The organism is Amycolatopsis melonis (assembly GCF_040064235.1).
Lineage (GTDB): Bacteria > Actinomycetota > Actinomycetes > Mycobacteriales > Pseudonocardiaceae > Amycolatopsis > Amycolatopsis melonis.
The window spans coordinates 56,199-112,899 of the sequence record NZ_JBDZYD010000011.1 but is presented as its reverse complement, the minus strand read 5'-3'; the positions used below and the strand labels follow the sequence as shown (position 1 = coordinate 112,899).

Annotated in this window: 54 protein-coding genes and 1 pseudogene (2 of these 55 only partly in view); 38 read left to right on the top strand and 17 right to left on the bottom strand. The window is 71.9% G+C overall.

Annotated features, from left to right (window positions below):
- Positions 1–445 carry the end of a phosphoglucosamine mutase gene (gene glmM, locus ABJI51_RS28240; RefSeq protein ID WP_348954083.1) on the top strand. 890 nt of this gene lie to the left of the window's left edge, so only the last 445 of its 1,335 coding nucleotides appear in the window; its start codon lies off the left edge, out of view; its stop codon occupies positions 443–445.
- 53 nt (positions 446–498) lie between these two features.
- Here glmM and ABJI51_RS28235 read toward each other — a convergent pair whose 3' ends face one another.
- Positions 499–1,374, bottom strand: a complete 876-nt coding sequence (locus ABJI51_RS28235; protein WP_348954082.1) for a cytochrome P450 — start codon at positions 1,372–1,374, stop codon at positions 499–501.
- A gap of 30 nt (positions 1,375–1,404) precedes the next feature.
- Here ABJI51_RS28235 and ABJI51_RS28230 point away from each other — a divergent pair, with 30 nt between their 5' ends.
- From ABJI51_RS28230 to ABJI51_RS28210, 5 genes are all read left to right on the top strand, one after another.
- The gene (locus ABJI51_RS28230; RefSeq protein WP_348954081.1) at positions 1,405–2,994 is read left to right on the top strand and encodes a fatty acyl-AMP ligase; all 1,590 of its coding nucleotides are present in this window, start codon (positions 1,405–1,407) and stop codon (positions 2,992–2,994) included.
- On the top strand, positions 2,987–3,247 hold the full coding sequence (locus tag ABJI51_RS28225; protein ID WP_348954080.1) for an acyl carrier protein: 261 nt from the start codon (positions 2,987–2,989) through the stop codon (positions 3,245–3,247). Before ABJI51_RS28230 ends, ABJI51_RS28225 begins: the two co-directional genes overlap by 8 nt.
- A gap of 151 nt (positions 3,248–3,398) precedes the next feature.
- A complete protein-coding gene (locus ABJI51_RS28220) occupies positions 3,399–3,713 on the top strand; it encodes a hypothetical protein (RefSeq protein ID WP_348954079.1) in 315 nt (104 codons plus the stop codon).
- On the top strand, positions 3,713–6,223 hold the full coding sequence (locus tag ABJI51_RS28215) for a WXG100 family type VII secretion target (protein ID WP_348954078.1): 2,511 nt from the start codon (positions 3,713–3,715) through the stop codon (positions 6,221–6,223). The genes ABJI51_RS28220 and ABJI51_RS28215 overlap by 1 nt, the downstream gene beginning before the upstream one ends.
- Positions 6,224–6,243: 20 nt before the next feature.
- Entirely contained in the window at positions 6,244–6,705 is a 462-nt protein-coding gene (locus ABJI51_RS28210; protein WP_348954077.1) for a hypothetical protein, read from the top strand.
- Positions 6,706–6,726: 21 nt separating this feature from the next.
- Here ABJI51_RS28210 and ABJI51_RS28205 read toward each other — a convergent pair whose 3' ends face one another.
- Complete coding sequence (locus ABJI51_RS28205) at positions 6,727–7,551, bottom strand: dienelactone hydrolase family protein (RefSeq protein WP_348954076.1); 825 nt, start codon at positions 7,549–7,551, stop codon at positions 6,727–6,729.
- 376 nt (positions 7,552–7,927) lie between these two features.
- Between ABJI51_RS28205 and glmS the strand changes: the two genes are divergently transcribed.
- From glmS to ABJI51_RS28160, 10 genes and pseudogenes are all read left to right on the top strand, one after another.
- Positions 7,928–9,790: a glutamine--fructose-6-phosphate transaminase (isomerizing) gene (gene glmS, locus ABJI51_RS28200; RefSeq protein WP_348954075.1), complete on the top strand. Its 1,863-nt coding sequence runs from the start codon at positions 7,928–7,930 to the stop codon at positions 9,788–9,790.
- A gap of 17 nt (positions 9,791–9,807) precedes the next feature.
- On the top strand, positions 9,808–11,247 hold the full coding sequence (locus ABJI51_RS28195; protein ID WP_348954074.1) for an NAD(P)H-hydrate dehydratase: 1,440 nt from the start codon (positions 9,808–9,810) through the stop codon (positions 11,245–11,247).
- A 56-nt stretch (positions 11,248–11,303) separates the two neighbouring features.
- Entirely contained in the window at positions 11,304–12,140 is an 837-nt protein-coding gene (locus ABJI51_RS28190; RefSeq protein WP_348954073.1) for a DeoR/GlpR family DNA-binding transcription regulator, read from the top strand.
- Positions 12,130–13,560, top strand: coding sequence for a xylulokinase (xylB, locus tag ABJI51_RS28185; RefSeq protein WP_348954072.1), 1,431 nt, complete (start codon positions 12,130–12,132; stop codon positions 13,558–13,560). The genes ABJI51_RS28190 and xylB overlap by 11 nt, the downstream gene beginning before the upstream one ends.
- Positions 13,561–13,563: 3 nt before the next feature.
- Entirely contained in the window at positions 13,564–14,655 is a 1,092-nt protein-coding gene (locus ABJI51_RS28180; RefSeq protein WP_348954071.1) for an ABC transporter ATP-binding protein, read from the top strand.
- A gap of 29 nt (positions 14,656–14,684) precedes the next feature.
- Complete coding sequence (gene alr, locus ABJI51_RS28175) at positions 14,685–15,800, top strand: alanine racemase (RefSeq protein ID WP_348954070.1); 1,116 nt, start codon at positions 14,685–14,687, stop codon at positions 15,798–15,800.
- Positions 15,797–16,894, top strand: a complete 1,098-nt coding sequence (locus ABJI51_RS28170) for an alpha/beta fold hydrolase (protein ID WP_348954069.1) — start codon at positions 15,797–15,799, stop codon at positions 16,892–16,894. The genes alr and ABJI51_RS28170 overlap by 4 nt, the downstream gene beginning before the upstream one ends.
- Positions 16,891–17,352, top strand: a complete 462-nt coding sequence (tsaE, locus tag ABJI51_RS28165) for a tRNA (adenosine(37)-N6)-threonylcarbamoyltransferase complex ATPase subunit type 1 TsaE (protein ID WP_348954068.1) — start codon at positions 16,891–16,893, stop codon at positions 17,350–17,352. The genes ABJI51_RS28170 and tsaE overlap by 4 nt, the downstream gene beginning before the upstream one ends.
- Positions 17,349–18,032: pseudogene (locus ABJI51_RS43610) on the top strand (KAP family P-loop NTPase fold protein); the annotation flags it as partial. The gene tsaE and the pseudogene ABJI51_RS43610, both read left to right, overlap by 4 nt.
- A gap of 67 nt (positions 18,033–18,099) precedes the next feature.
- Complete coding sequence (locus ABJI51_RS28160; protein ID WP_348954067.1) at positions 18,100–18,963, top strand: response regulator; 864 nt, start codon at positions 18,100–18,102, stop codon at positions 18,961–18,963.
- A 353-nt stretch (positions 18,964–19,316) separates the two neighbouring features.
- Here the strand turns inward: ABJI51_RS28160 and ABJI51_RS28155 are convergent, their stop codons facing one another.
- From ABJI51_RS28155 to ABJI51_RS28145, 3 genes are all read right to left on the bottom strand, one after another.
- Positions 19,317–20,279, bottom strand: coding sequence for a serine hydrolase (locus ABJI51_RS28155; RefSeq protein ID WP_348954066.1), 963 nt, complete (start codon positions 20,277–20,279; stop codon positions 19,317–19,319).
- A 72-nt stretch (positions 20,280–20,351) separates the two neighbouring features.
- Positions 20,352–21,680 carry a carboxyl transferase domain-containing protein gene (locus tag ABJI51_RS28150; RefSeq protein ID WP_348954065.1) on the bottom strand — a complete coding sequence of 443 codons (1,329 nt, stop codon included), beginning with the start codon at positions 21,678–21,680 and terminating at the stop codon, positions 20,352–20,354.
- Positions 21,673–23,097 carry an acyl-CoA synthetase gene (locus tag ABJI51_RS28145; RefSeq protein ID WP_348954064.1) on the bottom strand — a complete coding sequence of 475 codons (1,425 nt, stop codon included), beginning with the start codon at positions 23,095–23,097 and terminating at the stop codon, positions 21,673–21,675. Before ABJI51_RS28145 ends, ABJI51_RS28150 begins: the two co-directional genes overlap by 8 nt.
- Positions 23,098–23,214: 117 nt before the next feature.
- On the opposite strand from ABJI51_RS28145, the gene tsaB reads away from it, so the two are divergent.
- The 3 genes from tsaB to tsaD are packed head-to-tail and all read left to right on the top strand — an operon-like array spanning position 23,215 to position 25,399.
- Positions 23,215–23,877 carry a tRNA (adenosine(37)-N6)-threonylcarbamoyltransferase complex dimerization subunit type 1 TsaB gene (gene tsaB, locus ABJI51_RS28140; RefSeq protein ID WP_348954063.1) on the top strand — a complete coding sequence of 221 codons (663 nt, stop codon included), beginning with the start codon at positions 23,215–23,217 and terminating at the stop codon, positions 23,875–23,877.
- The gene (rimI, locus tag ABJI51_RS28135; RefSeq protein ID WP_348954062.1) at positions 23,874–24,353 is read left to right on the top strand and encodes a ribosomal protein S18-alanine N-acetyltransferase; all 480 of its coding nucleotides are present in this window, start codon (positions 23,874–23,876) and stop codon (positions 24,351–24,353) included. Before tsaB ends, rimI begins: the two co-directional genes overlap by 4 nt.
- The gene (gene tsaD, locus ABJI51_RS28130) at positions 24,353–25,399 is read left to right on the top strand and encodes a tRNA (adenosine(37)-N6)-threonylcarbamoyltransferase complex transferase subunit TsaD (RefSeq protein WP_348954061.1); all 1,047 of its coding nucleotides are present in this window, start codon (positions 24,353–24,355) and stop codon (positions 25,397–25,399) included. Before rimI ends, tsaD begins: the two co-directional genes overlap by 1 nt.
- Before the next feature lie 42 nt (positions 25,400–25,441).
- Here tsaD and wecB read toward each other — a convergent pair whose 3' ends face one another.
- The 3 genes from wecB to ABJI51_RS28115 form a co-directional block, all read right to left on the bottom strand.
- Positions 25,442–26,593: a non-hydrolyzing UDP-N-acetylglucosamine 2-epimerase gene (wecB, locus tag ABJI51_RS28125; RefSeq protein WP_348954332.1), complete on the bottom strand. Its 1,152-nt coding sequence runs from the start codon at positions 26,591–26,593 to the stop codon at positions 25,442–25,444.
- A 102-nt stretch (positions 26,594–26,695) separates the two neighbouring features.
- Positions 26,696–26,920, bottom strand: coding sequence for an LAXTG motif-containing small protein (locus tag ABJI51_RS28120; protein WP_431605668.1), 225 nt, complete (start codon positions 26,918–26,920; stop codon positions 26,696–26,698).
- Positions 26,921–26,931: 11 nt separating this feature from the next.
- On the bottom strand, positions 26,932–27,696 hold the full coding sequence (locus tag ABJI51_RS28115; protein ID WP_348954060.1) for a choice-of-anchor protein CoaP: 765 nt from the start codon (positions 27,694–27,696) through the stop codon (positions 26,932–26,934).
- A 359-nt stretch (positions 27,697–28,055) separates the two neighbouring features.
- Between ABJI51_RS28115 and xrtP the strand changes: the two genes are divergently transcribed.
- Positions 28,056–28,565, top strand: coding sequence for an exosortase P (xrtP, locus tag ABJI51_RS28110; protein WP_348954331.1), 510 nt, complete (start codon positions 28,056–28,058; stop codon positions 28,563–28,565).
- Positions 28,562–29,938, top strand: a complete 1,377-nt coding sequence (locus ABJI51_RS28105; RefSeq protein WP_348954059.1) for an XrtP-associated glycosyltransferase — start codon at positions 28,562–28,564, stop codon at positions 29,936–29,938. The genes xrtP and ABJI51_RS28105 overlap by 4 nt, the downstream gene beginning before the upstream one ends.
- 22 nt (positions 29,939–29,960) lie before the next feature.
- On the opposite strand, the gene ABJI51_RS28100 is transcribed toward ABJI51_RS28105, so the two are convergent.
- Entirely contained in the window at positions 29,961–31,853 is a 1,893-nt protein-coding gene (locus ABJI51_RS28100) for an N-acetylmuramoyl-L-alanine amidase (RefSeq protein WP_348954058.1), read from the bottom strand.
- Positions 31,854–32,129: 276 nt separating this feature from the next.
- On the opposite strand from ABJI51_RS28100, the gene groES reads away from it, so the two are divergent.
- Together groES and groL are read left to right on the top strand one after the other, a co-directional pair.
- Positions 32,130–32,423 carry a co-chaperone GroES gene (groES, locus tag ABJI51_RS28095; RefSeq protein ID WP_004559922.1) on the top strand — a complete coding sequence of 98 codons (294 nt, stop codon included), beginning with the start codon at positions 32,130–32,132 and terminating at the stop codon, positions 32,421–32,423.
- A gap of 89 nt (positions 32,424–32,512) precedes the next feature.
- A complete protein-coding gene (gene groL, locus ABJI51_RS28090; protein ID WP_348954057.1) occupies positions 32,513–34,126 on the top strand; it encodes a chaperonin GroEL in 1,614 nt (537 codons plus the stop codon).
- Positions 34,127–34,276: 150 nt separating this feature from the next.
- On the opposite strand, the gene ABJI51_RS28085 is transcribed toward groL, so the two are convergent.
- Positions 34,277–34,597, bottom strand: a complete 321-nt coding sequence (locus ABJI51_RS28085; RefSeq protein WP_277991888.1) for a WhiB family transcriptional regulator — start codon at positions 34,595–34,597, stop codon at positions 34,277–34,279.
- A 230-nt stretch (positions 34,598–34,827) separates the two neighbouring features.
- On the opposite strand from ABJI51_RS28085, the gene ABJI51_RS28080 reads away from it, so the two are divergent.
- The 5 genes from ABJI51_RS28080 (at position 34,828) to ABJI51_RS28060 (ending at position 39,355) form a co-directional block, all read left to right on the top strand.
- Positions 34,828–35,733 carry a MerR family transcriptional regulator gene (locus tag ABJI51_RS28080; RefSeq protein WP_431605671.1) on the top strand — a complete coding sequence of 302 codons (906 nt, stop codon included), beginning with the start codon at positions 34,828–34,830 and terminating at the stop codon, positions 35,731–35,733.
- Positions 35,734–35,863: 130 nt separating this feature from the next.
- Positions 35,864–36,718 (top strand): hypothetical protein, encoded by an 855-nt coding sequence (locus tag ABJI51_RS28075; protein ID WP_348954330.1) that lies wholly within the window; start codon positions 35,864–35,866, stop codon positions 36,716–36,718.
- A 131-nt stretch (positions 36,719–36,849) separates the two neighbouring features.
- Positions 36,850–37,446, top strand: a complete 597-nt coding sequence (locus ABJI51_RS28070) for a response regulator transcription factor (RefSeq protein ID WP_003073605.1) — start codon at positions 36,850–36,852, stop codon at positions 37,444–37,446.
- Between the two features lie 394 nt (positions 37,447–37,840).
- Positions 37,841–38,413 (top strand): sigma-70 family RNA polymerase sigma factor, encoded by a 573-nt coding sequence (locus ABJI51_RS28065; protein ID WP_072474704.1) that lies wholly within the window; start codon positions 37,841–37,843, stop codon positions 38,411–38,413.
- Positions 38,414–39,355 carry an anti-sigma-D factor RsdA gene (locus tag ABJI51_RS28060; protein WP_348954055.1) on the top strand — a complete coding sequence of 314 codons (942 nt, stop codon included), beginning with the start codon at positions 38,414–38,416 and terminating at the stop codon, positions 39,353–39,355. It abuts the gene before it with no gap.
- A 58-nt stretch (positions 39,356–39,413) separates the two neighbouring features.
- On the opposite strand, the gene ABJI51_RS28055 is transcribed toward ABJI51_RS28060, so the two are convergent.
- A complete protein-coding gene (locus tag ABJI51_RS28055; protein WP_348954054.1) occupies positions 39,414–39,809 on the bottom strand; it encodes a DUF5319 domain-containing protein in 396 nt (131 codons plus the stop codon).
- Between the two features lie 129 nt (positions 39,810–39,938).
- On the opposite strand from ABJI51_RS28055, the gene guaB reads away from it, so the two are divergent.
- From guaB to ABJI51_RS28035, 4 genes are all read left to right on the top strand, one after another.
- Entirely contained in the window at positions 39,939–41,450 is a 1,512-nt protein-coding gene (gene guaB / locus ABJI51_RS28050; RefSeq protein WP_348954053.1) for an IMP dehydrogenase, read from the top strand.
- A gap of 74 nt (positions 41,451–41,524) precedes the next feature.
- Positions 41,525–41,974 carry a DUF3574 domain-containing protein gene (locus ABJI51_RS28045; protein ID WP_348954052.1) on the top strand — a complete coding sequence of 150 codons (450 nt, stop codon included), beginning with the start codon at positions 41,525–41,527 and terminating at the stop codon, positions 41,972–41,974.
- Between the two features lie 73 nt (positions 41,975–42,047).
- Positions 42,048–42,575 carry a hypothetical protein gene (locus tag ABJI51_RS28040; RefSeq protein WP_348954051.1) on the top strand — a complete coding sequence of 176 codons (528 nt, stop codon included), beginning with the start codon at positions 42,048–42,050 and terminating at the stop codon, positions 42,573–42,575.
- Positions 42,576–42,653: 78 nt separating this feature from the next.
- Entirely contained in the window at positions 42,654–43,787 is a 1,134-nt protein-coding gene (locus ABJI51_RS28035; protein ID WP_348954050.1) for a GuaB3 family IMP dehydrogenase-related protein, read from the top strand.
- Here the strand turns inward: ABJI51_RS28035 and ABJI51_RS28030 are convergent.
- Positions 43,771–43,965 (bottom strand): DUF397 domain-containing protein, encoded by a 195-nt coding sequence (locus tag ABJI51_RS28030; RefSeq protein ID WP_348954049.1) that lies wholly within the window; start codon positions 43,963–43,965, stop codon positions 43,771–43,773. The two genes, ABJI51_RS28035 and ABJI51_RS28030, sit on opposite strands and share 17 nt — an antisense overlap.
- A 165-nt stretch (positions 43,966–44,130) precedes the next feature.
- On the opposite strand from ABJI51_RS28030, the gene ABJI51_RS28025 reads away from it, so the two are divergent.
- From ABJI51_RS28025 to ABJI51_RS28015, 3 genes are all read left to right on the top strand, one after another.
- Entirely contained in the window at positions 44,131–45,837 is a 1,707-nt protein-coding gene (locus ABJI51_RS28025; protein ID WP_348954048.1) for an FAD-dependent oxidoreductase, read from the top strand.
- Between the two features lie 672 nt (positions 45,838–46,509).
- Entirely contained in the window at positions 46,510–47,220 is a 711-nt protein-coding gene (locus ABJI51_RS28020) for a maleylpyruvate isomerase family mycothiol-dependent enzyme (RefSeq protein ID WP_348954047.1), read from the top strand.
- Positions 47,221–47,278: 58 nt separating this feature from the next.
- Positions 47,279–48,763 carry an FAD-binding oxidoreductase gene (locus ABJI51_RS28015; protein WP_348954046.1) on the top strand — a complete coding sequence of 495 codons (1,485 nt, stop codon included), beginning with the start codon at positions 47,279–47,281 and terminating at the stop codon, positions 48,761–48,763.
- Here the strand turns inward: ABJI51_RS28015 and ABJI51_RS28010 are convergent.
- Together ABJI51_RS28010 and ABJI51_RS28005 are read right to left on the bottom strand one after the other, a co-directional pair.
- Positions 48,760–50,205 carry an aldehyde dehydrogenase family protein gene (locus tag ABJI51_RS28010; RefSeq protein WP_348954045.1) on the bottom strand — a complete coding sequence of 482 codons (1,446 nt, stop codon included), beginning with the start codon at positions 50,203–50,205 and terminating at the stop codon, positions 48,760–48,762. The genes ABJI51_RS28015 and ABJI51_RS28010 overlap by 4 nt on opposite strands.
- A 55-nt stretch (positions 50,206–50,260) precedes the next feature.
- The gene (locus ABJI51_RS28005; RefSeq protein WP_348954044.1) at positions 50,261–51,295 is read right to left on the bottom strand and encodes a zinc-binding dehydrogenase; all 1,035 of its coding nucleotides are present in this window, start codon (positions 51,293–51,295) and stop codon (positions 50,261–50,263) included.
- Between the two features lie 121 nt (positions 51,296–51,416).
- On the opposite strand from ABJI51_RS28005, the gene ABJI51_RS28000 reads away from it, so the two are divergent.
- On the top strand, positions 51,417–52,019 hold the full coding sequence (locus tag ABJI51_RS28000) for a rhomboid family intramembrane serine protease (RefSeq protein ID WP_348954043.1): 603 nt from the start codon (positions 51,417–51,419) through the stop codon (positions 52,017–52,019).
- Positions 52,020–52,051: 32 nt separating this feature from the next.
- Here ABJI51_RS28000 and ABJI51_RS27995 read toward each other — a convergent pair whose 3' ends face one another.
- Positions 52,052–52,600 carry a DinB family protein gene (locus ABJI51_RS27995; protein WP_348954042.1) on the bottom strand — a complete coding sequence of 183 codons (549 nt, stop codon included), beginning with the start codon at positions 52,598–52,600 and terminating at the stop codon, positions 52,052–52,054.
- 107 nt (positions 52,601–52,707) lie between these two features.
- Here ABJI51_RS27995 and guaA point away from each other — a divergent pair, with 107 nt between their 5' ends.
- The gene (guaA, locus tag ABJI51_RS27990) at positions 52,708–54,264 is read left to right on the top strand and encodes a glutamine-hydrolyzing GMP synthase (RefSeq protein WP_348954041.1); all 1,557 of its coding nucleotides are present in this window, start codon (positions 52,708–52,710) and stop codon (positions 54,262–54,264) included.
- Between the two features lie 3 nt (positions 54,265–54,267).
- Here guaA and ABJI51_RS27985 read toward each other — a convergent pair whose 3' ends face one another.
- The gene (locus tag ABJI51_RS27985) at positions 54,268–54,507 is read right to left on the bottom strand and encodes a hypothetical protein (RefSeq protein ID WP_348954040.1); all 240 of its coding nucleotides are present in this window, start codon (positions 54,505–54,507) and stop codon (positions 54,268–54,270) included.
- Positions 54,500–55,780 carry a PspC domain-containing protein gene (locus tag ABJI51_RS27980; protein ID WP_348954039.1) on the bottom strand — a complete coding sequence of 427 codons (1,281 nt, stop codon included), beginning with the start codon at positions 55,778–55,780 and terminating at the stop codon, positions 54,500–54,502. The genes ABJI51_RS27985 and ABJI51_RS27980 overlap by 8 nt, the downstream gene beginning before the upstream one ends.
- Before the next feature lie 273 nt (positions 55,781–56,053).
- Here ABJI51_RS27980 and ABJI51_RS27975 point away from each other — a divergent pair, with 273 nt between their 5' ends.
- A protein-coding gene (locus ABJI51_RS27975) for an ATP-binding protein (RefSeq protein ID WP_348954038.1) crosses the window boundary here: on the top strand, positions 56,054–56,701 show its 5' end (the start). Its footprint extends 654 nt past the window's final position; 648 of the gene's 1,302 nt are visible here — the first part of the coding sequence; it begins with the start codon at positions 56,054–56,056; the stop codon falls past the right edge of the window.

Genomic DNA, 56,701 nt, shown 5'->3' with positions numbered 1-56,701 from the left:
CATCCACGTCGTCACGACGGCGGTGGGCGACCGGTACGTCCTCGAGGAGCTGCGGGCGAGCGGTTTCGCACTGGGCGGCGAGCAGTCCGGCCACGTCGTGCTGCCCGCCCACGCGACCACGGGCGACGGCCTCCTCACGGCGCTGCGCCTGATGAGCCGCATGGCCGAGACGGGCAAGTCCCTCGCCGACCTGGCGGCGGTGATGAACCGGCTGCCGCAGGTCCTGGTCAACGTCCCGGTCGCGGACAAGGCGGCGGTCGCCGGCTCGGCCGAGGTCCGCGACGCGGTCGACGCGGTCGAGGCCGAGCTGGGCGAGGAAGGCCGGGTGCTGCTGCGCCCGTCCGGGACCGAGCAGCTGGTCCGCGTGATGGTCGAGGCGCCGGCCCAGTCGACGGCCCAGGCCGCGGCGGACCGCCTGGCCGGAGTGGTCTCGGCGGTTTCCTGAGTCTGCCGCAGCTTGTCGTGAGTGGTAATTCGCGTTAGAACCCTAATTACCACTCACGACAACTCGACCCACGCCTGAGCCAGGCCGTGGAACACCGGGTGGGTCTTCCACGCCACGTCACTGACCCGGCAGCCCCGTTCCAGCACCTTCGCCAGCGCGCCGAGCGCGATCTCCGCCTCGGCCAGTGCCACGCCCGATCCCGGGCACGCGTGCGGGCCGAGGCCGAACGGCAGGCCGTCGGCCAGGGAGATCGCCACCGGGCCCTCGGCGCCGAAGCGCAGCACGTAGCGGGCCGGGCAGATCGACGTCACCTGCGCACGGACGCTGCCCGCAGCCGCGCCGGACGCCAGCTCCAGCCCGGCGCAGGCCAGGAAGTTCAGCGAGTTCTCGTACGCCGCGTGCGCCAGGACGACCGGGGTGAACGTCAGCTCGTCGTCGTCGAGCCGTCCGGCCGCGTGCGCCGCCCGCAGTGCCGTCAGGCCGCCCGGGCCCGCCGGAAGCCGGCTGAGCTGCACCGCGAGCCGGAACGCCGACGCCTGCCCGGCCCGGTCGGTGCCGCCGAAGACGTCGAGGTTGGCCGTCGTCGCCTCGAGGTGGTCGAAGAAGACGTCGTCGAGCCGCACGCCCAGCACCGCGGCCGTCACCGCACCCGCGACCGGCCGCGCGAAGTCGCGCACCAGGTCGAACGACGGGCCCAGCCCGGCCACCCCCTGCTCGATCCCGGAGCGCAACGCGTCCGGGAACGGCTCCAGCCCGGCGATGATCTCCCGCAGCACCGCGCGCACCCGGGCGTGCTCCTCGCCGTCGCGCAGCAGCAGGCTCGGCGAGCCGGTGCCGGGGTCCGACGTCAGCTCCGGCGCACGCAGGGCTCGCGCGGCCGCGTCGCGGCCGGTGACCACGCCGATCCCGTGCCGTTCGAACTCGTCCATCGGGGCACCACGGTAGGGCAGGATGGGCCCGTGCCGCCCGCAGCCGTCCCCGACGAGGTCCTGACCACGCCGTTCACGGACTACCTGCTCCGCAACGCCGCCGAAGACCGGCCCGCGTTCACCTGCCGCACCTTTCCCGGGCCCGTCGACGACACGCTCACCTGGCCGCAGCTGCTCGGCCGGGTCCGCGGGGTCGCCCGCGAACTGCGCCGCCACACCCGGCCGGGTGACCGGGTGGCGATCGTGGCCCGCCAGGACCTCGGTTACGTCGTCGCCTTCCTCGGCACGCTCTACGCCGGGCTCGTCGCCGTCCCGCTGTCGGTCCCGAGCGGCCGCACGCACCGCGCCCGGCTGGAGGCCGCCTTCGCCGGCGCGACGCCGTCGGTGGTCCTGACCTCGAAGAAGCTCCTGGAGAGCACGACGGCGCTGGCGGGACGCCCGGACGTCGTGCTGGCGGTCGAGGACATCGCGGCCGACGACGCCGAGTCACCCGCCCGGGTGGCCATGACCGACCCCGCCTACCTGCAGTACACGTCGGGCTCGACGCGCCGCCCGGCCGGCGCGGTCATCTCGCACCGCGCCCTGGTGGCCAGCTGCTGGCAGACCACGCGGTGCTACCACGCCGACGCGTCGACGCCGCTGGCCGGCTGGGTCCCGTTCTTCCACGACATGGGCCTGGTCCTGCTCATCGCCACGCCCGTGTTCCTCGGCTCGCGCTCGGTGTTCTTCACGCCGATGGAGTTCGTGCGCGACCCGCTCCGCTGGATCCGGCTGCTGGCCGAGCACCCTGGCGTGGTCAGCGCCGCCCCGAACTTCGCCTTCGACCTGGCCGCCGAGGCGGCGGGCGAGCTGGACGACGTCGACCTGTCGGCCGTCAACTCCCTGCTCAACGGCAGCGAGCCGGTCCGCGCGGCGACCGTCGAGGCGTTCGCCGGGGCGTTCGCTCGCTTCGGGCTGCCGCGTGCGGCGCAGAAACCGGCCTACGGGCTCGCCGAGGCGACGGTGTTCGTCACCAGTGCGGGTGACGAGGGGCCGACGATCACCGCGTCGGACAGCGGCGAGCCGCTGGTGTCCGTGGGACGGCCGTACGGCCAGCAGATCCGCATTGTCGACAAAGAGACCGGGCGGCTGCGGCCGGACGGCGAGGTCGGCGAGATCCAGGTGTCCGGCCCGAACGTCGCCGACCGCTACTGGGGCCAGGACGTCCCGCTGGCGCCCGGCGGCTGGCTGTCCACAGGGGACCTCGGCTTCGTCCACGAAGGACTGCTGTACGTCGTGGGCAGGCTCAAGGACCTGATCATCGTCGACGGCCGCAACCACCACCCGCAGGACATCGAGGCCACGGTGGCGGCCGCGCACCCGGCGATCCGGGCGGGCCGGGTCGCCGCGTTCGCCGTCCGGGACGGCCGGGGCGAGGGCGTCGCCGTCGTCGCCGGCTGCACGGCGCCGGGCGAGCCGGTCGAGACGGCGGTGCGGCGGGCCGTCTCGGCGGGCCACGACCTGCCACTGCGGGCGCTGTGGCTGGTCCCGCCGGGCACGGTGCCGCGGACCTCCAGCGGCAAGGTCGCCCGCGCCGCCGCCCGCGACCGCTGGTGGGGCGAGAATGGGCGCCATGGCTGACCCGGCAGGCTACGTCGACGAGATCCGGCGGATCATCAGCTTCGCGCTGGAGATCCCGCCCGAGCAGCTCACCGACACGACGCCGTTCGACGACCTCGGCATGACGTCCCGGCAGCGGATCCAGCTGCTCTCCCGGGTCGAGGTGGCCTACGGGGTGTCGGTCGACGTGGACGAGCTCGAGCGGCTGGTGGACATCCGCGGCGTCGCCGAGGTGATCGCCGAGGCGGTCGAGGCGCAGCACGCCCGCGGCTGAGCCCCGGTGGGTGCACTTCGGCGAAGCGCAGGTCGGCCATCCGGCCGAACGCTAGACTCTGTGTGCATCTGCGACGGCACCGAACGGCGTCCGGGCGCGTCACAGTCCCGGAACTCCAGCCAGGACTGTGGGATCGAAGGGGGCAGCGACCATGCCAAACGGGTATGAAGCGAGTTCGGAGGCGATGACGCGGGCGCAGACCCGCCTCGCGGACGTCGCCGACGATCCGGCGACCGAGGCGAAGAAGGTCGCGCCGACCCAGATCGTCGCGCTGGACTTCGGCCGCGTGCACCAGGAGAGCTTCGGGAAGTACAAGGCCGGGATCGACGAGATCGGCGCGGGCATGACCGGGCTGTCGAACGCCCTGCTGAACCTGGGCAGCGGGATCGGGACGGCGGGGGCCAAGTACACCGCGCAGGAAGCCAACGCCGGGGCGACGGCGAACCAGGCCGGGGGTAACCGCTGATGGCCGAATGGGCCGAAATCAAGAAGGTCCTGGACGACCCGAACGTCTCCATGGAAGCAAAAACCAAGCTCATGGAGGAGTACAGCGAGGACACCTTCAACTTCAATGACGAAGAAGAAGCGTACGCCGCCAAGTACATCGAGGGTTATTCCGACGATTTCTTCGGCAATGACTGGCTGCCCGGCTCGTCGGCCGACGTCGACGAAGCGCTGAAGGAAGCCCAGCAGGAAGCCGCGGCCAAGAAGCAGGAACACGAACGGCAGACCGCCGAGCGCGACCAGGCCAAAAAGAATCTCGACGGCATCACCCCGCCGTCGCTGGGGGTCGGCGCGAAGAGTTCCGACGAACAGCTCGACCAGGGCAACGTCGCGGTCGACATGCTCGCGAAGTGGACCGACGAGGTCTGGAACCAGATCAAGGGCGGCGAGCACGAAAAGAAGAACTCCCAGACCGATCTCAAGGACAAGTTCCACGAGAACCGCGGGATCCAGTACCAGAAGTTCCTCACCGACGCCGACGACCTGGCCAAGGCGCACAAGGTCGTCGAGGACGCGCTGAGCAAGAGCGACACCGAGCTGCAGACGCTCTTCGGCGAATGGAAGGGCAAGGGCGCCACCGCGGCGGAGATCAAGTACGACGAGACGATCAAGCCGCACGCCAAGGAACTGTCGGCGCAGATCGACGGGGCGGCGAAACTGATCCCGCAGACCGTGACGCAGGTCTTCAATACGGTCAAGAGGAAGGTCGACGAGGTCCTGCAGCTGCACCGCCCGGTGATCGCCGAGGCCGACATCCCGATGGCCAAGGACGTCCTCAAGATCGCCAACGGCGAGACCGAGGAATTCGACGACTTCATGAAGGTCGCCGGCTGGATCGACGCCGTCAACGCCAAGAACGGCAACAATTCGAACCTCGCCGAGCGCCTGCAGAACGACGACGGCTGCTTCAACGACGAGAACATCCGGTACGGCCAGGACGTCTGCCGCTATTGGCGCGACGGCGCGTTCCGCAAGGAATACCTGGGCCTGATCGACGCGTTCAACGGCGCCTGCAAGAGCGCCAAGGACACGATCGACCAGCAGTTCGGCGCGCTCGCGCGGTACATGGACGGCTACCGCAACCAGCTCACCGAGGGCAAGAACACCGGCAACACGGGCAACACCGGCAATACCGGGAACACGGGCAACACCGGGAACACCGGCAACACGGGGAACACCGGGTCGGGCAGCACCGGCAGCACCGGGACCGGGAGCACCGGCTCCACGACGCCGTCGGCGACCGAGCCCCCGAAGGCCGAGGTGCCCGCGAAGCCGGAGGAGGGCAAGAACCCGATCACCGGCAAGCCCCTGGAGGTCGACCCGTCGACCGGCGAGCCGTACCCGATCGACCCGAAGACCGGCGAAGCCATCAAGGACGTCGACGACACCGACACCGTGTCGGTCAAGAAGGGCGACAACACGATCACGATGTCCGAGCCCGACAAGGAGGGCAAGCAGGACATCTCCGTGGACGACGGGCACGGCCACAAGAAGGACTACCACCTCGACTGGGGTGACGACGACAAGGCCAAGGCCGCGGACGGCAAGGACGCCGCCGCGCCGGGTGCGGACAAGGGCGGGTTCGGCCCGCAGGGTGCGCAGCACCCGGGCAAGGACGGCCAGCCGTCGGCGGACGGCGCCTACAAGCCGGGCCCGGACGGCAAGATCCACATCCAGGACGGCAACCTCAAGATCACCGCGGAGCGGCCGGAGGGCCCGGACGGCCCGACGATCGTCACGGTCGACGACGGCAAGGGCGAGCCGACCACCTACACGCTGGACGAGAAGGACGACCCGAAGGCGGGCGACGTCAAGGACGTCAAGACCGACGGCAAGGACCCCGCGAGTTCGGACATCAAGCACGACGCCAAGGCCGAGTCCCCGCTGACGAAGGACCCGGCACCGGCCAACCCGGACCCGGGCTTCACGCGCAGCGAAGCGGCGGCGCCGGCCGGCGGGTTCAGCACGCCGGGCGGTGTCGACGTCGGCGCGAGTGTCGGCGCGGAGCCCGCGGTGGCGACGGCCGACGCGGGAGCCAGCGCCGGTGCGGGAGCCGGAGCCGGAGCCGGTGACGCGACGACGACGGCGAGCGCGAGCAACCTCGGTTCGGCCCTCGGCGGGACGGGGACCCCGGACTTCGCCGGTGCCGTCTCGCTCGACCCGGGCGCCCAGACGGGCAGCGACGCGTCGATGCCGATGTCCGACGGCGGCGGGCTCGGCGCGACCCCGGTCGACCCGGGCGCGCACCAGGCCGCCGCGGCGAGCTCGTCGAGCATGGGCGGGATGAGCGGCATGGGGGGCATGGGCATGATGGGCGGCATGGGCGGCGCGCCCGGCGGGGGCGGCGACCAGCAGCGCGGCGCGAGCCAGTACCGCATCGAAGGCGGCGTCTTCGAGACGAGCGGCGCGAAGGGCCGGATCAGCGGCTCGCTGGACGACGAGGGTGACCGCTCGATCCGGTACGACCGGTGACGAAGGCTTACGGAGGGCCGATGACCAGCGCCGAAGACCGGTATCGCGCGGCGATCTCGACGATGGACGCCGCGGCTCGCGAGCAGGACGAGCAGCGGGGGCTGCGCGAACGCCGCGTCGCCGAGGCCACGGAGCAGGCGCGCGCGGGGCTGCAGCAGGAGATGGGCGCGGCGCAGAAGTACGCCGAGCACATGGACGAGCTGAACAAGCGCAAGCAGAGCGCGGGCGGCTGGGCCACGGAGAAGACGCTGGCCGACAAGTCCCGCGAGTCCCTGATGGAGTTCGGCGTCGAGGACGAAGAGGCGGACACGGGCTACACGGCGTACCCGACGCCGAGCTACGGCACCCCGGCCCCGGCGGCGGTCGCGCCCCGGCCGGAGCCGGCCCCGGAGCCCGCGGCGCCCGAGCCGCCCCGCCGTGGACGGCACGCCCGCCAGCCCGACGACGAGGACGACTTCTCCAGCACGAGCTGGCTGGTCTGAGCGGAGGCCGGGCCTCGCGCGTCAGTGCGCAGGCTCTTCTTCCCGCTCGATCGGCGCGTGCTTGACGTCCGCTTCGAGCAGGGGCCGGTACTTGTCGGTGCCGGTGAGGTGGGTCAGGAAGAACGCCGTGAACAGCGCCCGGGTCAGCTTCTGCGTGCCCCGGTGCGGCTTGCCGTGCAGGAGCAGCTGCGACCAGTGCCTGCCCTCCGTCACGCCCAGGTGGGACGCCTTGCCGAGCAGCCGCAGCTGCACGTCGTCGCCGCCCCAGGCGTTGGTGATCGCCTCGGCGTGGGCGACCGCCGGCGCGACCAGGTCGTCCTCCGCGGCCAGGTGCAGGCCGGGGACGGTGATCTCCTTCGCGACCTCGGTCGCCGGCGGCAGGGTCTGGGCCGCGGTGATCGTCGCGACCGCCTTGATCCGCGGGTGTTCCGCCTGCGCGTCCTGTGCCGCGGCCAGCACGGCCGCGCCGCCGCCGGTCGAGTGGCCGGCGAGGCCGAGCTTGGCCGGGTCGACGCTGATGCCGTCCGGGCCCAGCCGCACCGTCGTGACGACGTCGAGCGTGGTCAGCAGGTCCGCGCCGAGCAGCCGGTGCGAGGGCAGCGGCCCCCGCTGGGTGGCAGGCGCGGCCGCGACGATGCCCCAGCTGGCGAGGTGGTGCAGCAGCTCCCGGTACCGCTCGGGCGGCTGCAGCCAGCCGTGCCCGAAGGCAACGGCGGGCAGGCCGAGGCCGGCGCGCGGCGTGAACACCACGCCGGGCAGGCCGACCAGGGCGAGGTTGCCCCGCAGGACCTCGTGCGGGCCCCGGTGCGTCAACTCCGCGAGCAGCTGCTTGGGCTTGCTGGCCATGGCCGGAACCCTACTGTGCGGACCCGCACCGGGCGCGTCCGCCGCCCCGGCGAGCCGACCGGCGTACCCAGACGGTCGGCCGGCGTACCCGGACGGTCGGCCGGCGTACCCGGACGGTCGGCCTGCGTACCCGGACGGTCGGCTGGCGTACCCGGGCGGTCGGCCCGCAGACCGACCCTCCAGGTACGCAGACCGACGCTCCGGGTACGCGGACCGACGCTCTAGGTACGCCAGCCGACCCGCCGGATTCGGGAGCCAGGTACCCGTGTGGGTGACAGCGGATTGGTCCGAACCACCAAGGTGTCCGTCTCCCCAGGTCGGGGGGCGTTTGCGGACCCCGTCAGCCCGCTGAACGTCCCTCGTTAGGCTGGTGTGCGTGTGTGGAATCGTGGGATATGTCGGGCACCGCCCGGCTCTGGACGTCGTCCTCGGCGGGCTCCGGCGCATGGAGTACCGCGGTTACGACTCGGCCGGTGTCGCGGTCCTCGACGGTGCCGGTGCGCTGACCGTCGAGCGGAAGGCGGGACGGCTCGCCAACCTGGAAGCCCAGCTCGACGAGGTCGGCCGCGAGAACTTCGGCGGTACCGCCGGCATGGGCCACACCCGCTGGGCCACGCACGGCGCGCCCGTCGACCGCAACTCGCACCCGCACCGGGACGCCTCGCAGCGTGTCGCCGTCGTGCACAACGGCATCATCGAGAACTTCGCCGCCCTGCGTGCCGAGCTCGAGGCCGACGGTGTCGAGATGGCCAGCGACACCGACACCGAGACCGTCGCCCACCTGGTCGCCCGCGCCTACAACGAGGGTGACACCAAGGGTGACCTCACCGCCAGCGTCGCCGCCGTCTGCCGCCGTCTCGAAGGCGCGTTCACCCTGGTCGTGACGCATGCCGACCACCCGGACACGATCGTGGCGGCGCGCCGGTCGTCGCCGCTGGTCGTCGGGGTCGGGGAGGGCGAGCACTTCGTCGCCTCCGACGTCGCCGCCTTCATCGAGCACACGCGCGAGGCCGTCGAGCTGGGCCAGGACCAGCTCGTCGTGATCACCCGCGACGGCTACGAGGTCCTCGACTTCCACGGCGACGCCGCACAGGCCAAGCCGTTCACCGTGGACTGGGACCTGAGTGCCGCCGAGAAGGGCGGCCACGAGTACTTCATGCTCAAGGAGATCGAGGAGCAGCCCGAGGCGCTGGCCAACACGCTGCGCGGGCACTTCGAGTCCGGCCGGATCATCCTCGACGAGCAGCGCATCTCCGACCAGGACCTGCGCGACGTCGACAAGGTCTTCGTCGTCGCCTGCGGGTCGGCCTACCACTCCGGCCTGGTCGCGAAGTACGCCATCGAGCACTGGACGCGCCTGCCGGTCGAGGTCGAGCTGGCGAGCGAGTTCCGCTACCGCGACCCGGTCCTGGACCGGGACACGCTGGTCGTCGCGGTGAGCCAGTCCGGCGAGACGGCGGACACGCTCGAAGCCGTCCGGCACGCGCGCGAGCAGAAGGCGCGGGTCCTCGCCGTCTGCAACACCAACGGCGCGCAGATCCCGCGTGAGTCCGACGCCGTCCTCTACACCCACGCCGGTCCCGAGATCGGCGTTGCCTCGACCAAGGCGTTCCTCGCCCAGATCGCGGCCAACTACCTGGTCGGCCTGGCACTGGCGCAGGCCCGCGGCACGAAGTACCCGGACGAGGTCGCCCGCGAGTTCGCCGAGCTGGAGGCCATGCCCGCGGCCGTCCAAAAAGTACTGTCCACTGTGGACCAGGTGCGCGACCTCGGCCGCCGGATCGCCGACTCCAAGGCGGTGCTGTTCCTCGGCCGTCACGTCGGTTTCCCGGTCGCCCTCGAAGGCGCGCTGAAGCTCAAGGAACTGGCGTACATGCACGCCGAGGGCTTCGCGGCCGGCGAGCTGAAGCACGGCCCGATCGCGCTGATCGAAGAGGGCCTGCCGGTCGTCGTCGTGATGCCGTCGCCGAAGGGCCGCGCGGTGCTGCACTCGAAGCTGGTGTCGAACATCAGCGAGATCCAGGCCCGCGGCGCCCGCACGATCGTCATCGCCGAAGAGGGCGACGAGACGGTCCGGCCGTTCGCCGACGAGCTGATCGAGGTGCCCGCGGTGCCGACGCTGCTGCAGCCGCTGGTGTCCACGGTGCCGCTGCAGGTGCTGGCCGCGGAGATCGCCCGCACCCGCGGGTACGACGTCGACAAGCCGCGTAACCTGGCGAAGTCCGTCACAGTCGAGTAGTCGCGGGAGGCCCCGCCGTGCAGGGAATCTGGACCACGGAACGGATTCGCGAGGCGGAGGGGCGGGCGTTCGCCGTCACGCCGGAAGGCGAGCTGATGCGGCGGGCGTCGTTCGGCCTGGCGGTCCAGGTCGCGGACTTCCTCGAAGACCACACCGGCGGCGTGTCCGGACGGCGGGTCGTCCTGCTGGCCGGCTCGGGCGACAACGGCGGCGACGCGCTCTGGGCCGGTGCCTTCCTGCGCCGTCGCGGAGTCGCTGTCACGGCGATCCTGCTCAAGCCCGAGAAAGCCCACGCCAAGGGACTGGCCGCGCTCAAGCGAGCGGGCGGCCGCGCCGTGTCCGCCGAGGACGGTCCACAGTGGATCGCACGCGCCGACGTCGTGGTCGACGGGATCGTCGGCATCTCCGGCCGGGGCCCGCTGCGGCCGGACGCCGCGCGGCTGGTGGACCTCGTGGAAGCGCCGATCGTCGCGGTCGACCTGCCCAGCGGTGTCGACCCGGACACCGGCGCGGTCGACGGCCCCGCCGTCAAGGCGGCCCGGACGGTCACGTTCGGCGCGCTCAAGCCGGTGCACGCGCTGGCGCCCGCCCACTGCGGCGAGGTCGTCCTCGTCGACATCGGCCTCGAACTGGACCGGCCCGATCTCCGGCGTCTGGACATCGTCGACGTCGCCGCGGCCTGGCCGGTGCCGGGCCCGGAGGACGACAAGTACAGCCAGGGAGTCGTCGGCATCGCGGCGGGCTCGGCGACCTACCCGGGTGCGGCGGTCCTGGCCGCGGGCTCGGCGGTCCGCGCCACCTCGGGCCTCGTGCGGTACGCGGGCCACGCGGCCGACGTCGTCCGCGCGCAGTGGCCGGAGATCATCGCGACCGGCACGGTCGCCGACGCCGGGCGTGTCCAGGCGTGGGCGGTCGGCCCCGGCATCGGCACCGGTTCGGAAGGCCGGGACGTGCTGCGGTACGTGCTCGGCCAGGGCGTCCCGGTCTGCGCGGACGCCGACGCGACGACGATCATCGCGCAGTCCCCGGACGTCCTCGATGCCCGCGACCCGGACACGCCGCTGGTCCTGACCCCGCACGCGGGCGAGTACGAGCGCCTGATGGGCCGCAGGCCGGGCCCGGACCGCGTGACGGCGGCGCGCGAAGCGGCGAAGAAGTACGACGCCGTGGTGCTGCTGAAGGGCCACTGCACGGTGATCGCCGCCCCGGACGGCCGCGTCGCGGTGAACACCCCGCGCGGCGCCTGGCTGGCGACCGCGGGTTCGGGTGACGTCCTGTCGGGCTTGGTCGGCGCGCTGCTGGCGGCGGGCCTGGACCCCTGGCTGGCCGCGGCGGCCGCCGCTCACGTGCACTCGCTGGCGGGGGCGATCGCGGCCCAGAACGCGCCGACCTCGGCGTCCGGGCTGGTCCACGCCATTCCGGAAGCGATCCGTTCGATCCGCTCGCTCACGTCCTGAGAAGTCTTATCGAGTTCTCTGTTAACTTCGCGCGTTAAATCTGGTAAGAAGTCCGTGTGAGCGGCGGCACAGCATCCTCGGGGGACCGGAAGACCCGGCCGTCCGACGCCGTCGTCGAGCAGCGGCGGCAGGACATCCTCGACCACGTCATCGAGCACGGCGAGGTCCGGATCGACGACCTGACGACGCGGTTCAAGGTCAGCCTGATGACCATCCACCGCGACCTCGACGACCTGGCCGAACGCCGTCTCCTGCGCAAGCTCCGCGGCAAGGTCGAGGCCTACCCGGCGCTGACCATCGAGACCGCCGCCCGCTTCCGCGACACCCTCCACCACGGCGAGAAGGACGCGCTCGGCCGGGCGGCCGTCAACCACGTCCAGCCGGGGCAGACCGTCTTCGTCGACGACTCCACGACGCTGCTTCCGCTGGTCAAGCGCCTCGCGGACATCGACGCGCTCACTGTCGTCACCAACTCGCTGCACGCCGCCCGCCTGCTCGGGCCCAAGGTCGAGGTCGTGCTCGCCGGCGGCCGCTACAGCCCCGAGTACGACTCCTGTGCCGGCCCCGAAGTCCTCAACCTGCTCGACTCGATCCGCGCCGACGTCTCCTTCGTCTCGGTCACCGCGGTCGCCGTCGGGCGGCTCTTCCACCCCGACCGCGACTACGCCGAGCTGAAGAAGGCCGCGCTGAAGATCGCGAACCACAACGTCCTGGTCGTCGACCACTCGAAATTCGGCCGCACCGCGACCTACGCGCACGGTGACGTCGGCGACTACGACCTGCTGATCACGGGCCAGGCCACGCCCACCGAGGAGATCGAGGCCGCGCTCAACGCGGGCACCGCGATCGAGATCGTCGAACACGTCGCAGAGGGGCAGCCCTATGACAGCTGAGCTGGTCGCCGGCATCGACTCGTCCACGCAGTCGACCAAGGTCGTCGTGTGCGACGCCGAAACCGGCGAGATCGTCCGCACCGGCCGCGCGCCGCACCCCGAGGGCACCGAGGTGCACCCCGACGCGTGGTGGGCCGCCTTCCAGGAGGCCACCGGCGGCCTGCTCGACGGGGTCAGGGCCATCGGCGTCGGCGGGCAGCAGCACGGCATGGTGACCCTCGACGAAGACGGCGAGGTCGTCCGGCCCGCGCTGCTGTGGAACGACACCCGGTCCGCGCAGGCGGCGCTGGACCTCACCGCGGAACTCGGCGGCCCGGCGGCCTGGGCGAAGTCCGTTGGCTCGGTGCCCGTCGCCAGCTTCACCGTGACGAAGCTGCGCTGGCTGGCCGAGCACGAGCCGGAGCTGGCCGACCGCGTCGCGCGGGTCCTGTTGCCGCACGACTGGCTGACCTGGAAGCTCACCGGCGGCGACCCGGTCACCGACCGCGGCGACGCGTCCGGCACCGGCTACTTCTCGCCGTCGGAGAACGCCTACCGCCTCGACGTCCTCGCGCACGCCTTCGGCGGCCGGACGCCGGAGCTGCCGACCGTGCTCGGCCCGGCCGACGCGGCGGGCCACACCCCGGACGGCGTGCTCGTCTCGGCAGGCACGGGCGACAACATGGCCGCCGCGCTCGGGCTGGAACTGGAGCCCGGCGACGCCGTCGTCTCGCTCGGCACCAGTGGCACCGTGTTCGGCGTCGCCGAGACCGGCGCGGCCGACGCCTCCGGCGAGGTCGCCGGCTTCGCCGACGCCACCGGCCGCTTCCTCCCGCTGGCCTGCACCCTCAACGCCGCCCGCGTCCTGACCGCGACCGCGGCCATGCTCGGCGCGACGCTCAGCGAGTTCGACCGGCTCGCCCTGTCCGCCGAGCCGGGCTCCGGCGGCCTGACCTTCCTGCCCTACCTCGACGGCGAGCGCACGCCGAACCTGCCGGAGGCCACCGGCTCGCTGGCCGGGCTGACCAGGGCGAACATGACGCCGCAGAACCTCGCCCGCAGTGCCGTCGAAGGCATGCTGTGCGGCCTCGCCGCGGGCCTCGACGCGGTGCGCGCGCACGGCCTCGACGTCCGGCGGGTGCTGCTGATCGGCGGGGGCGCGCAGTCGGCCGCCGTCCGCGCGGTCGCGCCGCTGGTGTTCGGCCTGCCCGTGCAGCTGCCCGAGGTCGCCGAGTACGTCGCGCTCGGCGCGGCGCGCCAGGCGGCGTGGGCCCTGGCTTCCAGTGCGGAACCCCCGTCCTGGCAGAAGAACCGCAAACTTCGGCTCGAGCTGGACGAGCCGACCGAGGCGCAGCGCGCCGAGGGCCACCGGATCCAGCAGCGCCACCTCGAAGCCCGCGAAGCGGCGTACGGGGTCCGGCGAGAGAACCGAGAGGACTGACCGATGGCTTCCATCACCTACGACAAGGCGACCCGGCGCTACCCCGGGGCCGAGCGCCCCGCGGTCGACGCGCTGGACCTGGAGATCGCCGACGGCGAATTCCTCGTGCTGGTCGGCCCGTCCGGCTGCGGCAAGTCGACCAGCCTGCGCATGCTGGCCGGCCTCGAGGACATCGACGAAGGCGCCGTCTGGATCGGCGACCGCGACGTCACCCAGCTGCCGCCGCGCTCGCGCGACATCGCCATGGTGTTCCAGAACTACGCGCTGTACCCGCACATGACGGTCGCGCAGAACATGGGCTTCGCGCTGAAGATCGCCGGCCGCCCCGCGTCCGAGATCAAGCAGAAGGTCCTGGAAGCCGCGAAGCTGCTGGACATCGAGCAGTACCTCGACCGCAAGCCGAAGGCGCTCTCCGGTGGTCAGCGCCAGCGCGTCGCGATGGGCCGCGCGATCGTCCGCGAGCCGCAGGTGTTCCTCATGGACGAGCCGCTGTCGAACCTCGACGCGAAGCTGCGTGTCTCGACGCGTACGCAGATCGCCGCCCTGCAGCGCCGCCTCGGCGTCACCACGGTGTACGTCACGCACGACCAGGTCGAGGCCATGACGATGGGTGACCGCGTCGCGGTGCTGTCGGACGGCCTGCTCCAGCAGTGCGACACCCCGCGCGCGCTGTACGACAAGCCCGCCAACGCCTTCGTCGCGGGCTTCATCGGCTCGCCGGCGATGAACCTGGTGACCGCCAAGCTGACGGCCGACGGCGCCGAGCTGGGCGGCGGCAGCGTGGCGCTGACCCGCGAGGTCATCGCGGCCGCCGACGGCGACACCGTGACCCTCGGCTTCCGGCCGGAGTCGCTGGAAGTGGTCAGCGAGGGCCCGGATTCGGTGCCGATCAAGGTCGACCTGGTCGAGGAGCTGGGCTCGGACGCGTACGTGTACGGCAAGCTCGCCGAGACGGACGCGGAGGGCACGAAGTCCAACGTCGTGGCCCGCGTCGACCCGCGCACGCCCCCGGCCATGGGCGACACCGTCCACCTGCGAATCCGGCCGGACGAGCTGCACGTGTTCTCCGCCACCACCGGGGCACGCCTGCCCTGACCTCGGCTCATGGGAAACTGGGAGTCGTTATGACTCCCAGTTTCCCGCGGGCGCAGGTCGACATCGACCTCGACGCCATCCGCCACAACCTCACCCTGCTGGGCGCCCGCGCGCCCGGCTCGCAGGTGATGGCCGTGGTGAAGGCCGACGCCTACGGCCACGGCGCGCTGCCGGTGGCGCGTGCCGCGGTCGAGGCCGGGGCGTCCTGGCTGGGTACGTGTTCCCTGGGCGAAGCCCTCGCCCTTCGCGAGGCGGGCATCAAGACCCGGCTGTTCAGCTGGCTCGACACTCCCGACGTCGACTTCGCGGCGGGCATCGACAACGACATCGACCTCGCCGCCAGCTCGCTGGGTGAGCTGCGCCGCATCGCCGCCGCGGTCAAACCGGGTACCCGGGCCCGTGTGCACCTCAAAATCGACACCGGGCTCTCCCGCAACGGCTGCCCGCCCGCCGCGTGGGCCGAGCTGGCCGAAGCGGCGGCCGCCGAACCGCGGGTCGAGGTCGTCGCGGTCTGGTCGCACCTCGCGTGTGCCGACGAGCCCGGGCACCCCTCGATCGACCTGCAGGCCAAGCGGTTCGCCGACGCCTACGACACCGCCCGCGCCGCCGGGCTGGACCCGCTGCGGCACCTGGCGAACTCCGCGGCGTTGCTGACCCGGCCGGACCTGCACTTCGACATCGTCCGGCCCGGCATCGCGATGTACGGCCTCAACCCCGTGCCGCAGCCGGAAGACCTGCGCCCGGCCATGACGTTCCGCTCCGCCGTCGCGCTGGTCAAGCGCATCGAAGCCGGCGAATCGGTGTCCTACGGCCACACCTGGACCGCGGCACGGGACACGAACCTCGCCCTCGTCCCGGCCGGGTACGCCGACGGTGTCCCGCGTTCGCTTTCCGGGCGCATGGACGTCTGGCTCGGCGGGCAGCGGCGGCCGGTCGCCGGGCGGGTGTGCATGGACCAGCTGGTCGTCGACTGCGGTGACTTCGAACCGGCCGTCGGCGACGAGGTCGTCCTGTTCGGCGACGGCACGCACGGCGAGCCGACGGCCCGGGAATGGGCCGACAAGCTGGGGACCATCGACTACGAAATCGTCACCTCGATGTACCGCCCGCGGGTGCGGCGCCGGTATCTGGGGGAGCGCGAGTGACTCCTTCACGTCGACTGCTGGCCATCGCCGGCGGGGTCGGGGCCGTGGCCACCGGGACCGCCGCCGCCTTCGCCGTCGCCACGCAGCAGCGGCGGCACAGTGAGGATCCGTACGTGGACGAGCCGCTGGGGGACCTGAAGCCCGACCGCACTTCGACGGTCGCGGCCGAGGACGGCACGCCGCTTTCGGTCGAGGAGATCGACCCGGAGGACGGCGGCGAACCGGAACTGACCGTCGTGGGGGTGCACGGCTTCGCGCTTTCGCGGCGCTGCTGGCATTTCCAGCGTCGCGACCTGGCGAAGCTGCGGCTGCCCCGGGTGCGTCAGGTGTACTACGACCACCGCGGCCACGGCCTGTCCGGCGCGGCCACCGCGGAGACGTCGACCATCGAACAGCTGGCGCGCGACCTCGACTGCGTGCTGCGCTCGGTGGTGCCCGAGGGACCCATCGTGCTGATGGGGCACTCGATGGGCGGCATGGTGATCATGGAACTGGCCGCCGAGTTCCCCGAGCTGTTCGACGACCGCGTCTGCGGCGTCGCCTTCATCGCGACGGCGGCGGGCGAAGTGGGCGCACGCGGGTTGCCGCGTTCGCTGCTCTCGAAGTACAACCCGCTGACGCGCGCGGCAGGCGGGCTCGCCGGGTGGCAGCCCGGCCTGGTCGAGTTCGTGCGCGCGGCGGGCGGGCAGCTGACGCGGCAGGCCGTGCGGCGCCTGGCGTTCGGCAGCCGTGAGGTCGCGCCGCGGCTCGTCGACTTCATGCTGGAAATGCTGGAAGTGACGCCGGTCCGCGGGCTGGTGAACTTCATCGACACGCTCGGCAGCCACAACCGCTACGCGGCGCTGGCGGGCCTCAAGCACGCGGAAGTGCTCGTCATCGGCGGCGACTCCGACCGGTTCACGCCGTTTTCGCACGCCGAGCGGATCTCGGCCGAGCTGCCCGACGCGGAGCTGGTCCGCGTCCGCGGCGCCGGTCACATGGTGCAGCTCGAACAACCCGAGCTGGTGAACAGCAGGCTCATCGATCTCCTGCAACGCTGTTCCGGTGCGGACGGCGTGACCTCGTCCCGGCGAACCTGGTGGTGGCAGCGTTGAGTTTCGTGTTCCCGACCCCCGAAGAGACCATGGACTTCGGGCGCGCGCTCGGCCGCGCGCTGCGCGCGGGCGACCTGGTGCTCCTGGCGGGCCCCCTCGGCGCGGGCAAGACGACGCTGACCCGAGGCATCGCGGACGGCCTCGGCGCCGGCGGCCGGGTCAGCTCCCCGACGTTCGTCCTGGCCCGCGTCCACCCGGCAGGCCCGGCGGGCGTGCCCCTGGTCCACGTGGACGCGTACCGCCTGGGCGGCGACCTGTCCCAGCTGGACGACCTGGACCTGGACACGGACCTGGAGCGCTCGGCCATCGTGGTCGAGTGGGGCGAGGGTTCGGCCGAGCGCCTGTCCGAGGATTACCTGGTGGTTCGCCTGGACCGCCGCGAGGACGACGCCCGCGAGGTGACCCTGGAGCCGCACGGCACCTGGGCCGCCCGGGTCCCGGAGCTGGTCGGCTCGTGACCCGGGCACGGCGTTTCGTTGTGCTCAACGACGCGCCGCTGGGTGATGGCGCGGACGAAGACCTGCTCAAGATCACGCAGGTCGCACGATCCCTCGCCGACTTGATCGTCGCGTCGCGGAACACCGCACCCTTCACCTTGGCCGTCGACGCCGCCTGGGGCATGGGCAAGAGCAGTCTCCTGCACCGGCTGGACGTGACGTTGGCCGCCGATGCCGGGATTTCCACCGTGTGGTTCAACGCGTGGACCTCGGGCCGGGCGAGCGCGTTGGAAGGTCTGATCAAGTCGGTGCTGCTCCGCTTCGACCGCAACGTCATCCGGCGGGCCCTGCGGTCGATGTCGAAGCGCGCGCACCTGCTCGGTGCGTTGCGTGGACTCGCGCTTGTGGCTGCCAGCTTCTTCGGTCTCGGCCGGGTGGTCGACGAGATGTGGCAGCGCATGTCCTTGAACGCGCAGGCTCGCAACCAGATCAAAGGCGTCCTGCGCGATGCGTTCGGGGCTTGGCTGGCGAAGGGCGGCGAAGTCGGCGGCCGGCTGCTGGTCGTGTTCGTCGACGACCTCGATCGATGCGCGGGCGAACGTGTGGTCGAGGTGTGCGAAGCGATCAAGCTCTACCTCGACGTGCCGGGGATCGTCTTCGTGCTGGCCTGCGACCAAAGCGCTTTGTGGCGAGCGGTCCAGAACTCATCGGGCGTCGGCGACCCTCAACCGGACCTGGGACGCGATCGGTCTGGAGAACCTGGTCAAAGTGATCATGCTCCAGCACTTCTACCCGGCGTTCTACCGCCTCCTGAGCAATCCCCGTCACCGCGGCCTGATCCCCGAGTTCCTGGCTTACCGGGACTTTCGCAAGGAGGTGAAGGAGGGCGGCGCGGTGACAGCTTCCGACTGGGCGGCGCTGTTCGGCTCGAAGGGGCTGCGGCCGCCGCAGGGCCGGCTGGACGACCTGAGCGACTTGGAGCGGCAGCTGCCGGCCGAGTTTCCGGCCCTCGTCGACGACCGGGACTTCGTGGCCTTGCTGGAGAGCTTCGGCCCGACCATGGAAAGCGTGATGGAGCAGCTGCAACGGCGTCCGCTCGCGGTGACCCAGGTCCCGGATGACCTGGCCATCACGGCGGCCGACGGTGGGCGGGACGCGTTCCGGCAGCTGGCGGGACTGCGGGAGAGTTTCCCGTTGGCGGCAAACCGGCGATCGGCACGCGTTCGCCTCCCGGTGGGCGAGCCGATCCGGCCGGCGCTGCGCGACCTCCGCGTGCTTTGGGTCGACGACCAGCCGCCGAACAACCGCGACCTGGCGGACTACCTCGTCGAGTGCGGCGTCCGGGTCGACATCGCGAGGGGCTGGACCGAGGCTCAGGACTCGCTGGCCCGGCATCGTCCGGACGCCCTGCTGTCGGACTTCCGGCGCGGCACCGATGACAACGCGGGGATCGACGATCTGGCGAGCTTCCGCCGCGAGGGCTACGACGGCCCGGTGCTGTTCTTCTCGGGGAAGGAACCGAGCCTGGCTTTGCAGAGCCGGATCCAAGAACTGCGGGCGGAGGGGCCGACCAACGACGAGAACGAGGTGGTGCGCCGGCTGGAGCGGCTGGTCGCCGGCCGGGAGGATTGACCACCGCCCCCGCCACGTCCAGGTCCATCAGGTCCCGCGGCTGCAGGTGCAGCTGGTTGGCGATGTCCGGCACCTCCGAAGCCGGGCACTCGAGGATCGCCGCCGCCTGGGGTCACCTGGTCCAGCCGGAACGCATTCGGGAGGCGAGGTCATGCGCGCCGTTCGGAACAAGCTGAACGGCGGCGGAACTGCCGGGGGGGGGGGGGGGGGGCGGGGGGCCGGCGGGGGCCCCCCCCCCGAGAGCGGCCCCGCCCGCCCGGGGAAGCCGGCACCCCCCCGCCCCGGGGGGCGCCCGGGGGGGGGGGGCCCCCCGGGGGCGCCCCGCGGGGCCCCCCGCCCCCGGATAGCCGCTCTCAGCCGCCGTTGTACTGCCGGTAGGCCGGTGCCCGGAAGGCCCTGGTGCCGGCGCCCGCGATCTTGTCGACCGCGCACAGGAACTTCGGCCCCATCTTCGCGGTGGCCTGCCGGACCGGGTGCGTGGCCCCGAAGTCCTCCGGGTTCGCCTGGCCGTGCGCGAACATCGAGTAGATCAACACCGGCTTGCCCGCGGCGTCGAACATGATGCCCGCCTCGTTGCGGCCGTCGTTCAGCCAGCCCGCCTTCGTGGCGATCCTCGCCCGGTCGACGGACGACATCTCCCGCCGGATGCCGTCGGTGAACGCCACCTGCGAGCGCAGGATGGACAGCAGGTACTCCGTCGACGCCGGGCTCAGCAAGGTGCCCGCGACCAGCGCCTTCAGCAGGTCGTGGGTCTCGCGCGGAGTGGTCTTGCCGAGGAAGTAGCGGTTCGGGTTGGCCACCGGCGTGACCTGGGTCTTGGGGAACCCCTTGGCCACCAGGATCTGGTTGATCTCGGCCGCCGGAACCACGAGCCCCACCAGCCGGACGCACGTGTCATCCGAAACCGTGAGGAACAGCGACAGGACGTGGCCAAGCGTGAACGCGCTCGGGTACGCCCTGTCCAGGATGACGATGCCGTCACCACCCGGCACGACGATGCTCGCCGGCACCTGGACCTGCTGGTCCAGCGTGAGCAGGCCACGGTCGATCTTGTCCATCAAGGTGACCGCGACGGCGACCTTGTTGACGCTGTACGCCTCGACGATCTCGTCGGACGCCACGTCGACGGCGACCTCGTCGGCCACGCTGATGTAGGAGTTCCAGATGCCGCCTGCTTCAGCGGCCGCGGTGTCGTAGACGCGCTTCACCTTCTGCCTGGCCAGGTCCGGTGTGGCCGGGCTGGCCTCGATGTCTGCTTCCTGCGCGTACGCGGGAGAGCCGCCCAGAATGCTTCCAGCGGCGACAGCGGTCCCCAAACCGAAGGCCGCTCGCCTGTTGAGTCGATACCCCATCGCGAGATCCAACCACGGATGGACGAGTGACGTCGATCATCTCGCCGGACTCACGACCGCTCGCGCCACTCCCAGGTCCACCAGGTCCTGGGGCCGCAGGTGCAGCTGGTTGGCGATGTCCGGCACCTCCGACGCCGGCCGCTTGAGGATGGCCGCCGCGGCTTCCGGGGACGTCACCGAGAAGTACGCGTCCGGTGTCACCCATGTCGACTCCGCCGCGGCGAACGCCAGCGCGCCGCCCGAGCCTCCTTCGCCGATCACCAGCGTTGTCACCGGGATTGCCGCCGTCGCGACCGCCTCGAACATCGCCGCGATCGCGCCGCCCACGCCTGCCTGTTCCGCCGCCGCGTCGTTTGCCGCGCCCGGGGTGTCGACCAGCGTGAGCACCGGCAGGCCCAGGCGGGAGGCCAGCCGCACCAGGCGCGCCGCCGTGCGGAAGCCCGCGGGCAGCGTCGGCGTGCCGCACTGGGCCGCGTACGCGATCGTCCGCCCGTCTCGCCAGCCGAAGCCGCACGCCACTCCCGGGTCGACGCCGCCGACGCGGTCGCCGCTGATGTCCGCACGCCACTCGAAATACGCGTCGAGGTACTCGTGGGCGCGGGCCCGCTCCGGCGCGCGTGCCGCCTGGACCGCTTCCCAGCCCGTCGAGGGCAGCGGAGCCGGGCGCAGCGCGGCAGGCGGGGGAGCCGCCGCCGACGAACGCGTGGTCAGCAGCCGCAGCCAGCGTTCCAGGGTGGCGCCGAGTGCGGCGGGGTCGACGATCGCGTCGACCTGCCCCCACCCGAGTTTCGCCTCCGCCGTGTAGGCCTCCGGCGAACCCTCGGGACGCACGCGGGAACCCGCGAAACCGACCTGGGCTTCCGGCAGCGCGAGGACGACGTCGGCGCCCGCGCCGAGCGTCGCCCAGCCGCCGCCGGTCGCCGGGTCGCGCAGGACCGAGATCTGCGGGATGCCCGACGCCCGCGTCAGCGCCGACGCCCGCGCCACCCGCTGCAGCTGCATCAACGCACGCATGCCCTGCTGCATGCGGCTGCCGCCGGTCGCGATCAGCGAGACCACCGGCAGCCGCGCGTCGCGGGCGTGCGCGAACGCCGCCTCGACGCGGTCGCCGGTGCGCTGGCCGAGCGACCCGCCGAGGAACCCGAACTCGAACGCGATCAGCACGGCCTCGACGTCGCCGATCTTCGCCGTCCCGCAGACGACCGACTCCTTCTCGCCCGTCCGTTCTTCCGCGCTGGCGCGGGCTTCGCGGTAGCCCGGCCAGCCGATCGGGCCGTCGGCAGGCTCGTCGCGCAGCGGCGTGGGGAACTCCGCGAAGCCGGTCGCGATCGCGCCGAGGACCTCGCGGGCCGGCAGCCTAGGCACCGAGGGCTCGCTTCATGACCTTGCCCATGTCGTTGCGCGGCAACGCATCCAGGAACCGGACGACCCGCGGGCGCTTGTGCGGCGCGAGCAGCTTCGCCACGTGGTCGGCGAGTTCGTCCTCGGCCGGTGGTGTGCCGCTGGGCACGATCCACGCCACGATCCGCTCGCCGAGGTCGTCGTCCGGTTCGCCGGTGACCGCCGCTTCCGCGACCCCGGGGTGTTCGAGCAGCGCGTTCTCGATCTCCCCCGCGCCGATCTTGTAGCCGCCGCTCTTGATCAGGTCGGTCGCCTTGCGCCCGACGATCCGGACGTACCCGTCGGCGTCGCGCGTGGCCATGTCGCCGGTGCGGAACCACTCGCCGTCGAACGCGGCCGCGGTCGCGTCCGGGCGGTTGAGGTACCCGGTGAACAGGTTCGGGCCGCGTACCTGGATCTCGCCGACAGTGTCGACGTCCTCGATCACCTCGCCGGCGTCGCCGACGAGCCGCACCTCGACCCCGCGCAGCGGCACGCCGACCGTGCCCGGCTTGCGCTCGCCGTCCGCGCGGACGCTGGTGTTCATCAGCGTCTCGGTCATGCCGTAGCGCTCGACGACCTGCTGCCCGGTCGCCGCGGTGATCCGCTGGTGGTCGTGCACCGGCAGCGCGGCAGACCCGGAGACGAGCAGCCGCGCGCTCTTCAGCGCGTCGGCCAGCGTCGTGTCCGTGCCCACCTCGCCCGCGATGCGGTGGTACATCGTGGGAACGCCGAACATCATCGTGGCGCCGTTCGCCAGTTCGTGCGCGACGCCCTCGGTGGAGAACCGGCCCAGGTGACGCACCGAGCCGCCGCGGCGCAGCGGGCCGAGGATGCCGAGGATCAGGCCGTGCACGTGGAACAGCGGCAGCGCGTGCACGAGGACGTCGCCGTCCGTCCAGCCCCAGGCGTCCTCCAGGGCGTCGAGCGTGGCCGCGATCGCGCGGCGCGGCAGGACCACGCCCTTCGGCGGCCCGGTCGTGCCCGAGGTGTAGACGATCAGGGCGGGTGTCTCGGGATCCGGCTCTTCCGGGATCTCCGCACCGCCGCCGGTGAGCGGGATGTCGCGGCGCGGGACGCCGTCGAGGCCCTCCGGCAGCGGCACGCCCGGCTCGGCGAGCACGAGCTGCGGTTCGCTGTCGGCGAGGATGTGCGCCAGCTCGCGTTCGCCGATCTTCGGGTTGAGCGGCACGGCCGGGACACCGGCGAGCAGCGCGGCGACGACCGCGACGCTCGTGTGGACGGTCGGGGTCGCCCACACCGCGACGCGGCCCTGCGGCAGCTCGCGGGCCAGCCCGGCCGCGACGGCGGCGAGGTCGTCGTAGGTGAGCAGGTGGTCGCCGAAACGCAGGGCCTCGCGGGTCGAGCCGCGGGCGAGGGCAGGGAACAACGGCTCGGGCACCGCGGGGACCTCCCAGTGGGGGGACTCGAACCAGGGTCGGACTCGAATCGCACGTTACCGTGCTGATCCGTCCCCTGCAGCCGCCTGGCGGAGTGCCTGGTCGTAGGCTGGGACACCGTGTTGGTACTGGCGATCGATACCTCGACCCCGGCGGTGACCGCGGGCGTCGTCGCGCTGGACGGTGACGAGGTCCGGACACGGGGTGACCGGGTCACGGTCGACGCCCGCGCCCACGGCGAGCTGATCACCCCGCACGCGCTGGCGGCCGCCGAAGCCGCCGGTGTCGCGCTCAAGGACCTCGACGCGATCGTCACCGGCGTCGGCCCCGGGCCGTTCACCGGCCTGCGGGCCGGGATGGCCACCGCGGCCGCGCTCGGGCACGCGCTCGGCATCCCGGTGTACCCGGTCTGCAGCCTCGACGCGCTGGCCGCCGACGTCGCCTCGGCCGAGCCCTTCCTGGTCGTCACCGACGCGCGCCGCCGCGAGGTCTACTGGGCCGCCTACGACAGCGACGGCAACCGCACCGACGGCCCGCACGTCCAGCGCCCGGCCGACGTCGGAAGCGCCATCGAGGTGGCTGCGGGCGACGGCGCGCTGCAGTACGCCGACGCGCTCGGCGTCCGGACGATCGAGCCGCGCTTCCCGTCGCCCGCCGGGCTGGTGAAGGCCGCGAAGGCCGCGTTGCTCGCTTCGGAAGAGCCGGCGCCGCTGACGCCGTTGTACCTGCGCCGTCCCGACGCCGCCGAGCCGTCGGCGCCGAAACGGGTGACCGTGCCGTGAGACTCGAACCGCTGCGCCGCAGGGACATCGCCCGGTGCGTCGAGATCGAGCAGATCCTCTTCCCCGGCGACGACCCGTGGAGTGCCCGCGCGTTCCACTCGGAACTGGACGCGGGCAATTTCTACCTCGCCGCGCGCCCGGACGAGGGCGACGAGCTGCTCGGCTACGCCGGGCTGGCCGTCGTCGGACGGCGCCGCGGCGAGTACGAGGCGACCGTGCACACCATCGGCGTCGCGCCCGAACACCAGGGCAAGGGCATCGGCAAGGCGCTGCTGCGCGCCCTGCTGGAGCGGGCCGACGAGTTCGAGGCGCCCGTGTTCCTGGAGGTCCGCACGGACAACACGACGGCTCTCGCGCTGTACGAGAGCCACGGCTTCGAACGGCTCGGCATCCGGAAGCGCTACTACCAGCCTTCCGGCGCCGACGCGTACACGATGGTCCGCCCGGCGCGGACGCGAGACGGGGTGGCGGGCTGATGGCACGCATCATCATGGGGATCGAGAGCTCGTGCGACGAGACCGGCGTCGGCCTGGTCCGCCTGCACGACGACGGCACGGTCGAGCTGCTCGCGGACGAAGTGGCTTCCAGTGTCGAGCAGCACGCCCGGTTCGGCGGCGTGGTGCCCGAGGTCGCCAGCCGCGCGCACCTGGAGGCGATGGTCCCGACGGCGTCCCGCGCGTTCGCGACGGCGGGCCTCTCACTGTCCGATGTGGACGCCATCGCGGTGACGGCAGGGCCGGGCCTGGCGGGCGCGCTCCTGGTGGGTGTCTCGGCGGCCAAGGCGTACGCGACGGCGCTGGACGTGCCGCTGTACGGCGTCAACCACCTGGCCGGGCACATCGCGGTGGACACGCTGCAGCACGGGCCGCTGCCGTCGCCGTGCCTGGCGCTGCTGGTGTCGGGCGGGCACACGCAGCTGCTGCGCATCGACGACATCGCGTCGTCGATCGTCGAGCTGGGGTCCACAGTGGACGACGCGGCGGGCGAGGCGTACGACAAGGTGGCCCGCGTGCTGGGCCTGCCGTACCCGGGCGGCCCCCCGATCGACAAGGCGGCCAAGGACGGCGACCCGGCGGCGATCGCGTTCCCGCGCGGCATGACGGGCCCCCGCGACGCGAAGTTCGACTTTTCCTTCTCCGGCCTGAAGACGGCGGTGGCCCGCTGGGTCGAGGGAGCACAGCGGCGCGGCGAGGAAATCCCGGTGGGCGACGTCGCGGCGTCGTTCCAGGAGGCCGTGGTGGACGTGCTGACGATGAAGGCGGTCCGCGCGGCGAAGGAGCAGGGGATCGGCACGCTGGTGATTTCCGGCGGAGTGGCGGCGAACTCCCGGCTGAAGGAGCTGGCCACCGCCCGCTGCGAAGCGGCGGGAATCGAGCTGCGCGTCCCACGCCCCCGGCTGTGCACGGACAACGGCGCGATGATCGCGGCACTGGGCGCTCACGTCGTGGCGGCGAAGCGGCCCACCTCGAACCTGGATTTCAGCGCGAACCCGGCGTTGCCGGTCGAGGTGGTTTCGCTTTAGCCCACGCGGAAGTGCCCGCCCATTCAAGACGCCACAGTGGGGTCAGGAAGCCGCCGCGTGGCGTCGTGCCGGGGACTCCACCCCGAGTAACTCCTCGATCGCGGCCACCGCCAGGACTGCGGCATTGCCTTCGCCGTAAGGGTTTCCCACCTGCGCCGGCCGCAGCTCTCCCGCCAGGATGCGGGCTGCCGTGTCCGCGATGCGGGCCGTGTCCGTGCCCACCAGCCATGCGCAGCCCGCCTCCACGACCTCCGCCCGCTCGGTCACGTCGCGCAGGACCAGCACCGGGGTGCCGAACGTCGGGGCCTCCTCCTGGATGCCACCCGAATCCGTCAGCACCAGCGAGGCCAGCCGCAGGGCGCGCACCAGGTCGGGGTACTCCAGCGGGTCCGTCACCGTCACGCGCGGCAGGCCGTCCAGTGCCGTCTCCACCTGTGCCCGCACCTCGGGGTTCGGGTGTGCCGGGAACAGGACCTGCACGTCCGGGTGCTCGGCGACGATCAGCTGGACCGCGGCAAGGGTCCGCTCCAGCGGCTCGCCCCACGACTCCCGGCGGTGCGACGTCACCAGCACCAGCCGCTCGCCCGCCTCCGCGATCTCCATCTCCAGCAGCGCCAGCGCCGTGTCGCGGGCGGGCAGGTCGCGGGCCGCGATCTCCAGCACCGCGTCGACCACCGTGTTGCCGGTGACCGCGATCCGTTGCCGCGCAACGCCTTCCGCGCGCAGCTCGGCGGCCGCGCCGAGGGTCGGGGCCAGGTGCAGGGCCGCGATGCGCGACACCATCTGGCGGGCGCCCTCCTCCGGGAACGGCGCCGCGAGGTCGTGCGTGCGCAGCCCCGCCTCCAGGTGCACCACCGGGATGCCCAGCCAGAACGCGGCCAGCGCGCCCGCGAGCGTCGTCGTCGTGTCGCCCTGGACGACCAGCGCCGCCGGGGCGAGCCGGCGCAGCGCGTCGTCGAGCGCGGGCAGCAGGCCCGCCACGAGTTCCGCCTGGCCGCCGGTGATCCGCGGCGGCACGTCCAGCCAGACGTCCACGGCCAGCCCGAACGGCTCCAGCGCCTGCTCGACCATTCCGGCGTGCTGGCCGCTGTGGACCAGGACCGGCCGCAACGCCGGATGCGCGTCCAGCGCCAGTGCCAGCGGCGCGAGCTTGAGCGCTTCCGGGCGCGTCCCGGCCAGCAACATCACATCCACCCCGCGGTGCCCCTTCTCCACGTCGTCCAGTGTCCAGGAAATTTCCCTCCGGAGAGGGCGGGCCGCCGGCGTGCGAGGGGCGCACGCCGACGGCCCTGTCCGTCAGTCCCGCGCCCGGGCGAGACGGCGGGTGCGCCCGTGGGCGGCGCACAGCCCGGCGGGCGCGAGACGGCGGTTGCGACGGTGGACGGCGATCAGCGCGGCGGTCCCGAGCAGGACCAGCAGCACGCCGAGGGCCAGCCACCAGCCGATGTCGGCACCGGTGGCGGCGAGGGTGCCCACCCCGCCACCGGCCACGCCGACCCCGGCGCCCGGCATCTTGTACATCCGGACCTCACTCAGGCCGTGCGGCGGTGGCGGAAGATCCGCGTGCCGACCGGCACCGCGATCAGGCCCAGCAGGCCGAGGCCGATCCACAGGCCCGGCCCGGACGCCAGCGGCATCGGCGGCGCGGCCGGGCCGCAGGTCGCCGACGACACGATCACGTCACCCGAGCCGAGCGACCCGACGACCCCGCCGAGGAGCTTCACGTGCAGGGCGTTGACCGTGAGGCTGCCGTCGGGGTTCTTGATCTGCTCGTTGAGGATGATCGTCGCGACGTTGACCGGGCCGATCGCGACCTTGATCTGCGTGTTCGGCGCCGGGTTGCTGTCGACCGCGCCGATGCTGCCGAGGTTCGCGCCGACGAGCGTGGTGCTGCCCGTGACACCCGCCTGGGTCGCCGTGCAGACCGCCTCGACGGCCTTGACGCCGACGGTGCCGAGTGCGGCCTTGAGCAGCGGCAGGCCGACGTCGGCGGTGCTCGCCTTCGCCGTCACCGTGCCGGTGTTGTCGTCGCGCTTGGCTTCGGTGTTGATCACTCCGGTGGTCAGGATCCCGGTCAGGGAGACCTGTGCCGTGCTGTTGGTCGTCGGGCCCGAGGTGCTGGCGGCCGCGAGCGGGCCCGCCTTGACGGCCGGCTGGCCGAGCAGCGAGACGTCGACCTTCACGCCGTACGCGGAACCGTCGCCGGGGGCCGCCGACGCGGGAGCCGCGCCGGCGAGCACGACGCCCGCCACGACGGCGGCGAGCAGCCCGCCGCGGCGAACGAGGGAGCTCTTCATCAACTTTCCTCCGAATTCGCTGGATTTTCCGGGTTTCGCGTGACGGCGGCGCGGATCGAACCGGCTGTGTCGAGTCGGCACGCGAATCGACTATCGCGAAGAGCGGCCCGAATGGCACACAAAATTTTCCGAATCACCGGATCGGGTAGAACGGGATGGTGTTTCCGCAGGTCGATTTCGAATCACCTGAACGGCCTAGCAAGTTTGCGGTCCGTACTGCCGAATGGGCCGCTAAACCACACCTGCGGGGTGGAACTCCGGCGGGATGCTGTCCTACGCTCGCCCGGAAGCCCAAGCTTGATCGAAGAGCCGACACCGAGAGGAACGTCGTGGCCGTAGCGAGCGCACCGAATGCGGGTATGTCCCGGTTTCCCCTGGTCGCAGCGCTGACCGCGCTGGCGGCCGCGGGTGCCGTGCTGGTGCTGGCCGAGCGGTTCTACCGCGAGCTCGAAGTACGGCTGGCGGGCGCGATCCTCGATGTCATCACTACATCGGGTGTTTATGTTGCCGGGGATCGCGAGGCTGTCTACTTTGGGTTGGGCGGCACTACTCCGTTCGGGTTGAGAATGACGCCGGAATGTTCTTCGGCGTTCCTCTTGCTGCCCCTGCTCGTTGTGAGCATGGCCATGGTGTATTTCCGGCCGTCGAATGCGCGGCGCATCTTCTTTTCCCTCGGCATTTCCGCGCTCGTCGTCGTTCTGGTGAACCAGCTCCGCATTCTGACGATCGTCGGGCTGGTGCACTGGTTCGGCACCGACGAGGGCTACTACTGGGGTCACACGCTGCTCGGCTCGATGGTGAGCGTGTTCGGCGGCGCGGTCTCGCTCGTGCTGTTCGTCTGGCTGTCGACGCGGAAGAAGAAGGCATGAGCGTCAAGGTCCTGCTGGCGATCACGCAGGCGTTCGCGCTCACCATGAGCGTGGCGTTCCTCGTCTACGTCGTGGTGATCGTGGTGCCGTACCTGCGCCGCAGGCCGGGGCCGGTGGGCGACCCCGGCGAGTTCACCTGGCACTTCTTCGTGCCGTGCCGTGACGAGCAGGTGGTCATCCGCGACACGATCCGCTATCTGCGCACGACGTTCCGCAAGGCGCACGTCTGGGTCGTCGACGACGACTCCGAGGACCGCACCGCGCGTGTCGTGCGGATGCTGTGGCGGCGGCACGGCGGCTACGACCCGTACCTGCACCTGGTGCCGCGCGTGCGGCCCGAAGCCAGGACGGGCAAGGGCGACGCCCTCAACGCGGCCTACCGCGCGCTGAACGAGTGGATGGGCCCGGACGCGTCGCGGGACGACGTCGTCGTGGTCGTCGTCGACGCCGACGGCCGCCCGGCGCCGAACTGCCTGGAGGTCTGCGCGGCACCGCACCTGTTCGGCGACGCGGAGATCGGCGCGGTCCAGCTCGACGTCCGGATGAGCAACGCCACGACACCGCCGCCGACGCGCAACCGGTTCGGCCGCTGGTTCGGCCTGAAGCTCGCGCAGCTGCAGGACCTGGAGTTCCGGACGGCGATCGCGGCGATCCAGACGTCCCGTGGCTTCACCGGCACGATCTCCATGGGCGGCAACGGCCAGTTCACCCGCCTCACGGCACTGGACTCCATCGCGGGCGCCGACGGCCAGCCGTGGCGCGGCTCGCTGCTGGAGGACTTCGAGCTGGGCGTCCACCTGCTCACGGCGGGCTGGCGCACCGGGTTCACCCCGGATTCCCATGTGGCCCAGGAAGGTCTGTACAGCCTGCGGCGGTTCCTGGTGCAGCGCACGCGCTGGGGCCAGGGCACCATGCAGTGCGCGCGCTACCTGCGCCGGATCTGGGACTCACCGCACGTCACCACCCTCGGCGCGGCGGAGATGATGTACTACCTGGCCCAGCCGTGGCTGCAGCTGCTGGGCTCGCTGCTGTACCCGATCCCGTTCGTGCTGCTGGTGGTGACCACGGCAGGCGACCCGGCGCGGATGTGGGCGTGGTTCACCGAGGGCGCGTGGATCCTGTTCGCCATCTACGGGTCGTTCGGGCTGCTGCCGTTCCTCGTCTGGGGCCCGATCTACCAGCTGAAGTGCCTGCGCAGCAAGAACATCCTGCGCGGCCTCGGCATGGGCTTCGCGTACGCGGCGTACATCTACACGTTCTACGTGACGTCGTGGCGCGCGGTGTTCCGGTTGGTCCGCGGCCGCAACGGCTGGGCGAAAACCCGCCGCAACACCGAGCAGGCGGCCGGGGCGAAGGTCGCGCTCGACGCGTGAGCGCGACCTCCGCCTGCCGTGCCTAGAACGCCGGGACGATCCGGACGTCGTCGGCCTTGACGAACGCGATCCGGTGCCCGAACTGGATCTGGACGTACTTCAGCTTCCCGCGGACCACCACGTGGTCCGCCGGGTCGAACGTCGTCGCGTAGTAGTACTCCGAGCCGACCGTTCCGGCCGAGGAGTACTTCTGGCCGGAGAGCAGCGTGTACGGCAGCGGAGTGATCACCTGCACCGGCACGTTCGCCGGGTAGGCCTCCGGTTCCGGGTAGGCGCGGCCGAACACCGGCACCGACGCCAGACCCGGCTTCGGCGTCACGACCCAGCCGATCGCCGGCTTGGCCACGCGGGCGTTGCGCGGGTTGGGGAACCAGCCCTTCTGCCCGAGGTACCAGATCGCCGTCCAGTCGCCGCGGACCTCGGCGACGGCGTACTGCTGCCCGGTCGCCACGCGGCTGCCGACGTCGGCGACGTCCATCGTGGACGCCGAGCCGTCCGGGTGCAGGCCGGCGTCCTTGAGCAGCGGCGCCGTTTCACTCGGCTCGGTGTGCAGCACGACCGCCTCGGACCCGCGGAGCGTGCACGGCTGCCCCGGCTTCTCGCAGCCGGTGAAGGCGGGCTGGTTCTTCGCGAAGTCCGGGTCGATGGTGACCAGCGAGGAGCCGGGCAGCCCGAACCCGCCGAGCGGCGCGCCCATCAGGTCGAAGTAGTGCGCCCAGTCCCAGTAGGGGCCCGGGTCCCAGTGCATGCCCTTGATCGTCGCCGGCACGGTGCCCGGCACGTTGTCGTGGCCGATGATGTGCGCCCGGTCGAGCGGGATGTCGTACTTGTGCGCGAGGTAGCGGACGAGCTTCGCGCTCGTGCGGTACATCGCCTCGGTGTACCAGGTGCCCTTCGCGGCGAAGCCCTCGTGCTCGATGCCGATCGACTTCGCGTTGACGTACCAGTTGCCGGCGTGCCACGCGACGTCCTTGGTCGGCACGTGCTGGGCGATCAGGCCGTCGTTGGACCGGATGCTGTAGTGCCAGCTGACGTACGTCGGGTCCTGGACGAGCTGCAGGACGTTGTCCCAGTAGCCCTCGGTGTCGTGGATGACGATGTGGTCGATCTTCTGGCTCTTCGGCCGGTCGGCGAGGTCGTGGTTGCCGTAGTCGTCCTTCGGCAGCTCCTGGTACGGCGCCGGCACGGACTCGCAGGCGACGCTGCGCGGGCACTCGACGTCCGCCGGGTTGCCGTCGTGGCGGGGTGGCGCGAGGTCCGGCGTCGCGGCGAGGCTGACCTGCTGGCCGTCGTCGGTGGTGCGGGCGACACCGGACTTGATGGTTTCGAAGACCTCGTCGGCGAAGGCCTGCGCGGCGCCCGCCTCGGCCGAGCCGCTGTAGCGCGCGACGGCGTCGTACCAGTCCTGGACGTTGCCGCTGCCTGCCTTGCCGAGGTCCCGCTGGTACTTCGCGAGCAGGGCGGCACCGCCCCGGATGTTCTGCCGGGCGTCGGAGCGCAGGGTGGCGGCGTCGGTGCCGGCGAGCCGGGCGGCCTCGTCGACGGTCTGCAGCTGCGGCGGCGGCGCGGCAGCCTCGCCCTCCGGGTGCCGGGCGGGCCGCGCGTCGTCACCACGCGGGTCCTCGGAGCCCTCGTCGTGGTGGCTGGTCGCCACCCCGGCTTCCCGCAGGTCGGTGAGGTGCATCGGGCCGTAGCCGGCGGCGGTGCTGGGCGTGCCGGCGTTGGCGTCCCACCTCGACTCGAGGTAGGAGACGCCGAGCAGGACGTTCTGCGGAACACCGAACTCGCTCGCGGCGGCGGCGAAGTCACGCTGCCGCTGCTCGGCGGGAGCGGCCTGCGCCGGCGCGGCGGCCAGGCCGGAGAGAAGAGCGACGGCGGCAGCGACGGCCGCCGTTCTCGGGACGGGGCGGGACATGGGCATAAACCCCCAGGGTTCAGGTGCCGGACGTCAGCACCTAACCAGAAACTCACGCCGGGGGTAAGGGGGCGCGTCGGCAGGCCCCGGGAGCGCCGCAAGCAGCAGGTCAGGCCGGTTGTCGCCCACGAGGGCCACCCTCCTTGCGAAGCTGGCACTCACGTGGCTAGAGTGCTAATCGCACGGCCCGACACGCCCCGGCACCCGCGACGGCGGGGGTGGTAGGAGCCGTAAGTCATCCTGCCAACGCTTTCGACGACCGTGGAGGTCAACCCGGTGAGCGTGAACATCAAGCCGCTCGAGGACAAGATCGTTGTCCAGACGAGCGAGGCCGAGGAGACGACCGCTTCCGGCCTCGTCATCCCCGACACCGCCAAGGAGAAGCCCCAGGAGGGCAAGGTTCTGGCCGTGGGCCCGGGCCGGATCGACGACAAGGGCAACCGCGTCCCGCTGGACGTGAACGTCGGCGACGTCGTCATCTACTCGAAGTACGGCGGCACCGAGGTCAAGTACAACGGCGAGGACTACCTGATCCTGTCCGCCCGCGACGTGCTGGCCGTCATCAACTGACGTCCGCTCGCAGCGCATGACGCCCCGGGCCCCGCAACACCGGGGAGCGGGGCGTTCTTGCGTTCAGAGAAAGGTAAGCGGTACACGCTATGCCCAAGCAGATCAGTTTCGACGAGGACGCTCGTCGCGCGCTGGAGCGCGGGGTGAACAAGCTCGCCGACGCGGTCAAGGTCACCCTCGGCCCGCGCGGCCGCCACGTCGTGCTCGACAAGAAGTTCGGCGGCCCGACCATCACCCTCGACGGCGTGACCGTCGCCCGTGAGGTCGAGCTGGAGGACCCGTTCGAGAACCTCGGCGCGCAGCTCGCCAAGAGCGTCGCCACCAAGACCAACGACGTTGCCGGTGACGGCACCACGACCGCGACCGTGCTCGCGCAGTCGCTGGTGAAGCACGGCCTGAAGAACGTCGCGGCAGGCGCCAACCCGACTTCGGTCGGGCGCGGCATCGAGGCCGCCGCGGAGAAGGTCATCGAGGTCCTCAAGTCCAAGGCCACCCCGGTCAAGGGCCGCGAGAACATCGCCCAGGTCGGCACCGTGACCTCCCGCGACGCCAACATCGGCGCCCTGCTCGGCGAAGCCGTCGAGAAGGTCGGCGAGGACGGCGTCATCACCATCGAGGAGTCGTCGACCCTGGCGACCGAGCTGGTGATCACCGAGGGTGTCCAGTTCGACAAGGGCTTCCTCTCGGCGCACTTCGCGACCAACCCGGAGGAGCAGAAGGCGATCCTCGAGGACGCCTACGTCCTGCTGCACCGCGAGAAGATCTCGGCGCTGGCCGACCTGCTGCCGGTGCTGGAGAAGGTCGTCGAGGCCAAGAAGCCGCTGCTGATCATCGCCGAGGACGTCGACGGCGAGGCGCTGTCGACCCTCGTGGTGAACTCGCTGCGCAAGACGATCACCGCCGTCGCGGTCAAGGCGCCGTTCTTCGGCGACCGCCGCAAGGCGTTCCTGGACGACCTCGCGGTCGTCACCGGCGGCGAGGTGATCTCCGCGGAGATCGGCCGCAAGCTGTCCGACGTGGACCTCGGCTCGCTGGGCAAGGCCCGCCGGATCGTCGTCACCAAGGACGACACCACGATCGTCGACGGTGCCGGCTCGGCCGACGCCATCGCCGGGCGGGTCGCGCAGATCCGCAAGGAGATCGAGACGACCGACTCCGACTGGGACCGCGAGAAGCTGCAGGAACGCCTGGCCAAGCTGGGCGGCGGCGTGGCGGTCATCAAGGTCGGCGCGGCCACCGAGACCGAGCTGAACGAGCGCAAGCACCGCATCGAGGACGCCGTGGCTTCGACCAAGGCGGCCGTCGAGGAGGGCATCCTGCCCGGCGGCGGTTCGGCGCTGGTGCACGCGGTCAAGGAGCTCGAGGGCGACCTCGGCCTGACCGGTGACGAAGCGACGGGCGTCAAGATCGTCCGCGACGCGCTGACCGCCCCGCTGTTCTGGATCGCGACCAACGCGGGCCACGAGGGCGCGGTCATCGTCAACAAGGTGCAGGAGCAGGGCTGGGGCCAGGGCTTCAACGCCGCCACCGGCGAGCTGACCGACCTGCTGGCCGCCGGCATCGTCGACCCGGTCAAGGTGACCCGGTCGGCGGTGGCGAACGCCGCCTCGATCGCGCGTCTCGTGCTGACGACGGAGTCGTCGGTCGTCGAGAAGCCGGCCGAGGAGGAGCCCGCCGCGGCCGGCCACGGCCACTCGCACTGATTTCGACAGGATCGGGGCGGCACTTCTTCGGGGGTGCCGCCCCGCTCTCGTCTCGCCTGACCGTCACTTTCACGTGAAAGTGGCGGTCCCCGAAACGGCACGGAGGGCGGCACCCCACCCGGTGCCGCCCTCCGATGTTCGTGGCGCGCTTCAGCCGCCGGACATGCTCAGCGCGCGTTTGTCGGCCTTGATGATGTGCTCCCGTTCGGACTCCGAGAGCCCGCCCCAGATGCCGTAGGGCTCGTGCACCGCGAGCGCGTGGCTGCGGCACATCTCCAAGACCGGGCAGCTCAGGCAGACGGCCTTCGCCCTGGCCTCCCGCCGTGCCCGCGCCGGGCCGCGCTCGCCGTCCGGGTGAAAGAAGGACGCGCTGTCCATCCCCCGGCACGACCCTTCGAGCTGCCAGTCCCACATGTCGGCGTTGGGTCCTGGGAGCCTGCGCGTGTCTGCCATCCTGACCGCCTCCGTCATTCGGTCGATGCCGCTAGCTGCTCTGCTGTGGTTCCGATACTCCATTCGGTGCAACGGCGGTAACGTTAGAAGCGCGCCAATAGTTGTTCAAGCGATTCGGTTCGATTCAGCCGTTAGGCATCCCCCGGATGTGTGAGCTGGGGTTTCGCCTCCGGTTGCCGACTCCGCTGAGTGCCTGGATATTGAGGCTCGTGGGAGCTGGGTCGGGCACCGAAGAACCCACCCTGCCGGTGGCCTCGGTCGCCCGCCGGCTCGGGGTCGCGCCGTCCACCCTCCGAACCTGGGACCGCCGCTACGGCCTCGGCCCCAGCCGCCACACCGACGGCCGTCACCGCCGCTACGGCAGCTCCGACATCGGCAGGCTCGAACTGATGCAGCGCGCGCTGCTGAGCGGCGCGTCGACGGCCGAGGCCGCGCGGTACGCCCTCGAGCAGATGCCGCGTTCCGGGCCGCCGCAGCCGGAGGAGCCTTCGCGGCCCGCCGGGGTGACGGCGGCCGACGACGGCCTCGAGGTCCGGTCCCGCCTGGCCCGCCGCCTGAGCACGGCCGCGCTGGCGATGGACGTCGGCGCGGTGCAGCGGATGCTCGCCGACACCATCGCCGAGCTGGGCGTCCTCCCGGCCTGGACCGGCGTGATCGAGCCGGTGCTCTCGGCACTGGGCGCACGCTGGCGCGGGGCGAGCGCGGGAGCGGAGGTCGAGTACCTGCTGGCGGAGTGCGTGTTCGCGGCGCTGGTGCGCGCAACCCCGGTGCTCGACGAGCCCCGCAACACCCGCCCGGTGCTCCTCGGCTGCGTCCCGGAGGAGCGCGACTCGATGCCGATGTACGCCCTCGCGGCGGCGCTGGCGGGCCGCCGGATCGGCGCCCAGCTGTTCGGCGTCCCGCTGCCGGCCGAGGTACTGGCGGTGGCGGTCCGCCGCAGCGCTCCGGCGGCGGTGGTCCTGTGGGCCCACCGGCGCGGGGTGGCGGACACGCGGCTGTTCGCCCGGGTGTCGCGGGGGAGGCAGCGGAGCCGGCTGTTCGCGTGCGGCCCGGGCTGGGACCCGGCGGCCCTGCCGGACAAGGTGGAGCTGCTCACCGACCTCCCGGCCGCGGCGGACCGCATCGAGCACGTCCTGGTGGGCGGGCGCCGCTGACGTCATGAACGAGTCGTTCATGCCATCCGACGACATGAACGAGTCGTTCAGGACAGCTCGGCAGCGCGGCCACCCGGGTCCCGGCGGCGCCGATCATGGTTTTGTCGGTGGGACCCGCTACAAAGGACGGGTGCACGAACCCGCCCTCCGCGCCGCCGCCTTCGGTGGTGACCCGCTGCCCGATCCCGCTGTGCTGCGCGGGCCGGGCACCGGGCGGGAACGGCTGCTCGCCGCCGTCGTGCTCGGGGCTCAGGGCCGGTACGCGGCCGCCGCCACGCTTCTCGACGCCCTCCGGCGCGGGAAAGCTCCGCTCGAAGCCTCCCTCGCCGCCAGCACCCTGGGCGCGCACCGGCGGCAGCTCGGCGGGCATCGCGAGGCCCGCGCGCTCGACGGTGAGGCCTTCGCCATGGCCGTCACCCTCGAGAGCGAGCCCGATCCCGACGGCCTCGACGCGGCCGGGGCGCGGGCCGACGCTCTCCTCGGCCTCGCCGCCGACAACCTCGCCCTCGGCAGGCTCGCGGCCGCCCGGCGGCTCGCCGAGCGGGCCGCCGCGCAGGACGCCGGGTGGCGGGCCGGGGTGCGGAGCGGCTGGGTCGGCGCCGAAATCGAACTCGCCGCAGGTCAGGGCGCTGCCGCCGTGCCGCATGCCGAGCGCGCATTCGAAACCGCTGTCGCGCGCGGGGCGCGGCGGCACGCCGTGAAATCCGGGATCGTGCTGGCCGTGGCGCTGCGGGCGGCCGGGCGTCCCGATCACCGGGAGATTTCGGACGCTCTTGTCGGAAATGCGATGGCCGCCGCCGAGGAATCCGAATTGCTTTCACTTTCGTGGCCCGCCGCGCTCGTCGCGGCCGACCTGCGCCCAGGACACGCCGAGGAGTATCGATTCAGAGTGGCGCAGGTGTTGCACGCAGTGTTACGAAGCGCAGATCCTTGCGGAAGGAGGGTTGCGGGGGAATCACCATGGGTGCCCGTCCCGGGTGGTTGAGCCGTCGGAATGGGGTGTTCCGGCATCCGGGCTAAGAAACTTCAAAAAAAGCCACCGGATCGTGTCAAGGTTCGGGCTAAAGCGTCCGATAGGGGAAGTGGAATGTCACCCGGCTGCAGGAAGGAAACCCCGTGACGACGGTCTTGATCTGCGACGACCGACGCAGTGTCCGTGAAGGGCTCACCCGAGTGATGTCCGCGGTCCCTGGGGTCAGTCGCATCGACTGCGTAGCGCACGGTGACGAGCTGCTGGCCCGGTACTCCCGTCAGCCCGTCGACGTCGTGCTGGTCGGGACGCAACGCGCGGTCCCGACGGGTGTCGAAGCCACCCGGCGGCTCGTCTCGGCCAACCCCCAGGCGAACGTCATCGTCTTCGGCGCCCCGGACGACGCGGGCAGCATCGCCGCCGCCATCGCCGGCGGTGCGCGCGGCTACCTCCGCTGGGACGCGTCCCGGCCGGAGCTGGTCGCCGCCCTCGCGCACACCCTGGCCAGCACCTCGGTGCCCGCGCCCCGGCAGCCGTCCGACCCGGGCGTCCAGCTGACCGAGCGCGAGCTGCAGGTGCTGCGCGGGATGAGCCAGGGCAAGAGCAACGGCCAGATCGGCCGCGAGCTCTACCTGTCCGAGGACACGGTCAAGACCCACGCCCGGCGGCTGTTCCGCAAGCTCGGCGTGCGCGACCGCGCGCAGGCCGTGGCGCACGGCTTCCGCCGCGGCCTGGTCAGCTGACCCTCCGCGGGCTCTTCTCCTCGATCCTGACACGGCCGGAAAACAGGTGACGACGGGCCAGGGCGCACCGCCCTGGCCCGTACCTGCGTGGTCCCCATCACACTCCGGCACCCGAAGCGGCTGCCTCCCCGGCGGACACCCGCCTCACTCTCCGTCCCTCCGACGGATCTCGTACCCGCGGCCCGGTTCGCTCGTTGAATCGTCGACATCGACCGCGGGTCTGCAGGAAATCCGTATTTTCGCGGCTTCGACGGCCGCGGCGCGCCCGGGCACACCGCGCGCGCCGGCCCGGAGCGGGCCGCAGGTACGGTAGCGGTCACCGGTGCGCGGTGGAGGGCAACCTCGGGCCGGACTCTTTGCACGCCTACACGTAACACTGGGACTGTTGTCTGCGATGGCCAATGTGGGGGATGGACTGGATGAGCCGGTCGCCGCTGCTGTCGAGGGAGATCCCCAGGCAGTGGAGCGGCTGCTGGCTGCTATCCGTCCACTGGTAGTGCGGTATTGCCGCGCCCGGGTTGGCAGGCAGGAGCGATCGTTCGCTTCGGCGGACGACGTTGCGCAGGAGGTGTGTCTCGCGGTGCTAACGGCATTGCCCTCGTACCGCGACCAAGGCCGCCCATTTTTGGCGTTCGTCTACGGGATCGCCCAGCACAAGGTGGCCGACGCGCATCGCGCGGCGGCGCGCAACCGGGCCGAGCCGGTGGCCGAAATCCCCGACGAGATCGAGGGCGGGGTCGGCCCCGAGCAGCGGGCGCTGCAAGGTGAACTGAACGAGCGGATGTCCCAGTTGTTGCAGGTGCTGCCGGACAAGCAGCGGGAGATCGTGGTGCTGCGCGTGGTCGTCGGCCTGTCGGCGGAGGAGACCGCGGACGCGGTCGGCTCGACGCCCGGCGCCGTCCGCGTCGCCCAGCACCGCGCCCTCGCGCGGCTGAGAAAGGTCCTGGCCGCGGAGGAGGTGATCTGAGTGACCGGTCACGAGAAGGGTTTCGAGCCGGAGGACGTCTTCGGCAGTGGCCTGTCGGCGTCGGAGGCGGAGTTCGCCGCCGACCTGTCGGCCGTGCAGGCCGATGACGCACTGCTCGACGCGCTCGGCGGGTCCGACCCGGCGCTTGCCGACGGTCTCGGCGACCAGGAGCTCAATGCGTTGCTGGTGGCGTGGCGAAGAGACATCGACAGCGAGCCGCTGGCCGAGCTCGTCGACGTCGACACCGCTGTGCGCACCGTCACCACCGCCGCTCTCGCGAAGCGGCATTCCGCAGGCGGACGCCGCCGCAGGCTGCTCGTCCCGGTCGCCGTCGCCGCCGCCGTGCTGGCGATCGCCTTCACCGGGACAGGGCTGGCCGCGCGCTCCGCGCAACCCGGCGACACGCTGTGGGGCCTGGCCAAGGTCCTCTACAGCGACCACACCCGTTCGGTCGAGGCGGCCGCGACCGCCAAGCTCGACCTCGAAAAGGCCAACCTCGCCATCGCCGGCGGCAACCTCGCCGCCGCCCGCCAGGCCCTCCAGGACGCGCAGGCCGCGTTGTCGCAGGTCACCGACGAGGAGAACCGCGACCAGCTGCTGGAGCAGCACCGCCAGCTCGCCGCCCAGCTGCAGAACCCGGAGGCCCCGGTCCAGGGGCCGATCCAGACGGCCGTGCCGCCGGTGACGCCCGGTGCGCCGTCCAGCCCGCAGAATCCGGCCGGGTCCGCGTCGTCGCTGCCGGGCAGCGGCAGCGGCACCACGAGCCTGCCGGGCACCGCGACGCCCACGCCGACGCCACCGCCGCCGACCACGACGCCGCCGGCCCCGACCACCGAGCTGCCGCCCCCGCCGACCACCACCGGCGCCACGGGGAACGAGCCGGGCACGCCGCGCAGCGAGTCCTCCGGCGGTCAGCCGCAGGGCGTCGAGGCGACGACGTAGGTCACCCAGACGAAGAAAAAGCCCTGGTGAGCAAGCTCACCAGGGCTTTTTCGCGCGCTCAGTACGCGCTCTCGTTGGCCGTCACGCCGTCGGCGAAGCCGCGGCAGTAGTCCCAGCTCACGTAGTCGCCGGGGTTCGGGTCGTAGGCCGGCTCGTGCGGACGCATCCGCCCGTCGGCCAGCAGCTGCTCGAGGCTGGCGCGCAGCAGGTGCCAGTCGTGGTAGTGCGGTTCGTCGCACTCACCGCAGTCGACGACGATCCCGCGTACCCCGCGGGGCTCGAGAAGTGCCTGGTAGACGGCCAGATCCGACAGGTCGGCCAGCAGTTCGGTGCGTTCGGCGTCACTGATCGGCTCGTCCAGCCGGTCCTCGTGGTCGAGAAACGCGCGGGCCGGGTCGTCCGGGTCGTCCGCGAACGGGTCTGGGGGCAGGACATCATGCGCCACGGCCTGCACGGTACCCGCCGGTCGCGGCGGCTCGCCCACCGCCCGGGGCGGGGGTGCCCGGCGGATATCATGAGGGGAAGGCTCCGGGTCGCCACAGCGGCCCCGCTCATCCCGCGCCAGGAAGGCCCTTCACCCGCTATGACCAGCGACGGCATCACCGCCCCCGTGCCGGCCAAGTTCGCCATGCTCGGCCTGACCTTCGACGACGTGCTGCTGCTGCCGGCCGAATCGGACGTCGTGCCCAGCGGGGTCGACACGAGCACCCGGCTGAGCCGGAACATCACCCTCGGCATCCCGCTGGTGTCCGCCGCGATGGACACCGTCACCGAAGCGCGGATGGCGATCGCCATGGCCCGCCAGGGCGGCATCGGCGTCCTCCAGCGCAACCTCCCGATCGAGGAGCAGGCCGCGCAGGTCGAGGTCGTCAAGCGGTCGGAGGCCGGCATGGTCACCGACCCGGTCACCTGTTCGCCGGACGCGACGCTGGCCGAGGTCGACGCCCTGTGCGCGCGGTTCCGCATCTCCGGCGTGCCGGTGACCGACGCGGCCGGGACGCTGGTGGGCATCATCACCAACCGCGACATGCGGTTCGAGGTCGACCACAGCCGCCCGGTGTCCGAGGTCATGACGAAGGCGCCGCTGGTCACCGCGCAGGTCGGCGTGTCGGCGGACGCGGCGCTCGGCCTGCTGCGCCGCCACAAGATCGAGAAGCTCCCGATCGTCGACGGCGCGGGCAAGCTGCGCGGCCTGATCACGGTCAAGGACTTCGTGAAGACCGAGCAGTACCCGAAGGCGACGAAGGACCCGGACGGCCGCCTCATCGTCGGCGCGGCGGTCGGCGTGGGCGTCGACGGCCACAAGCGTGCGATGACGCTCGCCGAGGCGGGCGTCGACGTCCTGATGGTCGACACGGCACACGGCCACTCTCGCGGGGTCGTCGAAACGGTCTCGCTGCTGAAGAAGGAACTGGGCGAGTCGGTCGACATCGTCGGCGGCAACGTCGCGACCCGGGCGGGCGCGCAGGCGCTGGTCGACGCGGGCGCGGACGGCATCAAGGTCGGCGTCGGCCCCGGCTCGATCTGCACCACCCGGATCGTCGCGGGCGTCGGCGTCCCGCAGATCTCGGCGATCTACGAGGCCGACCAGGCGGCCCGCCCGGCAGGCATCCCGGTCATCGGCGACGGCGGCATCCAGTACTCGGGCGACATCGCCAAGGCCATCGCGGCCGGCGCGTCCACGGTGATGCTGGGCAGCCTCCTCGCCGGCACGGCGGAGTCCCCTGGCGACCTGATCCTGGTCAACGGCAAGCAGTTCAAGGTCTACCGCGGCATGGGCTCGCTGGGCGCCATGCAGTCCCGCGGCTCGGGCAAGTCCTACTCCAAGGACCGCTACGCGCAGGACGACGTCCTCAACGAGGACAAGCTGGTCCCGGAGGGCATCGAGGGCCGCATCCCGTTCCGCGGCCCGCTGGCCAACGTGGTGCACCAGCTGGTGGGCGGCCTGCGCGCGGGCATGGGCTACGCGGGCGCGGAGACGATCGCCCAGCTGCAGGAGGCCCAGCTGGTCCGCATCACCGCGGCGGGGCTCAAGGAGAGCCACCCGCACGACATCACGATGACGGTCGAGGCACCCAACTACACGACCCGCTGAGTCCGCCCCTTCGGACGTTCCGCTCACCCTCCTTGATCGCAAGACTGGTGCTTCCGATCAAGGAGGGAAGCGGGATGGCGGTTTCGCGACGGATGGTGGCGGTGGCAGCCGCGGCGGCGGTGCTCGGGCTCGGTGGCGGGGTGGCGGCTTCGGCGTCCCCGGAACCGGCGACCGCCGAGACGGCCCAGGCGACGCCGGGCGAACTCTGGAAGCGCACCGAGCTGTTCTTCGGCACCGGGAAGCCGGACGGCACCGAGGTCACCGACCGGGAGTTCGCGGTCTTCGCCGACCGGGAGATCACCCCGGCGTTCCCCGACGGCTTCACCCGGCTCGACGGCAACGGCCAGTGGCGCGGCGGCACCGGCGCGCTCGTGCGGGAGCACACGCACGTGATCGTGCTGCTGTACCCCTTTACCGACCGGGACGCCAACCGGGAGATCGAAGAGATCCGGGCCGACTACAAAAAGCAGTTCCAGCAGGAGTCGGTACTGCGTTCGGACTCCGTGGAGAAGGTTTCCTTCTGAATCCCGTGACTTAGCGTACTTACGGTAATCGGTCTATCGCCTCGCGTGGCCGTCGTGGTGTGCACTGAACCGCATGACGGCAGGCCGGCTCACCCGCGTGCTGCGCAAGGTGTTCTTCACGGCCGTCGCCCTGGTCTCGCTGTTCCTCGGCGGCGTGGTCTGCCTGATGTGCCAGGTGCTGGCCGGCCGGGACGCGCCGACCTACCGCGTCGAAGGACACGTCGTGGCCCACGAGCGGGGCACGCTCCCGGTCGGCGGGGACGAGGATTCGGTGAGCCAGGCCGTCGACCTCGACGCCGCCGGTCGGCACTACCGCGTCACCGCCGTCGATCCCGGCCTCGACCTGCCGCCGGGCCAGCCGGTGACGCTGGACGTCTCGACGGCGGACGGCACCATCGCCTACCTGCGGGCCGGCGGCGGCGTGGTCGACCTGCGCCCGGGCGTGGTCCGGCCGGTGCTGCTGATCGTCGCGGCGCTGCTCGCCCTCGGCGCGGTGTACTTCGGCGCCGTGCGGCTCAACGTCTACCCGCCGGTGGCGACCTGGCTGGCCCTGGCACTCGGCGCGGTGCTGGCGCCGGTGGCCGTCTTCGTGCGGGTCTAGACCCCCGTGCGCGGGTCACCCACGCGGACTAGCGACAATGGGGCACGGCAGATTCGTCGTCGTTCGAGGAGGCTTCACGTGCGGGACCTGGTCGAGATCGGGATGGGCCGCACCGCGCGGCGGGCGTATGACCTCGACGACGTCGAGATCGTGCCGTCGCGGCGGACCCGGTCGTCTTCGGTGGTGTCCACGACCTGGCAGATCGACGCCTACCGCTTCGACCTGCCGCTCGTCACGCACCCGACCGACGCGATCGTCTCGCCCGGCACCGCGGTCGCCGTCGGCGAGCTGGGCGGCCTTGGCGTGCTCAACGCCGAGGGCCTCTGGGCGCGGCACGCGAACGTCGAGGACGCCATCTTCCAGCTGGTCCGCGCGGCCGAGGACCTCGAGGACCCGACCGCCGTCGGCCGCGTGCTGCAGGAGCTGCACGCCGCGCCGATCCGGCTCGACCTGCTGACCGAGGCGATCAAGACCGTCCGCGAATCCGGCGTCACCGTGGCCGCGCGGGTCAGCCCGCAGCACGCCGCCGAGCTGACCCCCGACCTCATCGCCGCCGGTGTCGAGATCCTCGTCGTGCAGGGCACGATCATCTCCGCCGAGCACGTGCAGCGCGACGCCGAGCCGCTGAACCTCAAGGAGTTCATCGGCCGCCTCGACGTCCCGGTGATCGCCGGCGGCGTCAGCGACTACCGCACCGCGATGCACCTCATGCGCACCGGCGCCGCCGGCGTCATCGTCGGCCACGGCTACACGCCGGGCGTCACGAGCACCGACCGCGTCCTCGGCATCGGCGTCCCGATGGCCACCGCGATCATCGACGCCGCCGCCGCCCGCCGCGACTACCTCGACGAGACCGGCGGCCGCTACGTCCACGTGCTGGCCGACGGCGGCATGACGACCTCGGGCGACATCGCCAAGGCCATCGCGTGCGGCGCGGACGCCGTCATGCTCGGCGCCCCGCTGGCCGCCGCGTCCGACGCGCCCGGACAGGGCCTGTACTGGACGGCGGCGGCCGCGCACCCGTCGCTGCCGCGCTCACGCGTGGCCGCCGGGCCGGACTACGCCGTCGACCTCAAGACGCTGCTGTTCGGGCCGTCGTCGGACGCCGAAGGCGTGGTGAACCTGTTCGGGGCGCTGCGCCGCGCGATGGCGAAGACGGGTTACTCGGACCTCAAGGAGTTCCAGCGGGTGGGCCTCACCGTCCGGCGGTGAGGTGCGCGAGGAACGCGGCGAAGGCCTCGGCGGAGTAGACGAGGACGGGGCGGGGCGCCGGTTGCTTGGTGTCCCGCACGCCGACGACACCGGGGCCGGTGCCGATCTCGACGCAGGCGTTCTCCTCGAAGTGGCTGTGGCTCGACTTGCGCCAACCGGTCAGCGGCTGGGGGCTCATCGTGGTTCCTCCCGGAATCCGTGTCCCGCCGGGCGGGTCTCGCCGACGTGGACATCGACCACCATGATGGTTACCCACAAACAGGTTCGGTGATACCGGCCAAATCGGTGACCGGCGGGTAACTTACCTCTGGTCAGAACCCGGAGCCGGAGTTACGCTCCAGGTGTGACTGCCAGTAACACCACCAGTGCGGGTGCCTTCGACTACGACGTCGTCGTGGTGGGGTCGGGGTTCGGCGGCAGCGTCGCGGCGCTGCGGCTCACGGAGAAGGGCTACCGGGTAGCCGTCGTCGAGGCGGGCCGCCGGTTCGCCGACGACGAGTTCGCGAAGACGTCGTGGGACCTCAAGCGCTACCTGTGGGCGCCGCAGGTCGGCTGCTACGGCATCCAGCGGATCCACATGCTCAACGACGTGATGGTGCTGGCGGGGGCCGGTGTCGGCGGCGGGTCGCTGGTCTACGCGAACACGCTGTACCGGCCGCTCAAGCCGTTCTACCGCGACCGGCAGTGGGCGCACATCACCGACTGGGAGGCCGAGCTCGCGCCGCACTACGACCAGGCGAGCCGGATGCTCGGCGTCGTCACCAACCCGACGATCACGCCGTCGGACGTGGTGATGCGCGCGGTCGCCAAGGACATGGGCGTCGAGGACTCCTTCCACCCGACACCCGTCGGCGTCTACTTCGGCAAGCCCGGCGAGCGCGTGGCGGACCCGTACTTCGGCGGCGCGGGGCCCGACCGCGTGGGCTGCACGGAGTGCGGCTCGTGCATGACCGGCTGCCGCGTCGGGGCGAAGAACACGCTGGTCAAGAACTACCTGTACCTGGCGGAAAAGGACGGCGCGAAGGTCATCCCGCTGACGACGGTGACCGCGGTGACGCCGGTGGACGGCGGCTACGAGGTCGCGCTGAAGAAGACGGGAACGACGTCCCGGCGCTTCCGGACGACGATCACGGCCGAGAAGGTCGTCTTCGCCGCCGGGACGTGGGGCACGCAGAACCTGCTGCACCGGATGAAGGACACCGGACGGCTGCCGAGGCTGTCCCGCCGGCTCGGCGAGCTGACCCGCACCAACTCCGAGGCGATCATCGGCGCGGCCCGCACGGAGGTCGACGAGACCCGCAACTTCAGCCGCGGCGTCGCGATCACGTCATCGATCCACCCGGACGAGAACACCCACATCGAGCCGGTCCGCTACGGCAAGGGCAGCAACGCGATGAGCCTGCTGCAGACGATCGCGACGGACGGGGCATCCCCGGTGCCACGCTGGCGCCAGGCGGTGACGTTCATGCTCAAGCACCCGGTCCAGGCGGCCAAGCTGCTCAACGGCTACCGCTGGAGCGAGCGCACGGTGATCCTCCTGGTGATGCAGAGCCTGGACAACTCGATCACGACGTACACGCGCCCCGGACTGTTCGGCCGCCGCAAGTACACGTCCAAGCAGGGCCACGGCGAGCCGAACCCGAGTTTTATCCCGGCCGGACACGAAGCCAACGAGCGCACGGCCGAGCACATCGGCGGCATAGCGGGGGGCACGTGGGGCGAGATCTTCGACATCCCGCTGACCGCGCATTTCATCGGCGGCGTACCGATCGGGGCGTCCGCGGAGGAGGGCGTGATCGACCCGTATCACCGGGTGTTCGGTTATCCGGGTTTGTCGGTGGTGGACGGCGCGGCGATCACGGCCAACCTCGGCGTGAACCCGTCGCTGACCATCACGGCGCAGGCTGAACGGGCGTTTTCGTTCTGGCCTAACAAGGGGGAGGAGGATCCGCGGCCGGGGCAGGACGTGCCGTATGTGCGGCTGGAGCCGGTGGCGCCGAAGAACCCTGCGGTGCCCGCGGACGCCCCGGCGGCCTTGAGGCGGTCCTAGACTCTGCGCTGTCACCGTTCTGGGCATTGCGACACTATCTGTTCACAATCCCGGACAGGTGGAACCTTTTCAGGGGACTTGACTCGGGGCAGATGCGATCGTTTTTGTCCTGTTTCGGCGTCCGCGCGACTCTCGGTCAGGTGACGAAGTCGCAGTTCAGCGGCGGTTTGCCGCCGAACTCACCTCGGCAAGGAATCGATCCGCCGAGGGGCGTCGGGTTGGTTTTCTTTCGCTCTTTCGGATTATTTGTAATGACTGTGCGGCACGGCATCGATATCGCTGGTTAGTGGCACGTGCCAGGCAGCTACAGTTCTCTGGTCGACCTCGGAAGCGCCCCGGCGCGATCCGCTGGGGCCTTCGAAAGCCACGTGGCGTCCGAAGACTCTCGACGCGCAAGCGGAGGAAGGCAATGCCCGTGAGCGGGACAGGCTGCAGGAAGTGCAGCAACATGTACAGGCTTCTGGTGATGATCAGGGGCGCGGCGCTGGCCAGCACCCCGCCCCTGATCGCACTGGCAGTGCTGACGCACGAAGTTCGTGGCTTCGTCGTCCGCTGACCAGCCTGTTTGCCCATCGAATGCGGGGTCGGCCCTGGTCGGCCCCGCACCGTTGATCGAAGTATGGCATCCCGCGGACGCTCCGGCGGCCTTGAGGCGGTCCTAGACTCGACGCCGTGACGACGGCATCCGAGAAGGCACACGCGTTCCTCGACGGCATCCGCACACTCGACGACGAGTGGGCCCGGGTCATCGGGGGCTTCGGCGAGCCCGAGCTGCGCGCCCCCAGTGCGTTGCCCGGCTGGTCGCGGGCCCACGTCCTGGCCCACATCGCGCGCAACGCCGATGGCCTCAAGAACCTCCTCACCTGGGCCGACACCGGGGTCGAGACCCCGATGTACGCCAGTCCCGAAGCGCGGGACAAGGACATCGAGACCGGCTCGCAGCACTCCGTCGCCGACCTCGTCGCCGACGTCGTTGCCTCGGCCGCGCGGTTTGCCGAGTACGCCGCCGGCATGTCCGATGACGCCTGGGGGCGGGAAGCCCGCAACCGGCGTGGGGAGCCCGTCACCGGGGCCGTTGTCGCGCGGATGCGGCTGTCCGAACTGACCATTCACCTCGCCGACCTCGATGCCGGCTATGACCTCGACCGGGCGGTCGGGCTGACCGAACCCCTCGCCGAGGACCTCGTCCAGCACGCCGTCACCTCGCGCGCCGCCCACCTTCCCGCCCTTCGCCTCGTCTCCGGGGACTTCGAATGGACCATGGGCGCCGCTCCGGCGGCGACCGTCCGGGGGTCCTGCGGGGAGCTGCTCGCCTGGCTCAGCGGCCGCTCCGACGGCTCCACCTTGGACGGGGACGTGCCGCCGCTGCCTGCCTGGGCGTGACGGGCGCCGGGGGCCTGCGCTCTCTACACTGGGCGTCCCCGGCCCCGAGGAGTCCGCTGTGGACAGTGCGCGCGTCCCCCGGAGGACGTTCCTGCGGATTGCGGGCGTCTCCGCGGCCGGAGCCGTCGCCGCAGCGTGCTCGCCGGACAGCGGGCAGTCACCGGTTGCCTCCACCGCACCCGCACCCTCGACGTCCGCGCCGCCCGCCGGCCGGTTGCCGACCGGGCCGCCGAACTGGGACGAGCTGCGCAGCAAGCTCACCGGCGGCCTGCTCCGCCCCGGCGGCGACGGCTACGACACCGCCAAGCGCGCGTTCAACCCGCTCTTCGACAGCAACAACCCCGTCGCGGTCGCCACGGTGTCGACCGCGCAGGACGTCCAGGCCTGCCTCCAAAGCGCCGCCGGGCGCGTGACGATCGCCGCCCGCAGCGGGGGCCACAGCTACGCCGGCTACTCGGTGCCCGAGGCCGGGCTCGTCGTCGACGTCGCCGCGCTGAACAAGGTCGAGATCCAGGGCGAGCAGGCCGTCATCGGGGCCGGCGCGAAACTCAAGGACGTCTACGAAGCACTCGGCAAGGCCGGTCGCGCGTTGCCCGCCGGGAGCTGCCCGACCGTCGGGATCGCCGGGCTGACCCTCGGCGGCGGCATCGGCGTGCTCGCCCGCAAGTACGGCCTGACCTGCGACCACCTGACCTCCGCGCACGTCGTCACCGCCGACGGGCGGCTGCTGACCGCGTCCGCCGACAGCGAACCCGACCTGTTCTGGGCCCTGCGCGGCGGAGGCGGCGGCAACTTCGGCATCGTCACCGAGTTCACCTTTGACACCGACCCGGCGCCGAACCTGACGGTGTTCTCGCTGCGTTTCCCGCCCGGGTCGGCCGCGGACGTGCTGGCGGCCTGGCAGCAGTGGATTGCCGCGATGCCCCCGGAACTGTGGGCCAACCTGGTGCTGTCCGGTGGCTCGCCGGTCCAGTGCCGGGTCGGCGGCTGCTACGTCGGCGGGGTCTCCGGGCTGAACACGCTGCTGAACAACCTGGTCACCAACTCCGGCGCCCGGCCGGCGCAGCGCACCACGAAGAGCTTCGACTACCTCGGCGCCATGAACTTCTTCTCTGGCAGCTCGAACCGGCAGTCGTTCGTCGCGTCGTCGCGCATCATCACCACCCCGGTCGACGCCGCGAAGGTCGTCGCGCTCGCCGAGGGCCACCCGCGGATGGACCTGCTCATCGACGGCCTCGGCGGCGCGGTGGCCCAGCCTGCCAAGGACGCCACCGCCTTCTGGCACCGCGACGCCCTCGCCAGCGTCCAGCTCTACGCGCCCGCGACAGCGCAGACCCGCACGAAGGTGACGCAGTCGGTGGGCGAGGTCGTCGCGGGCCTCGCCGCGGCCGGCGCGGGCGGCGGGTACGTCAACTACATCGACCCGGCCCTGCCCGACTGGAAGAACGCCTACTACGGCGGCAACGCCCAGCGGCTGCAGGACGTCGCGAAGAAGTACGACCCGCACAACGTCTTCCGGTTCGGGCAGGGCGTGGTCAGCTAGAGGTCGATGCCGGTGAAGACGGTGACGCGCTCCTCCGTCAGGTCGTGCATCGCCGCGAGGACGCCTTCGCGGCCGACGCCGGAGCCCTTGACGCCGCCGTAGGGCATCTGGTCGGCGCGGTAGGACGGGACGTCGCCGATGATCACGCCGCCGACCTCCAGTTCCGCCGACGCGTGGAAGGCCAGCTGGACGTCGGTGGTGAACACCCCGGCCTGCAGGCCGTACGCGGATTCGTTGACCGACCGGAACGCCTCGTCCACACCGTCCACAACGGACACCGCGAGCACCGGCCCGAAGATCTCCTCGTTCCACGCCTTGGTGTCCGGCGGGACGTCGGTGAGCAGCGTCGGGGCGACCGTCGCGCCGTCGCGCGTGCCGCCGGTGAGCACCTTGGCGCCCGCCGCGACGGCCTCCTCGATCCACGCGACGATCCGCTCGGCCGCGGCTTCGTCGACCACCGGGCCGACGTCGGTGTTGCGGTCGTACGGGTCACCGGTCCGCTGTGCCTGCACGGCTTCCTGCAGGGCCGGGACGAACTCGCCGGCCACGGCGGCGTCGACGATCACCCGCTGCACCGCGATGCAGGACTGCCCGGCCTGGTAGTTGCCGAAGGTGGCGATGCGCTGCGCCGCGCCTTCGGGGTCGGGCCAGTCGCGCAGCACGACGGCGGCCGCGTTGCCGCCCAGTTCCAGCACGACGTGCTTGCGCGGCGCGGCGTCCTTGAGCGACCAGCCCACCGGTCCCGACCCGGTGAACGACACGACGGGCAGGCGCGGGTCGGCGACGAGCCGTTGCGTCTCCTCGTTTCCCAGCGGCAGCACGGAAAACGCGCCCTCCGGCAGGTCCGTCTCGGCCAGGATTTCGCCGAGGACCAGTGCCGACAACGGCGTCCGCGGCGCGGGCTTGACGACGATCGGCGCGCCGATCGCCAGCGACGGCGCGACCTTGTGCGCGACCAGGTTGAGCGGGAAGTTGAACGGCGCGATGCCGAGCACCGGCCCGCGCGGGACGCGGCGGGTCAGCGCCAGCCGCGCCTCGCCCGCCGGGTCGGTGTCGAGGCGCTGGACGTCGCCGGTGAAGCGGCGGGCCTCCTCGGCGGCGATGCGGAACACCGACACCGCGCGCTTGACCTCGGCTTCGGCCCACTTGAGCGGCTTGCCGTTCTCGGCGGTGATCACCTCGGCGATCTCCTCGGCACGCGCGGCCAGCCCGCGGGAGACGTGGTCGAGGGCGCCCGCGCGGACGTGCGCCGGGGTCCGGCGGAACTCCTTCGCGACCGCCGCGGCCGCGGCGACCGCGCGTTCGACCTGCTCCGGCCCGGGCACGGCGACCGTGGCGACCTCGCTGCCGTCGTACGGGTGGTGCACGACGAGGGTGGTGGCGCCCGGCTCGGGGCGGCCGGCGATCCAGGCGGGGCGCGGCTCGGGGGTGATCATGTCCATGTGTACCAACGTAATCCGGGCAGGGGCCGGTCCGCCGGACCCCCACCCGGACGGGTCACGGCTTGATGAGCACCTTCAGCGCTTCGCGGTCGGCCATCGCGCGGTAGCCGCCGGGGACGTCTTCGACGCCGATGGTGCGGTCGAAGACCTTGCCGGGCTGGTACTTGCCGTCGAGGACGTCCGGCAGCAGCTCGGGGATGTAGTGCCGGGCCGGGGCGACGCCGCCGGTGACGGTGATGTTGCGGCGGAACAGGGACGGGCCGATCGGGCCCTCCTCGTACTGCGGGACGCCGACGCGGCTGACCGCGCCGCCCGCGCGCACGACACCCACGGCCATCTCGAAGGCGGGCTTGGTCCCGACGCATTCGAGGACCGCGTGCGTGCCTTCGCCGCCGGTCAGTTCGCGCACCTTCGCGATGCCCTCTTCGCCGCGCTCGGCGACGACGTCGGTCGCGCCGAACTCGCGGCCGAGGTCGGTGCGGGCCCGGTGGCGTCCCATGAGGACGATCCGCTCGGCGCCCAGCCGCTTCGCCGCGAGGACGGCGGAGAGGCCGACGGCGCCGTCGCCGATCACGGTGACGTTCTGGCCCCGGCTCACCCGCGCCTTGGTCGCGGCGTGGTGGCCGGTCGGGAAGACGTCCGACAGCGTGAGCAGCGAGGCGAGCAGCGCGTCGTCGTCGGTGTGGGGGACCTTGACCAGGGTGCCGTCGGCCTGCGGCACGCGGACGGCCTCGCCCTGGCCGCCGTCGACGCCGTTCGCGCCCCAGAAACCGCCGTGCACGCACGAGGTCTGCAGGCCTTCGCGGCAGAACTGGCAGGTGTTGTCGGAGTAGACGAACGGCGCGATGACGAGGTCGCCCTTGGCGACGGTCGCGACGTCCGCGCCGGTCTCCTCGACGATGCCGAGGAACTCGTGCCCGATGCGGCGGCCGTGCTCGCTCGGGGCCATGTCGGCGTACGGCCAGAGGTCGCTGCCGCAGATGCAGGACCGGACGACCCGCAGGATGACGTCGGTCGGCTCCACCAGCTTCGGGTCGGGAACGGTCTCCACCCGCACGTCGCCGGCACCGTAGATGACTGTCGCTCGCATGCAAGTCCTTTCGTTAGCTTCCCTAAGTAAGACCGGCGGTGCGGGGGACGGCATTCCCGGCTGTGGTTCTCGTGACAAACGTCGGGGGTACGGCGGCGCTGCCGAGCCTAGATTTTCGGTCATGACGACATCGGCCGCAGCGCGCAGCGCGCTCACGGAGTTCTTCGACCGGGTCGCCGCCGGACCCCGGCGTCCGGTGCTGACCGCGGTGGTGTTCGCGGTGACGCTGGCGTGCGGGATCGCCCAGCTGGTGCACCCGCCGCTGTACGACGCGATGCACCGCGACGCGGCCCGCATCGACGCGGGGGAGTGGTACCGGCTGGTGACGGGCATGTTCTTCCAGGACGGCGGGGCGCTGGGCCTGGTGTTCAACCTGCTCACGCTGGCGGTCGTCGGCCGGTTCGCCGAGCGCGTGTTCGGCCGGGGCCGGTGGCTGCTGCTCTACTTCGGCTGCGGCCTGTTCGGGCAGGTCATGAGCTACCTCTGGCTCAGCCCCGTCGGCGCGGGCAACTCGATGTGCGTCGCGGGCCTGCTCGGCGGCCTGACGGCGGTGGTCATGGCGGCTTCGCGCCGCTACGGCGTCGAGCTGCCGGTGCGGTTCCGGATCATGGCGTTCGCGGTGCCGGTACTGGCGGTGGTCGGCACCGTCCTGGGCGACAACCACGGCCTGCCCGCCCTGCTGGGCCTGGCGCTCGCGTTCCCGGGTCTGCCGCGGCGCTCGTGAGTGGCAATTAGGGTTCTAACGCGAATTACCACTCACGACCGGCTGCGGTAGAGGTCGCGCAGGAGGAGGACCTCGGCGCAGTGGTGGATCAGCTCGCGGTTGATGTGCAGCACCAGCGTCGCCATCGGGTACTCCGCGTACGGGCCCTCCGCCGGGCCGCACGGGCGGGCCAGCGCCTCCTCGTCGAGGGACTGAACTCCGGCGATCCACTGCGCGTAGAGGTCGTCGAGCTGCGTCAGCGCCTCGGCCGCGGTCCCCGGGTAGGCGTAGGTGCCGTAGCCGATCGGCGCGCCGCCGAAGTGCGAGCCGATCCGGGCGCCCAGCACGCCGACCAGGAGGTGGGCGAGCCGCCACGCGATCGTCGTCACCGGCGGCGGAGACGGCTCCGGGTAGGCCCAGTCGATGGTGAACGGGCCCGTGCCGGGCTCGTCGTCCGAGCGGCGCGGCCGCACGGTCCAGCAGCCCGCGACCGGCTCCCAGAAGTACTCGTCGTCGGTCAGGCCCTCGAGTTTCGGCCGCACCAGCACCTGCCAGTGGAAGCCCAGCTGATCGGTCAGTTCCTTCGTCCAGTTCACAGCCATGCCGGGCACGGTAGGCCCGATTGCGGACAGGGACGGCCCGGAATCCGGGTGACCGGGCCCACCTGGGACGATGGAGGGGAATCCGCTTCTCGCCAGGAGGTCGCCAGGTGCCCAGTCCCACCGGTCCGGTTCTCGTCGTGGACTTCGGGGCGCAGTACGCGCAGCTGATCGCCCGGCGCGTCCGCGAGGCACAGATCTACTCCGAGGTCGTCCCGCACAGCGCGTCCACCGAAGAGATCCTCGCGAAGAACCCCGCGGCGATCATCCTCTCCGGTGGCCCCTCCAGCGTGTACGCCGACGGCGCCCCGGGCATGGACCCCAAGCTCACCGAGGCGGGCGTGCCGATCTTCGGCATCTGCTACGGCCACCAGCTGCTGGCCCGCACGCTCGGCGGGGTCGTCGAGCCGACCGGGGTCCGCGAGTTCGGCCGCACCGAGGTCCGGGTCGCGGGCGACGGCGGGGTGCTGCACGCCGGGCTGCCCGCGCACCAGCCCGCCTGGATGAGCCACAACGACAGCGTCACCAAGGCCCCGGAAGGCGCCGTCGTCACGGCCTCTTCCGACGGCGCCGCGGTCGCCGGCTTCGAAGACGTCGAGCGCCGCTTCGCCGGCGTCCAGTACCACCCCGAGGTCGCGCACTCGCCGCACGGCCAGGAGGTGCTGCGCCGGTTCCTGCACGACATCGCGGGCATCAAGCCGCAGTGGACGACGTCGTCGATCGTCGAGGAGCAGGTCAAGCGGATCAGCGACCAGATCGGCGACGGCCGCGCGATCTGCGGCCTGTCCGGCGGCGTCGACTCCGCCGTCGCGGCCGCGCTCGTGCAGCGCGCCATCGGCGACCGGCTGACCTGCGTGTTCGTCGACCACGGCCTGCTGCGCGCGGGCGAGCGGACCCAGGTCGAGCGCGACTTCGTCGCCGCCACCGGCGTCAACCTGGTGACCGTGGACGCGCGCGAGCGGTTCCTCGACGCGCTGGCAGGCGTCACCGACCCGGAGCAGAAGCGCAAGATCATCGGCCGCGAGTTCATCCGCGTCTTCGAGCAGGCCGAGCGTGACCTCAAGGCCGAGGGCGACTACCGGTTCCTCGTCCAGGGCACGCTGTACCCGGACGTCGTCGAGTCCGGCGGCGGCGAGGGCACGGCCAACATCAAGAGCCACCACAACGTCGGCGGCCTGCCCGACGACCTGCAGTTCGAGCTGGTCGAGCCGCTGCGGCTGCTGTTCAAGGACGAGGTCCGCCGGGTCGGCCTGGAGCTGGGGCTGCCCGAGACGATCGTGCACCGCCAGCCGTTCCCCGGCCCCGGCCTCGGCATCCGGATCATCGGCGAGGTCACCGCCGACCGCCTGGAGACGCTGCGGGCGGCCGACCAGATCGCCCGCGAGGAGCTGACCGCGGCCGGGCTGGACCGCGACATCTGGCAGTGCCCGGTGGTGCTGCTCGCCGACGTCCGCAGCGTCGGCGTCCAGGGTGACGGCCGCACCTACGGCCACCCGGTGGTGCTGCGCCCGGTGTCCTCGGAGGACGCGATGACCGCGGACTGGACGCGCCTGCCCTACGACGTCCTGGAGCGGATCTCCACCCGCATCACCAACGAGGTCGCGGAGGTCAACCGGGTCGTGCTGGACGTGACGTCCAAGCCGCCGGGCACCATCGAGTGGGAGTGACCCTCAGCGTCGGCGCCTGCCGCCGAACGACGCGCCGAGCAGCAGCAGCCCGACGAACACCGCGCCGCCGGCGATGATCCAGCGGAAGTCGAACTGCGGCAGCCAGCTCGCGCCGTCCGAGAGGACGTACGCCGACACCAGCAGCGTCGCGATCCCGACGATCAGGGTGAAGACGTCGACGCCGCGCCTGGCGGGCCTGCTGTCCGCCGGGTTGTCGTAGGCGTAAGGGTTCTGGTCAGCCACGTCGTACCTCCACGCTGCCTGCCGTGGTCGTCACGTGCAGGGTGATCTGCTGTCCGCCGGGGCCGTCGGTGCCGTAGTCGGTCCCGGTCAGCGCCGGCTGGCTGATGCCGTCCGTCGAGCGGCCGAAGCACCTCGCGTCCCCGGCCGCGGTGCTGCAGTCGTAGGTCACGTCGGCCGTCTGCGGGACGATGATCTTGGTGTCGCCCGCGCCGTTGGTCACCGTCGTCGTGTACGGCGCCCCGGCCGCCACCTTCGTCAGGTCGAGGTCGATGTCGCCGGCCGCGTGCTGGTAGACCGGCTGCACCTCGGCCGTCGTGCGCGGGGACTCGGTGATGTCACCGATGCCGCCGCGGAAGTCGAAGTCCTGGAACGGCGTCGTCGTCAGCACCATCCCGGCGATCGCCAGCGGCACGGCGAGCCCGATCAGGCCGCGTCCGCCGCGGGCGAACGCGCCGGTGACCAGCCCGATCCCGACGACGCCGAGCACCAGGCCGACGATGTGCTGCGCGGAAAACCAGGAGGCGCCGTTGAGGTTCGCCAGCACGCCACCGCCGGCGGTCAGCACGGCGAGCCCGAAGGTCGCCGAGCCCACCTTCGACCGCGGACGCCGCCCGGGCGCGTGGTGGGCAGGTGCGGACGGCGCCGGCGGCGGCTCGGGCGGCGCATCGGGCAGGTCCCAGCCGGCCGGGTCGGCGGCGAGGGGATCCCAGCCCTGCGCCGGCGACTTCGCCTCGGCGGTGTCGGTCATGGTGAAGGCTCCGTTCCCGGTGAAGGGCGTGGACGACGGCCGCGGCGTCACCGGAAGGGGCCGGTTCTCGTGGCCGCGGCTGCGGTGCAGCAGGTAGAGAGCGGTGGCGATGAGGGCGAAGCCGATCAGCCCGCCGCCGTCGAACCAGGAACCGGCGAAGGCGCCCGCGGCGAAGACGACGGCGAGGATCATCAGGACGATCGCGAAGGCGGGCGACACCGACGAGCGCCCGCGCCCGATGAGGCCTTCGAACCCGGAGACCTCGTCGCTCTCGCCGGGCAGGAACAGCCAGGCCAGCAGGTAGAAGGTGAGCCCGAAGCCCCCGAAGATCGTCGCGACGACCAGCGCGATCCGCACGACGACGGGGTCGATGCCGTACCGCTGCCCGATCCCGGCGGCCACCCCGGCCACCTTCCGCCCGGCATACGGCCGCCGGGGCCGGCTGACCCAGAAGTCCTTGACGGTCTCCTCGAAGCCGTTCAAGGCGCCCGGCTTCGGCGACCGCGTCTCGCTCGCACCACTCATGGTCAAAAGCATGCGGCACGCGGGGTCGCCGGACATCCGGGATGGTCCCTGAGGTTTCCCCGAGTCCCGGCGCCGGTCCGCCCGGCGTCTTGAATGAGTCATTCAGGGCTTGGGAGGTCCTGAATGACTCATTCAAGACCTCTGGCGTCACCGCCGCTTGGCCGAGGACGGCTCGGGCGGGGGCGGGCGAAGGCCACCTTGGGTGCGTCACAGCGCCGCGCGGATCCGGGACCGGATCAGGGGTTTCCCCGATGGAACCGCACGCCACTGCATGTGACCATGGACGGCGTGCAGGAGTCCCTCGACCACGTCACCGCCGAGCAGGGCGTCACCACGGATCCGGCCGCGCCGAAGATGTTCCGGCGGCGGTCCGGGCGGGCCGTTGCCGGGGTGGCAGGCGGGCTCGCCGATCACCTCGGCGTGCCCGTGCTCTGGGTGCGGACCGCCTTCGCGCTGCTCGCCGCGCTGAACGGGGCCGGGCTGCTCGCCTACGGCCTGCTCTGGGTGTTCGTGCAGCAGCAGTCCGAGGAGGCTGCCGAAGCGCCGAAGTCCAAGGAACGCCAGCAGGCGTTCGGGCTCGTCGCGCTGGGCATCGGGCTCGCCGTCGCGAGCGGGACGCTCACCGGGTTCATCAGCGGCTGGGTCGCCGTGCCGCTCGCCGTCGCCATGCTCGGTCTCGCCGTCGTCTGGCGGGAGGCCGACGAGTCGCAGCGGCGGCGGTGGAAGGCCGGGGCCAAAGACGGCTTCGCCGGGGCGTTGCTCGGCGGGGGTGGCTGGTCGGCCGCCATCCGGATCGTCGCCGGGGTCGCGCTGGTGATCACCGGCATCACCGTCGTCGTGCTCCGCAGCGGCACCCTCGACCAGGTCCAGTTCGCGCTGATCGCCGTCCTCGCCACGCTGATCGGCGTCGCCGTGCTGACC

Bases quoted from the DNA above. Each gene is read 5' to 3' on its own strand.
- ABJI51_RS28235 (WP_348954082.1), bottom strand. From the start codon at position 1,374: ATGGACGAGTTCGAACGGCACGGGATCGGCGTGGTCACCGGCCGCGAC.
- ABJI51_RS28225 (WP_348954080.1), top strand. From the start codon at position 2,987: ATGGCTGACCCGGCAGGCTACGTCGACGAGATCCGGCGGATCATCAGC.
- ABJI51_RS28220 (WP_348954079.1), top strand. From the start codon at position 3,399: ATGCCAAACGGGTATGAAGCGAGTTCGGAGGCGATGACGCGGGCGCAG.
- ABJI51_RS28215 (WP_348954078.1), top strand. From the start codon at position 3,713: ATGGCCGAATGGGCCGAAATCAAGAAGGTCCTGGACGACCCGAACGTC.
- ABJI51_RS28210 (WP_348954077.1), top strand. From the start codon at position 6,244: ATGACCAGCGCCGAAGACCGGTATCGCGCGGCGATCTCGACGATGGAC.
- ABJI51_RS28205 (WP_348954076.1), bottom strand. From the start codon at position 7,551: ATGGCCAGCAAGCCCAAGCAGCTGCTCGCGGAGTTGACGCACCGGGGC.
- xylB (WP_348954072.1), top strand. From the start codon at position 12,130: ATGACAGCTGAGCTGGTCGCCGGCATCGACTCGTCCACGCAGTCGACC.
- ABJI51_RS28180 (WP_348954071.1), top strand. From the start codon at position 13,564: ATGGCTTCCATCACCTACGACAAGGCGACCCGGCGCTACCCCGGGGCC.
- alr (WP_348954070.1), top strand. From the start codon at position 14,685: ATGACTCCCAGTTTCCCGCGGGCGCAGGTCGACATCGACCTCGACGCC.
- tsaD (WP_348954061.1), top strand. From the start codon at position 24,353: ATGGCACGCATCATCATGGGGATCGAGAGCTCGTGCGACGAGACCGGC.
- ABJI51_RS28120 (WP_431605668.1), bottom strand. From the start codon at position 26,920: ATGTACAAGATGCCGGGCGCCGGGGTCGGCGTGGCCGGTGGCGGGGTG.
- ABJI51_RS28115 (WP_348954060.1), bottom strand. From the start codon at position 27,696: ATGAAGAGCTCCCTCGTTCGCCGCGGCGGGCTGCTCGCCGCCGTCGTG.
- xrtP (WP_348954331.1), top strand. From the start codon at position 28,056: ATGTCCCGGTTTCCCCTGGTCGCAGCGCTGACCGCGCTGGCGGCCGCG.
- ABJI51_RS28105 (WP_348954059.1), top strand. From the start codon at position 28,562: ATGAGCGTCAAGGTCCTGCTGGCGATCACGCAGGCGTTCGCGCTCACC.
- ABJI51_RS28100 (WP_348954058.1), bottom strand. From the start codon at position 31,853: ATGTCCCGCCCCGTCCCGAGAACGGCGGCCGTCGCTGCCGCCGTCGCT.
- groL (WP_348954057.1), top strand. From the start codon at position 32,513: ATGCCCAAGCAGATCAGTTTCGACGAGGACGCTCGTCGCGCGCTGGAG.
- ABJI51_RS28085 (WP_277991888.1), bottom strand. From the start codon at position 34,597: ATGACGGAGGCGGTCAGGATGGCAGACACGCGCAGGCTCCCAGGACCC.
- ABJI51_RS28065 (WP_072474704.1), top strand. From the start codon at position 37,841: ATGGCCAATGTGGGGGATGGACTGGATGAGCCGGTCGCCGCTGCTGTC.
- guaB (WP_348954053.1), top strand. From the start codon at position 39,939: ATGACCAGCGACGGCATCACCGCCCCCGTGCCGGCCAAGTTCGCCATG.
- ABJI51_RS28045 (WP_348954052.1), top strand. From the start codon at position 41,525: ATGGCGGTTTCGCGACGGATGGTGGCGGTGGCAGCCGCGGCGGCGGTG.
- ABJI51_RS28040 (WP_348954051.1), top strand. From the start codon at position 42,048: ATGACGGCAGGCCGGCTCACCCGCGTGCTGCGCAAGGTGTTCTTCACG.
- ABJI51_RS28030 (WP_348954049.1), bottom strand. From the start codon at position 43,965: ATGAGCCCCCAGCCGCTGACCGGTTGGCGCAAGTCGAGCCACAGCCAC.
- ABJI51_RS28010 (WP_348954045.1), bottom strand. From the start codon at position 50,205: ATGGACATGATCACCCCCGAGCCGCGCCCCGCCTGGATCGCCGGCCGC.
- ABJI51_RS28005 (WP_348954044.1), bottom strand. From the start codon at position 51,295: ATGCGAGCGACAGTCATCTACGGTGCCGGCGACGTGCGGGTGGAGACC.
- ABJI51_RS28000 (WP_348954043.1), top strand. From the start codon at position 51,417: ATGACGACATCGGCCGCAGCGCGCAGCGCGCTCACGGAGTTCTTCGAC.
- ABJI51_RS27995 (WP_348954042.1), bottom strand. From the start codon at position 52,600: ATGGCTGTGAACTGGACGAAGGAACTGACCGATCAGCTGGGCTTCCAC.
- ABJI51_RS27980 (WP_348954039.1), bottom strand. From the start codon at position 55,780: ATGAGTGGTGCGAGCGAGACGCGGTCGCCGAAGCCGGGCGCCTTGAAC.